Annotated in this window: 52 protein-coding genes and 1 pseudogene (1 of these 53 cut by a window edge); 28 read left to right on the plus strand and 25 right to left on the minus strand. The window is 72.5% G+C overall.

Annotated elements, in window-relative coordinates:
- Nucleotides 1–204, minus strand: a pseudogene (locus ETD85_RS08480) (SGNH/GDSL hydrolase family protein); the annotation flags it as partial.
- 197 nt (nt 205–401) lie between these two features.
- On the opposite strand from ETD85_RS08480, the gene ETD85_RS08485 reads away from it, so the two are divergent.
- Nucleotides 402–953 carry a hypothetical protein gene (locus ETD85_RS08485; protein WP_138689062.1) on the plus strand — a complete coding sequence of 184 codons (552 nt, stop codon included), beginning with the start codon at nt 402–404 and terminating at the stop codon, nt 951–953.
- Between the two features lie 168 nt (nt 954–1,121).
- Here ETD85_RS08485 and ETD85_RS08495 read toward each other — a convergent pair whose 3' ends face one another.
- Entirely contained in the window at nt 1,122–1,391 is a 270-nt protein-coding gene (locus ETD85_RS08495; RefSeq protein WP_138689121.1) for a GlsB/YeaQ/YmgE family stress response membrane protein, read from the minus strand.
- 156 nt (nt 1,392–1,547) lie between these two features.
- On the opposite strand from ETD85_RS08495, the gene ETD85_RS08500 reads away from it, so the two are divergent.
- Nucleotides 1,548–2,750 carry an acyltransferase family protein gene (locus tag ETD85_RS08500; protein ID WP_138689063.1) on the plus strand — a complete coding sequence of 401 codons (1,203 nt, stop codon included), beginning with the start codon at nt 1,548–1,550 and terminating at the stop codon, nt 2,748–2,750.
- A gap of 7 nt (nt 2,751–2,757) precedes the next feature.
- On the opposite strand, the gene ETD85_RS08505 is transcribed toward ETD85_RS08500, so the two are convergent.
- From ETD85_RS08505 to ETD85_RS08515, 3 genes are all read right to left on the minus strand, one after another.
- A complete protein-coding gene (locus tag ETD85_RS08505) occupies nt 2,758–3,135 on the minus strand; it encodes a GntR family transcriptional regulator (RefSeq protein ID WP_138689064.1) in 378 nt (125 codons plus the stop codon).
- A complete protein-coding gene (locus ETD85_RS08510; RefSeq protein ID WP_138689065.1) occupies nt 3,132–3,944 on the minus strand; it encodes a hypothetical protein in 813 nt (270 codons plus the stop codon). The genes ETD85_RS08505 and ETD85_RS08510 overlap by 4 nt, the downstream gene beginning before the upstream one ends.
- 305 nt (nt 3,945–4,249) lie before the next feature.
- Nucleotides 4,250–5,635 carry an AlkA N-terminal domain-containing protein gene (locus tag ETD85_RS08515; RefSeq protein ID WP_206058187.1) on the minus strand — a complete coding sequence of 462 codons (1,386 nt, stop codon included), beginning with the start codon at nt 5,633–5,635 and terminating at the stop codon, nt 4,250–4,252.
- A 149-nt stretch (nt 5,636–5,784) separates the two neighbouring features.
- Here ETD85_RS08515 and ETD85_RS08520 point away from each other — a divergent pair, with 149 nt between their 5' ends.
- The 3 genes from ETD85_RS08520 (at nt 5,785) to ETD85_RS08530 (ending at nt 8,674) form a co-directional block, all read left to right on the plus strand.
- Nucleotides 5,785–6,081, plus strand: a complete 297-nt coding sequence (locus ETD85_RS08520; RefSeq protein WP_138689066.1) for a putative quinol monooxygenase — start codon at nt 5,785–5,787, stop codon at nt 6,079–6,081.
- Nucleotides 6,082–6,194: 113 nt separating this feature from the next.
- Nucleotides 6,195–7,571, plus strand: a complete 1,377-nt coding sequence (locus ETD85_RS08525) for an alpha/beta hydrolase family protein (protein WP_138689067.1) — start codon at nt 6,195–6,197, stop codon at nt 7,569–7,571.
- 116 nt (nt 7,572–7,687) lie between these two features.
- Nucleotides 7,688–8,674, plus strand: coding sequence for a zinc-dependent alcohol dehydrogenase family protein (locus tag ETD85_RS08530; RefSeq protein WP_240779033.1), 987 nt, complete (start codon nt 7,688–7,690; stop codon nt 8,672–8,674).
- 55 nt (nt 8,675–8,729) lie between these two features.
- Here ETD85_RS08530 and ETD85_RS08535 read toward each other — a convergent pair whose 3' ends face one another.
- The 3 genes from ETD85_RS08535 to ETD85_RS08545 all read right to left on the minus strand — a co-directional run bounded on the left by ETD85_RS08535 (nt 8,730) and on the right by ETD85_RS08545 (nt 11,131).
- Entirely contained in the window at nt 8,730–8,978 is a 249-nt protein-coding gene (locus tag ETD85_RS08535) for a hypothetical protein (RefSeq protein ID WP_138689069.1), read from the minus strand.
- 74 nt (nt 8,979–9,052) lie between these two features.
- Nucleotides 9,053–10,255 carry a kynureninase gene (kynU, locus tag ETD85_RS08540; RefSeq protein ID WP_138689070.1) on the minus strand — a complete coding sequence of 401 codons (1,203 nt, stop codon included), beginning with the start codon at nt 10,253–10,255 and terminating at the stop codon, nt 9,053–9,055.
- A 9-nt stretch (nt 10,256–10,264) separates the two neighbouring features.
- Complete coding sequence (locus ETD85_RS08545) at nt 10,265–11,131, minus strand: tryptophan 2,3-dioxygenase (RefSeq protein ID WP_240779034.1); 867 nt, start codon at nt 11,129–11,131, stop codon at nt 10,265–10,267.
- Nucleotides 11,132–11,278: 147 nt separating this feature from the next.
- Here ETD85_RS08545 and ETD85_RS08550 point away from each other — a divergent pair, with 147 nt between their 5' ends.
- A complete protein-coding gene (locus ETD85_RS08550) occupies nt 11,279–11,725 on the plus strand; it encodes an Lrp/AsnC family transcriptional regulator (protein ID WP_138689072.1) in 447 nt (148 codons plus the stop codon).
- Nucleotides 11,726–11,732: 7 nt separating this feature from the next.
- Here the strand turns inward: ETD85_RS08550 and ETD85_RS08555 are convergent, their stop codons facing one another.
- Nucleotides 11,733–12,689: an ornithine cyclodeaminase family protein gene (locus tag ETD85_RS08555; RefSeq protein ID WP_206058188.1), complete on the minus strand. Its 957-nt coding sequence runs from the start codon at nt 12,687–12,689 to the stop codon at nt 11,733–11,735.
- Nucleotides 12,682–13,446, minus strand: coding sequence for an IclR family transcriptional regulator (locus ETD85_RS08560; RefSeq protein ID WP_206058189.1), 765 nt, complete (start codon nt 13,444–13,446; stop codon nt 12,682–12,684). The genes ETD85_RS08555 and ETD85_RS08560 overlap by 8 nt, the downstream gene beginning before the upstream one ends.
- 145 nt (nt 13,447–13,591) lie before the next feature.
- On the opposite strand from ETD85_RS08560, the gene ETD85_RS08565 reads away from it, so the two are divergent.
- The 6 genes from ETD85_RS08565 (at nt 13,592) to ETD85_RS08590 (ending at nt 21,965) form a co-directional block, all read left to right on the plus strand.
- Nucleotides 13,592–14,932 (plus strand): amidohydrolase family protein, encoded by a 1,341-nt coding sequence (locus tag ETD85_RS08565; RefSeq protein ID WP_206058190.1) that lies wholly within the window; start codon nt 13,592–13,594, stop codon nt 14,930–14,932.
- On the plus strand, nt 14,929–15,999 hold the full coding sequence (locus ETD85_RS08570; RefSeq protein ID WP_138689073.1) for a dipeptidase: 1,071 nt from the start codon (nt 14,929–14,931) through the stop codon (nt 15,997–15,999). The genes ETD85_RS08565 and ETD85_RS08570 overlap by 4 nt, the downstream gene beginning before the upstream one ends.
- A gap of 134 nt (nt 16,000–16,133) precedes the next feature.
- Complete coding sequence (locus tag ETD85_RS08575) at nt 16,134–18,029, plus strand: ABC transporter substrate-binding protein (protein ID WP_138689074.1); 1,896 nt, start codon at nt 16,134–16,136, stop codon at nt 18,027–18,029.
- 12 nt (nt 18,030–18,041) lie between these two features.
- Complete coding sequence (locus ETD85_RS08580) at nt 18,042–18,989, plus strand: ABC transporter permease (RefSeq protein WP_138689075.1); 948 nt, start codon at nt 18,042–18,044, stop codon at nt 18,987–18,989.
- Entirely contained in the window at nt 18,986–19,885 is a 900-nt protein-coding gene (locus ETD85_RS08585; RefSeq protein WP_138689076.1) for an ABC transporter permease, read from the plus strand. Before ETD85_RS08580 ends, ETD85_RS08585 begins: the two co-directional genes overlap by 4 nt.
- Nucleotides 19,886–19,913: 28 nt before the next feature.
- The gene (locus ETD85_RS08590; protein WP_138689077.1) at nt 19,914–21,965 is read left to right on the plus strand and encodes an ABC transporter ATP-binding protein; all 2,052 of its coding nucleotides are present in this window, start codon (nt 19,914–19,916) and stop codon (nt 21,963–21,965) included.
- Here ETD85_RS08590 and ETD85_RS08595 read toward each other — a convergent pair.
- The 3 genes from ETD85_RS08595 to ETD85_RS08605 form a co-directional block, all read right to left on the minus strand.
- Complete coding sequence (locus ETD85_RS08595) at nt 21,937–22,818, minus strand: AAC(3) family N-acetyltransferase (RefSeq protein WP_138689078.1); 882 nt, start codon at nt 22,816–22,818, stop codon at nt 21,937–21,939. The two genes, ETD85_RS08590 and ETD85_RS08595, sit on opposite strands and share 29 nt — an antisense overlap.
- Nucleotides 22,819–22,824: 6 nt before the next feature.
- Nucleotides 22,825–23,250: an STAS domain-containing protein gene (locus tag ETD85_RS08600; protein WP_170246569.1), complete on the minus strand. Its 426-nt coding sequence runs from the start codon at nt 23,248–23,250 to the stop codon at nt 22,825–22,827.
- 208 nt (nt 23,251–23,458) lie between these two features.
- Nucleotides 23,459–24,139 carry a cation efflux transmembrane domain-containing protein gene (locus ETD85_RS08605; protein WP_138689080.1) on the minus strand — a complete coding sequence of 227 codons (681 nt, stop codon included), beginning with the start codon at nt 24,137–24,139 and terminating at the stop codon, nt 23,459–23,461.
- A 259-nt stretch (nt 24,140–24,398) separates the two neighbouring features.
- Here ETD85_RS08605 and ETD85_RS08610 point away from each other — a divergent pair, with 259 nt between their 5' ends.
- From ETD85_RS08610 to ETD85_RS08635, 9 genes are all read left to right on the plus strand, one after another.
- Nucleotides 24,399–26,297, plus strand: a complete 1,899-nt coding sequence (locus tag ETD85_RS08610) for an ABC transporter ATP-binding protein (RefSeq protein WP_240779035.1) — start codon at nt 24,399–24,401, stop codon at nt 26,295–26,297.
- A 310-nt stretch (nt 26,298–26,607) separates the two neighbouring features.
- Nucleotides 26,608–29,553, plus strand: a complete 2,946-nt coding sequence (lanL, locus tag ETD85_RS08615; RefSeq protein WP_138689082.1) for a class IV lanthionine synthetase LanL — start codon at nt 26,608–26,610, stop codon at nt 29,551–29,553.
- Nucleotides 29,550–31,355 (plus strand): alpha/beta hydrolase family protein, encoded by a 1,806-nt coding sequence (locus ETD85_RS08620; RefSeq protein WP_138689083.1) that lies wholly within the window; start codon nt 29,550–29,552, stop codon nt 31,353–31,355. Before lanL ends, ETD85_RS08620 begins: the two co-directional genes overlap by 4 nt.
- A gap of 104 nt (nt 31,356–31,459) precedes the next feature.
- On the plus strand, nt 31,460–31,579 hold the full coding sequence (locus ETD85_RS64550; RefSeq protein WP_206058191.1) for an ALQxL family class IV lanthipeptide: 120 nt from the start codon (nt 31,460–31,462) through the stop codon (nt 31,577–31,579).
- Between the two features lie 59 nt (nt 31,580–31,638).
- Nucleotides 31,639–31,755, plus strand: a complete 117-nt coding sequence (locus tag ETD85_RS64555) for an ALQxL family class IV lanthipeptide (RefSeq protein WP_206058192.1) — start codon at nt 31,639–31,641, stop codon at nt 31,753–31,755.
- A gap of 55 nt (nt 31,756–31,810) precedes the next feature.
- Nucleotides 31,811–31,945: an ALQxL family class IV lanthipeptide gene (locus ETD85_RS64560; protein WP_206058193.1), complete on the plus strand. Its 135-nt coding sequence runs from the start codon at nt 31,811–31,813 to the stop codon at nt 31,943–31,945.
- A 127-nt stretch (nt 31,946–32,072) separates the two neighbouring features.
- Entirely contained in the window at nt 32,073–33,827 is a 1,755-nt protein-coding gene (locus tag ETD85_RS08625) for an ABC transporter ATP-binding protein (protein ID WP_138689084.1), read from the plus strand.
- A complete protein-coding gene (locus tag ETD85_RS08630; RefSeq protein WP_240779036.1) occupies nt 33,809–35,632 on the plus strand; it encodes an ATP-binding cassette domain-containing protein in 1,824 nt (607 codons plus the stop codon). Before ETD85_RS08625 ends, ETD85_RS08630 begins: the two co-directional genes overlap by 19 nt.
- An 11-nt stretch (nt 35,633–35,643) precedes the next feature.
- The gene (locus ETD85_RS08635; RefSeq protein WP_138689085.1) at nt 35,644–36,783 is read left to right on the plus strand and encodes a radical SAM protein; all 1,140 of its coding nucleotides are present in this window, start codon (nt 35,644–35,646) and stop codon (nt 36,781–36,783) included.
- On the opposite strand, the gene ETD85_RS08640 is transcribed toward ETD85_RS08635, so the two are convergent.
- The 5 genes from ETD85_RS08640 to ETD85_RS08660 all read right to left on the minus strand — a co-directional run bounded on the left by ETD85_RS08640 (nt 36,744) and on the right by ETD85_RS08660 (nt 40,580).
- A complete protein-coding gene (locus ETD85_RS08640; RefSeq protein ID WP_138689086.1) occupies nt 36,744–37,091 on the minus strand; it encodes a hypothetical protein in 348 nt (115 codons plus the stop codon). The two genes, ETD85_RS08635 and ETD85_RS08640, sit on opposite strands and share 40 nt — an antisense overlap.
- A 70-nt stretch (nt 37,092–37,161) precedes the next feature.
- Complete coding sequence (locus ETD85_RS08645; protein ID WP_138689127.1) at nt 37,162–37,770, minus strand: response regulator transcription factor; 609 nt, start codon at nt 37,768–37,770, stop codon at nt 37,162–37,164.
- 2 nt (nt 37,771–37,772) lie between these two features.
- Entirely contained in the window at nt 37,773–39,002 is a 1,230-nt protein-coding gene (locus ETD85_RS66720; RefSeq protein WP_138689087.1) for a sensor histidine kinase, read from the minus strand.
- Nucleotides 38,983–39,672, minus strand: coding sequence for an ABC transporter permease (locus ETD85_RS08655; protein WP_170246570.1), 690 nt, complete (start codon nt 39,670–39,672; stop codon nt 38,983–38,985). Before ETD85_RS08655 ends, ETD85_RS66720 begins: the two co-directional genes overlap by 20 nt.
- Nucleotides 39,673–39,683: 11 nt before the next feature.
- Nucleotides 39,684–40,580, minus strand: a complete 897-nt coding sequence (locus tag ETD85_RS08660; RefSeq protein ID WP_138689089.1) for an ABC transporter ATP-binding protein — start codon at nt 40,578–40,580, stop codon at nt 39,684–39,686.
- Nucleotides 40,581–40,761: 181 nt separating this feature from the next.
- Here ETD85_RS08660 and ETD85_RS08665 point away from each other — a divergent pair, with 181 nt between their 5' ends.
- Both ETD85_RS08665 and ETD85_RS08670 read left to right on the plus strand, forming a co-directional pair.
- Nucleotides 40,762–41,328, plus strand: coding sequence for an RICIN domain-containing protein (locus ETD85_RS08665; RefSeq protein ID WP_138689090.1), 567 nt, complete (start codon nt 40,762–40,764; stop codon nt 41,326–41,328).
- 208 nt (nt 41,329–41,536) lie between these two features.
- Complete coding sequence (locus tag ETD85_RS08670) at nt 41,537–43,342, plus strand: AfsR/SARP family transcriptional regulator (protein ID WP_170246571.1); 1,806 nt, start codon at nt 41,537–41,539, stop codon at nt 43,340–43,342.
- On the opposite strand, the gene ETD85_RS08675 is transcribed toward ETD85_RS08670, so the two are convergent.
- The gene (locus ETD85_RS08675) at nt 43,327–45,192 is read right to left on the minus strand and encodes an adenylyl cyclase (RefSeq protein WP_138689092.1); all 1,866 of its coding nucleotides are present in this window, start codon (nt 45,190–45,192) and stop codon (nt 43,327–43,329) included. The genes ETD85_RS08670 and ETD85_RS08675 overlap by 16 nt on opposite strands.
- Before the next feature lie 187 nt (nt 45,193–45,379).
- Here ETD85_RS08675 and ETD85_RS08680 point away from each other — a divergent pair, with 187 nt between their 5' ends.
- Nucleotides 45,380–46,801, plus strand: a complete 1,422-nt coding sequence (locus ETD85_RS08680; protein WP_138689093.1) for a PI-PLC domain-containing protein — start codon at nt 45,380–45,382, stop codon at nt 46,799–46,801.
- Nucleotides 46,802–46,904: 103 nt separating this feature from the next.
- Here the strand turns inward: ETD85_RS08680 and ETD85_RS08685 are convergent, their stop codons facing one another.
- Both ETD85_RS08685 and ETD85_RS08690 read right to left on the minus strand, forming a co-directional pair.
- Complete coding sequence (locus tag ETD85_RS08685; protein ID WP_138689094.1) at nt 46,905–47,201, minus strand: DUF3817 domain-containing protein; 297 nt, start codon at nt 47,199–47,201, stop codon at nt 46,905–46,907.
- 67 nt (nt 47,202–47,268) lie between these two features.
- Nucleotides 47,269–48,195 (minus strand): LLM class flavin-dependent oxidoreductase, encoded by a 927-nt coding sequence (locus ETD85_RS08690; RefSeq protein ID WP_138689095.1) that lies wholly within the window; start codon nt 48,193–48,195, stop codon nt 47,269–47,271.
- Nucleotides 48,196–48,452: 257 nt separating this feature from the next.
- Here ETD85_RS08690 and ETD85_RS08695 point away from each other — a divergent pair, with 257 nt between their 5' ends.
- The gene (locus ETD85_RS08695) at nt 48,453–49,601 is read left to right on the plus strand and encodes a hypothetical protein (protein WP_240779037.1); all 1,149 of its coding nucleotides are present in this window, start codon (nt 48,453–48,455) and stop codon (nt 49,599–49,601) included.
- A 59-nt stretch (nt 49,602–49,660) separates the two neighbouring features.
- Here ETD85_RS08695 and ETD85_RS08700 read toward each other — a convergent pair whose 3' ends face one another.
- Entirely contained in the window at nt 49,661–50,314 is a 654-nt protein-coding gene (locus tag ETD85_RS08700) for a TetR-like C-terminal domain-containing protein (protein WP_138689096.1), read from the minus strand.
- A gap of 104 nt (nt 50,315–50,418) precedes the next feature.
- On the opposite strand from ETD85_RS08700, the gene ETD85_RS08705 reads away from it, so the two are divergent.
- On the plus strand, nt 50,419–51,159 hold the full coding sequence (locus ETD85_RS08705; RefSeq protein ID WP_206058194.1) for an SDR family oxidoreductase: 741 nt from the start codon (nt 50,419–50,421) through the stop codon (nt 51,157–51,159).
- Between the two features lie 9 nt (nt 51,160–51,168).
- Here the strand turns inward: ETD85_RS08705 and ETD85_RS08710 are convergent, their stop codons facing one another.
- A complete protein-coding gene (locus tag ETD85_RS08710; protein WP_138689097.1) occupies nt 51,169–51,597 on the minus strand; it encodes a MarR family winged helix-turn-helix transcriptional regulator in 429 nt (142 codons plus the stop codon).
- Between the two features lie 196 nt (nt 51,598–51,793).
- On the opposite strand from ETD85_RS08710, the gene ETD85_RS08715 reads away from it, so the two are divergent.
- Together ETD85_RS08715 and ETD85_RS08720 are read left to right on the plus strand one after the other, a co-directional pair.
- The gene (locus ETD85_RS08715) at nt 51,794–52,966 is read left to right on the plus strand and encodes a glycerophosphodiester phosphodiesterase (protein ID WP_240779038.1); all 1,173 of its coding nucleotides are present in this window, start codon (nt 51,794–51,796) and stop codon (nt 52,964–52,966) included.
- 139 nt (nt 52,967–53,105) lie between these two features.
- A complete protein-coding gene (locus ETD85_RS08720; protein WP_138689098.1) occupies nt 53,106–53,852 on the plus strand; it encodes a class I SAM-dependent methyltransferase in 747 nt (248 codons plus the stop codon).
- Here the strand turns inward: ETD85_RS08720 and ETD85_RS08725 are convergent.
- Entirely contained in the window at nt 53,825–55,141 is a 1,317-nt protein-coding gene (locus ETD85_RS08725; protein ID WP_138689099.1) for an acyltransferase family protein, read from the minus strand. The two genes, ETD85_RS08720 and ETD85_RS08725, sit on opposite strands and share 28 nt — an antisense overlap.
- 126 nt (nt 55,142–55,267) lie before the next feature.
- Nucleotides 55,268–56,248 carry the final stretch of a PQQ-binding-like beta-propeller repeat protein gene (locus ETD85_RS08730; protein ID WP_138689100.1) on the minus strand. Its footprint extends 996 nt past the window's final position, so the window shows 981 of its 1,977 coding nt (coding positions 997–1,977); its start codon lies beyond the right edge, outside the window; it ends in the stop codon at nt 55,268–55,270.

Below are 56,248 nucleotides of genomic sequence, written 5' to 3' on the forward strand. Positions count from 1 at the left end.
AGAGGTGTATAAGAGACAGGTGACGGGCAGCGGCGCGCCCCCGAACGCGTTGGAGAAGCGCAGCCGCATCCGCCCGCCGCCGGCCGAGACGCGGACGGTCTGCCGCAGCGTGCTGACGGCCAGCATCAGGCCGTCCTGCGCGTACGGTGCGGGCGGCAGGTTGCCCGGCTCGGTGAGCTGCGGCATCGCCGTCCAGGAGCTCACCCAGCCGGTGCGCGCGCGGGTGATGTCCAGCGCTCCACGTCCTCTCGTCCCAGCCGAAACTTTCGGCGAAAGAGTAAAAGGTATCAGCAGGGAAGTTTCGGAGCGGCGGCGGAGTGTCGGTCCATCCTGCTATATACCAGGTACGCGTTCAGGCCGGATTCTTCTAGGTTCGTCCTGACCATGCGACCCCCAAGGAGATGTTCACTGTGCAGAAACTCCTCGACAGACGTCCTCTGCGTGCCGGTGTCGTCGCGGCCGTCGCCCTGGCCGGCGGACTGCTGACCTCCTCCCCGGCCGGCGCCACCGCGGTGACCGGCGAGCGGGCAGTCGCCGCTGTCACGCTGACGGCCGACTCGGCCGCCGCCCGTCCGAGCAACGGCCGGATCCTGTACGACCGCCTCAGCGGCGGCGAGGGCACCCTCAAGATCAAGAACGGCACGTCCAAGGACGGGGTCGTCACCCTGGTCAAGGGCCGGACCAAGGCGATCAGCATCTACGTCCGCGCGAAGTCCACGGCGAGCATCAAGGACGTCAGGGACGGCACGTACCGGATCTACTTCACCACCGGCTACCGGTTCAGCGTGTCGAAGGGCCGCTTCGCGCGCGCCGCCACCTACCAGCGCTTCAACGACCGGCTGAAGTTCACCACGACCTCCACCCGGCGCACCATCTGGACGCTGACCCTCAACCCGGTCAGGGGCGGCAACGCGCGTACCAGCTCGGTCAACCCGAAGGACTTCCCCTCCTGATCTGAGGGGTTCACGTGCGAACGGCCACGGGCGGATCCGCCCGTGGCCGTTCGCACTTGGTCGTCGAGTAAAGTGTCGTCGCCTGCGGTGCCGTCACTTACCGGGCCGTCACTTACCGGGCCGTCACTTACCGGGCCGTCACTTACCGGGCCGTCACTTACCGGGCCGTCACTTACGTGGTCTGCCGTAGAGGCCGACCGCCAGGGAGACGCCGAGTGCGGCGAGCGCGACCTGGATGCCCAGCTCGATCCAGTCGATGCCCCCGGTGTCGGCCACGCCGAGCGCGGCCGCGATCGCGGTGCCGATCAGGGCCGCGACCACGCCGATCACGATCGTCAGCCAGATGGGAATGCGCTGCCGGCCCGGGATGACCAGCCGCCCCAGGGCGCCGATCACGATGCCGATGATGAGGCCGGAGATGATGCCGGTGATCTCCACTCTGAACTCCCCCAAGTCGGTGGTCCGCCTACCCAGTACAACGAAGCTCTTCCTGACCCGGTTCCTGGGCGGTTCCTGACCCGCTTTCTGGGCCGGTTCTGGGCGGGTTCCTGTGTCGGCACGGTCGGGGGCCGTTGCTTCGATACGTTGGGGCATATGGCGACCGCCCATCCCGAAGCCCCCCAAGCCGTGCAGACGACGCCTTCCCGGCTGGCCTGGCTGGACGCGCTGCGCGGCATCGCCGCGCTCGCGGTTGTCGGCGAGCACCTGACGACCTGGGCCATGCCGTGGTTGCGGCCCGTCACGTTCAACCTGGGTGTCTACGGCGTCCTGGTGTTCTTCCTGGTCAGCGGCTACATCATCCCGACCTCTCTGGAGCGCCACGGTGACCTGCGGGCCTTCTGGATCGGCCGCTTCTTCCGCCTCTACCCGCTCTATCTCGCGGTCATCGCGTTCGTGCTGGCCCTGTCATGGTGGATCCCGGTGCGCGAGGAGGTGCCCAGGGACGCCTCGTCGGTCGCCGCGCACGCGACGATGCTGATGGACGCCGTGGGCAGCGGGGCCGTGCTGAACACCATGTGGACGCTCTCGTACGAGATGATCTTCTACTTGCTGGTGGCGGCGCTGTTCGCCGCCGGGGTCCGGGACGGGCGCGGCGTCCTGCCCGTCGTCTTCGGGCTGCTCTGCGCCGCCGCCGCGCTCGCGTTCTCCGGATCGCCGCTGTCGGGCGGGTGGCTGGCCTGGGTGTCGCTCGCCGTGTTCGTCGCCGGGCTGGCCTGCGTGATCTCCGGCCGCGGGCGTACGGCCGGAGCCTTCGTGCTCGGCGTCATGGCGCTGGCCCTGGTGCTGCTGAGCAGCCGGGTCCCGTGGTTCGGGGCGGCGATCCTGGCCGTCATGTTCGCCGGCACCGCCGTCCACCGGTGGGAGCGGGGCAACGGGCCGCTGTGGCCGCTGTGGCTCGCGGCGGCGCTGGTGACGCTGACCCCGCTCTGGGCGCTCAACGCCGGCTGGTGGTGGGTGCAGCCCGAGGTGTGGGCTCTGACCGTGGTGCTGGCGGGCGTCACCTTCGCCGTCGCCATGCTCTGGCGCTCCCGCCGCGTTCCCGCCTTCCTCGCCTGGCTCGGCGCGATCAGCTACTCCCTCTATCTGGTGCACCTGCCGATCCTCCTCGTGGTCATGGAGCTGGCCGGGGAGATGCGCTGGGCGCGGCTGCACCTGCAGATCGGCATCAGCGTGGGCTTCCTCGTCGTGCTGCTGCCGGGGAGCTGGCTGGCGCACCGGTTCCTGGAGCAGCCGATGCAGCGGCTCGGACGCCGCCTGATCGGCCGCTACACCGCCGCCGTGCGCCCGGCGACCTGACTCGGGGTCACGGCGCGGCTGGTGCCGTCGTACCGGAGGTCAGGGCCGCCTGGACGATGCGGAGCGCCTCGCCCGCGTCGATGCCGACGCTGGCGATCACGGCCGCGTAGTCGGCGGCGGCCCGGCGGGCCCGCTCCCGGCCCTCCTCACCGGCGGCCGACACGAACGAGCCCGCCCGCCCGCGGGTCTCGATCAGCCCCGCCTCCTCCAGCTCCCGGTAGGCCCGGCCGACCGTGTTGACGGCCAGGCCGAGGTCGGCCGCGAGGTGGCGGATGGTCGGCAGCCGGGCGCCCACGGCCAGCGCACGGTCCTGGATCTGCCGGGCGAGCTGGGCCCGCAGCTGCTCGAACGGCGGCACGGGCGAGGCCGCATCGATGATGATCATCGGACGCTCACGGTCCGCCGGGCCACCGTCACGCACGACGGTGTCCTGGCATGGAGCGCGATGCACGCGGCCAGGCTCAGGACCAGGTAGGCGACCGCGGCGACATTCCACCAGCCGGGCGCGGTGCCGAACAGCACCACCGGCAGCGACCACTGTACGTTCGGCGTGGTGAGCTCGCGGGCGTCTTCGACGCGCATGAGGACGTCGGCGGTCAGCGACTCCTCGTCCTCCGCCACGACCGGGAAGCTGAGCAGGTGGCGCAGCTGCATGGCGGTGATGGCCGTCGCGCCGAGCAGACCGATCAGCACGACGACGGCCAGTTGCCGCACGGTGGGCTCGGGAACGGTCAGCGCGCCCGCGGCCAGCACCATCGCGCCGGCGAACGTGGTGACGGCGAAAATGGCGTACGGCCGGCCGAGCAAGGTCCGCCAGCCGGGCTGGATCGGATGGGTGGCCCTGCGCGACAGTGTCGCGGCCGCCCGCTGGTCGACGCGTCGCACCCAGCGGTCGAGCAGCGACTGTGCCAGCAGCAGCCCGGCCACCGACGCGGCCAGGGCCAGCAGCGGCAGCGGGCGATGCGGCTGGAGGCCGCCGAAAGCGGACGTGGCCGCGAGGGCGCTCACGATGATCAGCGCGGCCAGGATGACGTAAGTGGCCAGGCGGGCGCGTCTGCGGACCGCCAGCCGGCTGGCGAGCAGCGGGGTCGGGTGGGTGTCGGCCAGGTCGTGGTGGGCCAGCCACTCGCCCGCCATGCGCAGATCGGTCGTGCGCGCCGGCGGGTCGGTGTCCGGTAACGGTTCGTGGGCCATGACGTCTCCTTTGTCGCAAGCTTTGTAGCAACATGGTGCGTCATACCTTGCGACAAAGTCAACGCCCGACTTCACGACGTCACCGCGCCGGATCGGAGCTCGTGCCGGGCGAGCCCGCGTCGCCGCAGCGGGCTGAGACCCGCGCCGACCGGCCTGCGCCGTCGTGGCCCACGGGGAGCGCCCGAGTGCCGAAGGGGGAGCAGTGGGAGTGCGGGAAGGGGCAGCGCGCGCTTCGGAGGGGAAGCGGCGTGCGTGGATGCGCAGGAGGCGGGGGTGCGTGCCTTGGCCGGGCGGAGGGTCTCGGCTCAGTGGTGGTGGGCATTGCCGTGGGACATCAGGTGGGCGGCGGCGAGTGCCGGCCACGGACCCTTGCCGGGGTGCGCGTCCGGCCGGTCGAGGCCGAGGGCGACGAGCGCCGCCCGGAGAGGGGCCTCGGCCGAGGGGAACGCCTCCCGGGCCCCGAGCCGGAACGCCAGGGCGTGACGCAGGTCCGGAACCGCCCACGGCAGGTCCGCCAGCGCGGCCACGCTCGTACCGGGACGCAGCTCCGGACGCCCCGCCGCGACGGAGGAGGCCAGGGCCGTGATCAGGTCCGCGTCCTGATCGGGTAAGCCGATCGCGGCGAGCGCGTCCGCCGTCACGGCCCCGGCGTTGGGGAACGCGTGCGTCAGCCCGCCAGGCAGCCCCGGCACCGGTGTCCCCAGCCCGGCCACGACGGCCGCCAGCCACTCGCGCACGCTCTCGGGAGAGCGCCCGCCCCGGCCCAAAATCGCCTGGACGCCCGCATCGAACGGGCTCCACGCCCCCGGCACGGCCAGCCCCGGACGGGCCAGGACCAGCGGCCCGAGCGCCGGATCCGCCGCCAGCGCCCGCACGCCGGCCGACGGGTCGGCGTCGGCGCCGACCAGCCGCCCGGCCTGGTCCACCACGTGGATCAACCCCTCCCAGTACGGCAGGTGCGCCCGCAGCAGCAGCCACCCCGCGCCGCCCGGCGAGATCTCCAGCACCCCCGGCGCACCCTCCACCCGGACCGTGCGGCGATAGGTTTCACCGTCGACGACCTCCACGCCCGGCACCGCCCGCACCGCCAGGAGCCCCCGCACCGCGTCCCAGTCGTAACCCGGCACGACCGGCAGCCGCAGCGCCAGCCCGCCATCGGTCACGAGCCGGTCCGCGCGATGCCGCCGCCGGCGCAGGTCCGACGGCGAGCTGCGGAAGACCTCCCGCATGCTCCGGTTGAACTGCCGCAGGCTCCCGAACCCCGACACGAAGGCCACATCGAGGATCGTCAGGTCCGTGTCGTCCAGGAGGCGGCGGGCGAAATGCGCCCGCCGCGACCGGGCGAGCTGATCCGGGCTCGCCCCCACGTGCTTCACGAACAGCCGGCGCAGATGCCGCGCCGACACGCCCACCCGCGCGGCCAGCGCGGCCTCGGTGCCCTCGTCCAGGACGCCATCGATGATCATCTGCCAGGCCCGGCACACCAGCTCGGGCGAGTCCGCCCCGACCGGCGCGGCCACCCGGTAGGGCCGGCAGCGCAGGCACGCCCGGAACCCGTCGGCCTCGGCCGCCGCCGGCAGCTCGTACGTCCGGCAGTTCTCTGCCCGCGGCCGCGCGCCGCATCCGGGCCGGCAGTAGATCCCCGTCGTGACGACAGCAGAGAACGTGGTCATGACCCACATGTACGCCATCTCCGGAACGCTTCGCTCGCCACATCCGGACATCCGCCACCCCCCGCAGCGTGTCCAGATATGGCGAGACCGGCCGCGCCCGGCACCCGGAGGATGGCGGTCAGCCAACCCGGCGCCGCCCCCGGCGCCCGAAACCATAGGAGCGAATCATGCTCGCCAAGGTGTTCCCCATCCCGCTCAAGGACGGCATGCAGGCGAAGGCCGAAGAGATCGTCAGGGAGTTCGCGCCCAAGGGTCCGGGCGCGGAGGAGGGCACGCTGTCCTTCCGCGTCTACCGGGATCCGGCCAAGCCCGACTACCTGCTGTTCGTCGAGCACTTCGCCGACCAGGCCGCCTACGACGCCCACACCGGATCACCGGCCTACCGGGACCTGATCGCCGGGCGGTTCGCCGACCTGATCGCCGAGTTCGTCGAGATCGACCACGAGCTGATCGTCGCGCTCTGACCCCCGTACCGGAAGGGCCCGCAGGCCGGAGGGCGGGCCCTTCCGCCGGCGGGCCGCTCGGAGTATGAACGAAGCACCGCCGCCTGAGCGGGTCCCCTCGGAGGTGATGGCAGGTGCGCCGTCGGAGCCAGACCCTGTCCGCGGCGGCGCTGGCCGCCATGCTGCTCGTCCCGGCGGGAGCCTCGACCGCAGCGTCCACCGCGGCGTCCACCGCGACCACCCCCGGGGTGCCGGACGACCAGCCGCTGCCCGGCTACACGATCGACAACCCGCCGCTGGCCCCCGCGACCGTCGGCGGGCGGCCGAGCCGGGTGCTGCAGGGCGTGCACGGCCACGCGGCCTTCGACATCGAGGTGCCGCCCCGCTGGAACGGCTCCCTGCTGATGTGGGCCCACGGCTACCGCGGCGACACCCGGGTGCTCACCGTGGACCCGCCCGGCTACGGGTTACGCCAGCGGCTGCTCGACCAGGGTTACGCGTGGGCGGCGTCCTCCTACTACGCCAACGACTACGACGTGCGGGCCGGTGTGCGCGGCACCCGCGACCTGGCCGAACACTTCAGGCGCGTGGTGGGCAAACCGCGGCGGACGTACCTGGCCGGAGTGTCCATGGGCGGGCACGTCACGGCCCGCTCGATCGAGGAGTACCCGGGCTACTACGACGCCGCCCTGCCGATGTGCGGCGTGGTCGGCGACCACGAGCTGTTCGACTTCTTCCTCGACTTCCACCTCGTCGCGCAGGATCTCGCGGACGTGCCCGCCTACCCGATCCCGGCGGACTACGCGACCTCCGCCGTGCCCAAGATCCAGGAGCGGCTGGGGCTGACCGGCCAGGGTCCCGCGACCCCGCTCGGCGAGCAGTTCCGCGCCATCGTCGTCAACCTCGGGGGCGGCGAGCGGCCCGGGGCGCAGGCGGCCTTCGCGTACTGGAAGGACTTCCTGTTCGGCCTGGCCGGGCCGGACGGGGGCGGCACGCTGGCGCAGGAGCCGGGCAGGGTGGCGACGAACCTCGGCACCCGCTACCGACCGGACTCGCCCGTGAACGTCGACGCGAGCGTGCAGCGGGTGACCCCGGTGGACCCGGTGGCGCGCAGGACGCAGCGGCTGACCGCGGTGCCCGCCGTCTCCGGCCGGATCGACGTGCCCGTGCTCTCGCTGCACGACCTGGGCGACAACTTCGTGCCGTTCTCCATGGAGCAGTACTACCGGGCGGACGTGTCCCGCAACGGGCGTGGCGCGCTGCTGGTGCAGCGGGCGATCCGGGCCGTGGGGCACTGCGAGTTCAGCGACGCCGAGGTCGGGGCCGCCTGGGACGATCTGGTCCGGTGGGAGCGCGGCGGCCCGCGCCCGGCGGGGGACGACGTGACCGACCCGGCCGTGGTGGCGCGGCCGGACTACGGGTGCCGGTTCACCGACCCGGACGCCTGGTCCACCGGCACGCGCCCGATGTTCGCCCCCTGCCCGGCCAGGGACCAGGCGAAGAGCGGCTGACCGCCCAGCGCCATCAAATGACGACGGTCATCAAAGTTTGACATTCATCGAACTTTGTACTTCAGTGGGTCCCCACCGGCAAGGATCGGAAGGGACGAGGCGAGATGGTCAAGGCAGTGCGGTTTCACGAGCTCGGCGGTCCGGAGGTGCTCCGGCTGGAGGACGTCGAGGTCGGGGAGCCGGGTCCGGGCGAGCTGCGCCTCCGGGTGGACGCGATCGGCCTCAACCGGGCCGAGGTGCTGTTCCGCAGCGGGGTCTACATCGAGCAGCCCAGGGAGTTCCCGGCCGGGCTCGGCGCGGAGGCCGCGGGCGTGGTCGAGGCGGTCGGCCCGGACGTGACCGGCTTCGAGCCGGGCCAGCAGGTCAGCGTCGTGCCGGCCTTCTCGATGAACGACTACAACGTCTACGCCGAGCGGGCGATCGTCCCCGCGGCGGCGGTGGTGCACCGGCCCGAGGGCGTGGACGCGGTGACGGGCGCGGCGGTGTGGATGCCGTACGTGACCGCGTACGGAGCCTTGATCGAGGCCGGCGGGATGCGGGCGGGCGACACGGTGGTGGTGACCGCCGCCTCCAGCAGCGTGGGCCTGGCCGCCATCCAGGTCGCCAACCGCGTCGGCGCGGTGCCCGTCGCCACCACCCGCACGGCCGCCAAGAAGGAGCAACTGCTCAAGGCGGGGGCGGCGGAGGTGATCGTCACCGACGAGGAGAGCGTCTCCGAACGGGTGCGGGCCATCACCGGCGGCCGGGGCGCCAGGTTCGTGTTCGACGCCGTCGCGGGACCGGGCGTCGTGGAGCTGTTCGACGTGGTGGCCCCCGAGGGCACCCTGTTCATCTACGGCGCGCTGAGCGGGGAGCCGACGCCGTACCCGGGGCTGGCCGCGGGGATGCCGGCCGTGTCCATGCGCACCTACCTGCTGTTCGAGACGACCAGGAACGAGCAGCGGCTGCGCAGGGCCGAGGCGTTCATCGGCGCGGGGCTGCGCAGCGGCGACTTCCGGCCCGTCGTGGACCGCGTCTTCGACCTGGCCGACATCGCCGAGGCACACCGCTACCTGGAGTCCAACGCCCAGGTCGGCAAGATCGTCGTCACCGTCGGTCACTAGCGCCCGCGCGGAGAGCGGCGGTCCCGGCCGGGACCGCCGCTCTCCTCGTGCCGGGTCAGGCGCCGAGGTCCCGCACGATGTTGTCCAGCCGGGTCGCCAGGGCGTCCAGCGCCTCGTCGGTCATCGGGCCGGGCGGGAGCTGCTGCTTGACGTCGTCGCGGCGGGCGATGACCAGCCCTTTGTGCGCGTCGTCCACGTCGGCGGCGGGCAGGACGACGCAGTCACCCCGTACGAAGACCAACGTGGCGTCGGCGTGGTCCGACGTGAGCAGTTCGCGAACGCAGTCTCGGTCGATGAGCGGCATGGCGTCTCCTGGTCCCCGTGATCCCCCTGGTATTCGACGCCTGCCCCGCAGCACGTGATCTAGTCGGGATTCGCTCACAGCTCCGCTCTGAGCGCCTCCGCGGCCCGCCAGCAGTCGTGGTACGTCGAGTAGAGCGGCGTCGGCGCGAGTCGCAGGATGTCGGGATTGCGGGAGTCGGCGATCACGCCGTGCTTCCTGCTCAGCCTCCTGGACAGGCCGTCGGCGTCGGGCACCCGCAGGGACAGCTGGCAGCCGCGGCGCTCGGGCTCGCGCGGCGTGACCACGGTGTGCTCGCCGAGCAGCCCTTCCAGGTACGCGGTCAGCCGGAGGCTGCGGGCGCGCAGCGCGGGCATGCCGATCGAGTCGAAGAGCTCCAGTGAGACGCGGATCGGGCTCATCGCGAAGATGGGCGGGTTGGAGATCTGCCAGGCGTCGGCGCTCTTGGGCGGCGTGGCGATCGGCTCCATCAGGAAGCGCGTCTCGGGCTCGGTGCTCCACCAGCCCTCGAAGCGCTGGATCGACGGGTCGTCCAGATGGCGCTGGTGGACGAAGACGCCGCCGAGGGCTCCAGGCCCGGAGTTGAGATACTTGTACGAGCACCAGGCCGCGAAGTCCGGCCCCCATTCGTGCAGCTCAAGCGGGATGTTCCCGGCGGCGTGGGCCAGGTCCCAGCCGACCTTCGCCCCCGCGGCGTGCCCGGCCCGGGTGATGCCCGGGATGTCCAGCACCTCGCCGGTCAGGTAGTTGACCCCGCCGAGCAGGACCAGCGCCACCTTGTCGCCTTCCGCGGCCAGGTGGCCGAGCGGGTCGGCGGTCCTGATCACCTCGACGTCCGGATCGAGGCCGTGGTAGCGCGCCTGGCTGCGGACCGCGTAGCTGTCGGAGGGGAACGCGGACTCCTCGACGAGGATGCGGGTGCGCTCGCCGCGCGGCCGGTAGAAGGAGACCATCAGCAGGTGCAGGTTGACGGTCAGCGTGTTCATCACGACCGTCTCCTCGGGCAGCGCGCCGACCAGCCGGGCGGCGGGCCCGGTGAGCAGCGAGTGGTAGGCCGTCCACGGCCGCCTCGCCTCCACGTGCCCCTCGACGGCGAGCGTGGCCCAGTCGTCCAGATCGCCGAGGAGTGCCTCCTTGGCGGCCCTGGGCTGGAGGCCCAGCGAGTTACCGGCGAAGTAGGCGCATTCTTGGTATCTCCCGCCCTGGGCGGGCGGGACCAGGAACAGGGCCCGATGTCCCGGATCCTCGGCGTCCCGCCGCCGTGCGTCGTCTTCAGACATGGACCCTCCTCACATATGTGTACGTGCCGACCAGAGCTCGGGGAAGACCACCCGAGCCATGCTGCGCTCCAGCCAGGCGAGCCCGTTGGAGCCGCCACTGCCCGGCTTCGCGCCCATCGACCGGCGCACCGCCGCCACGTGCTGGTAGCGCCAGTCGCCGAACCGCTCGGAGACCTCGGCCAGCGCGTCACCGAGCGCGCGCAGGTCGTCGCCGGCCGGGCCGGCCGCGTAGACCTCCACCCAGGCCCGCTCGACGGACTCCTGTGGCTCGTACTCGGCGCGGAAGTCCCGGCCGAGCACCTCGCCGGGCACGTCGTGGCCGCGCCGGGCGAGCAGCGCGACCGCGTCGTCCCAGACGCTCGGCTCGGCGAACGCGCGATGCAGCGCCTCCCACTTCGGCCCACGCCTGAACGGCCTGAGCAGCGCCTCGTTCTTCAACCCCAGGCGGAACTCCACCAGCCGGTACATGCCCGACTGCAGCCCCGAAGCCTCGCCGAGCTGGTCACGGAACTTGTTGAAATCCGCCGGCGTCATCCAGCGCAGGCCGCGCCAGCTGCCGTTCAGCCCCTCCAGATGCAGGGCAGTCCGCCGCAGCGCCCCGGCCGCGTCCCGTACCTGGCCGGCGCGCAGCGACTCCTGGGCCGCGCTCAGCTCGAAGGCGATGAGCTTGAAGTACAGCTCCATCACCTGCGTGATCACCAGGAAGGACATCTCGCCGGGCGCGTCGCTCAGCGGCCGCTGCAGGCTGTGCAGAACGTCAGTACGGACATAGGCGTCGTAGGGGATCTCCCGCTCGAACTCGAGGGTCGGCATCCCGCCACTCATCCTGGCCCGCTCGGCTCGTTCACCCGCCGAGGTCGGACGCACCGTTTCCATCAGGGACACTCCTTTCGCATGTAGCCACCTCATGATGGTGCGGCGGTCCGGTGGAACGGAATGCCAGTTCAACGGCCCTTTCGCGATAAAGCCTTATGTTTGGTATCAATATCGGTCATACCGGTTTTGGAAGGAAAGGAGGCGCTGATGGACGCCATGGACTGGGATCTGCTGCGCGAGCTGCAGGCCAACGCGCGGCTCTCCTTCAACGAGCTGTCCCGCCGGGTCCACCTGTCGCCGCCCGCGGTGGCCGAGCGGGTCAGGCGGCTGGAGGAGACCGGCGTGATCACCGGCTACCACGCGGCGGTGGATCCCACGCGGACCGGCTGGGAGGTCTCCGCGTTCGTCCAGCTCACCTGTTACGGGCCGACCTGCGTGCTGCGCGATCCCGAGGTGGCGGCCTGGCCGGAGATCAGGGAGATCCACCGGGTCACCGGTGACGTGTGCAGCATCCTCAAGATCGCCGTGCCGTCGATGGCCGCGTTCGAGTCGCTGATCGACCGGCTGGCCGTCTACGGCAAGCCGTCCAGCACGATGATCTTCTCCAGCCCGCTGGCGAACCGGCCGGTCACCGCAGTCCAGAACGCCGTCTAGGGCAGGGTCACAGGTCGACGCCGAACCCCAGCCCGCGCTCGCGGGCCACCTGGTAGGCCACGGAAGCGGCCGCGACGTCGAGCGCGGCATGCCCGGTGGACTTGAAGACGGTCAGCTCGCCGGCCGAGCGGCGGCCCGGATGGCTCCCGTCGAGCACGGAGCCGATCAGGCAGGCGTCCGCCGGGTCACTGCCCTGGAGCTCCCACGCGCCGGCCGGCGGCGGCTCGGACACGGCGCCCGGCCACTCCACGAACAGCGACGACGCCCGCAACGTGGCGGCGTCGAACTCCGGCCCGTCGGACCCGCCGACCGAGCTGAGGTGTACGCCGTCGGCCAGCCAGGACCGCTCCACCACGGGCTCCTTGCTGGAGGTGCAGCAGAAGACGATGTCCGCGTTCCTGACCGCCTCCTCGATGCCGCTCGCCGAGCCGAAGCCCAGCCCGGCGACGAGGCGCTCGGCCTTGCCCGGGTCGCGCGCGCCGACCAGCAGCTCCGCCGGCTCCATCGCCCTGATGAGGTCGATCTGGGCGCGGGCCTGCGTGCCGGTGCCGATCACGGCGATCCGGGTGGCCCCGGGCCGCGCGAGAGCCCGCATGGCGACGGTCGCGGTGGCCGCGGTGCGCACCGCGGTGATCGTCTCGGCGTCCATGACCGCCAGCGGGCGGCCGTTCGCCTCGTCGAAGTAGGCCACGATGCCGCGGTGCGCGCCGTGCCCCTCCGCCGTGACGGCGGAGAAGACCGTCACGAGCTTGGCGGCCAGCCCGAGCGTGGGCACGTAGCCCGGCATCGCGCCCAGCAGCCCGTGCTCCGAGCGGGCCGCGACGCGCGGCGGGACGGAGGCCTCGCCGCGGCTGATCGAGACGAGCGCGGTGCGCACCGCGGCGAGGAGCGCGTCAGGCGGTAATGCCGCCCTGGTCTGATCCCGGTCGAGGACGAGAGCTCCGCTCGCTGCGGTGTCAATCAAGGTCGGCTCCGGGGGTCGTGCCGCTCAGAGTGCGTTGCAACTCGTCTGTGGCGGCGGTGAGGTGTTCTTTCAGCTTCGCCAGCGTGGGATCGTCGAACTCGCTGTCCAGGCCGACGATCGTGAGCGCGCAGATGGGCCGTCCGTTGCCGGAGAGCACCGCGCGGCTCAGCGAGGCGATCACCTCCTCGTTGCGCCCGCGCTCCAGCGCGAAGCCGGTGCGACCGGCCACCTCGATGTCGCGGAGCAGCTCGTCCCTGGCCGCCGGCGGATGGCCCTGCTGCTCGGCGGCGCGCAGGTAAGGGACCCTGGCGGCCTCGTCGAGAGCGGACACCAGCGCCATGGGGCCGGCGAACTTGTGGATCGGCAGCAGCTCGCCCAGCAGGTCGGTGATCATCGCCAGCCGCGGCGGGCGCACGACGTCGATCACCCGCCCGCCGTCCGGCTCCAGCACCTGCAGGTTCACCATCATCGCCGTCTGGTCGGACAGCGCCTGGAGCACGGGCCGGCTCAGGACCACGAGCGAGTTGGCCGCCGCGGCCTGGGAGAACTGCAGCACGACGGTGCCCGGCAGGTAGTGGTCCTGGCTGCGCATGATCCAGCCGCGGCGGACCAGGTCCACCAGGATCCGGTAGGCGGTGGCGCGATGCATCCCCGCCTGGTGCGCCAGCTCGCTGAGGCGAAGCGGGCGGTTGGCCTGAACGACGATCTCGATGAGATCCAGGGCCTTGTCCACGGCAGAGCTGGCCGGTCTGGGCAACGTCCCCTCCACGGTCGCTGAGGTCATCATTCCACGCTTGACGCATCATATCAGACGTTGCTACAGTTACAACAGTTGTTACGGTGTATGTAACACATCGAGTCCGTGAGACCCCCACCTGACGAGACTCTGGAACGGAGACCGAGTGATCGCCAAGACCGACAGAGACCAGCGACCGGTCGCGGGCAACGAGCCGACCCCCACGCCCTTCGCGCCCGCCGCACCCGGCGAGGTGACGATCTACCGGGACGTCTCGCTGATCGACGGCACGGGCGCCCCCGTGCGCCACGGCATGGCGGTGGTGACCGACGGGCCGACGATCAAGGCGGTCGTCCCCGATCGGGAGCTGGGCGCGTCTGATCTGTCCGGCGCGGAGACGGTCGATCTGTCGGGGGCGTTCCTGCTGCCCGGCCTGATCGACACCCACCAGCACCTCTCCACCCCGCCCAACCGGGCGCAGGCGGAGGAGGCCATGCGCAGGCAGGTCTACGGCGGCATCACCGCGATCCGCGAGATGGCCGGCGACCTGCGGCAGATGGCCGACCTCGAGCGCGCCGCGCTGCTCGGCGAAATCCCGGGGCCCGACATCTGCTCCGCCGCGCTGATGGCCGGCCCGAGCTTCTTCGACGATCCGCGTACGTGGCAGGTGTCGCAGGGCGCGACGCCCGGCGCCGTGCCGTGGATGCAGGCGATCGAGGAGAAGACGGACCTCAGGCTGGCGGTCGCGCTGGCCCGCGGCACCGGAGCCGTCGCGATCAAGGTCTACGCCGACCTCGACCCCTCACTGGTGGCCCGGATCACCGCCGAGGCGCACCGGCAGGGGATGTACGTGTGGGCGCACGCGGCGGTGTTCCCCGCGATGCCGGGCGAGGTCGTGGCGGCCGGCGTGGACGTGGTCTCCCACGCCCACATGCTCGCCTACCACCTGTCCGGCCTGCGCCCGGCCTCGTACCGAGGGCAGCGCGCCCACCTGGCGGAGGTCTACCAGCGCTTCCTGGACGCGCCGGCGGACGCCTCCGACGACCTGTTCGCCGCCATGCGCGAGCGCGGCACGATCCTCGACGCCACCGCGAGCGTCGTCGGCCGGATCCCGCTGAGCCCGCCGGAGGCGGCCGGGCTGGCCGAGGACGTGCTGCGGCGGCTCATCGACCGCGCGCGCCGGGCGGGGGTCACGATCAGCGCCGGCACCGACTACGAGCCGCCGGCCGGCGAGCCCTACCCCTCGCTCCACGACGAGCTCCACCACCTGGTCCACGCGATGGGCATGCCGCCGGAGGAGGTCGTGCGAGCGGCCACCCTCTCCGGGGCGGCCGCCATGGGACGGGAGGAGACGACCGGCAGCGTCCACCCGGGCAAGCTGGCCAACCTCCTCGTCGTGGAGGGCGACCCGCACGAGGACATCGACCAGCTGCGCCGCATCGTCACCACCGTCAAGCGCGGGCGGCGCCACGACCGGGCGGACTACCCAGAAAAGGCGCAAGGATGAGCATCGAGGACTACATCGTCGTCAACGCCCTCGGCGTGCTGGACAACCCCAACGCCGTCGCCTCGACCTCCGCGTCCGGCCGGCTCGTCCAGACCAGCGACCAGCTCACCATCGACGCGCGCACGCTGGCCGAGGCGCACGCCTCGGGCGTGACCGCGATCAACGTCACCCTGGGCTACACGATGGGCGACTTCCCGCCCTACCAGCACACCCTCGGCGAGATCGAGACGTGGGACGCGATCCTCCGCACCCACCACGAGCACCTGATGCGGGTCGACACGGCCGAGGACCTCATCGAGGCCAAGCGGCAGGGCAAGATCGGCATCATCTACGGCTTCCAGAACGCCGCCATGATGGAGGACCGGCCCGAGCGCGTCGCGACCTTCGCCGGCCTGGGCGTCCGGATCATCCAGCTCACCTACAACCAGGCCAACCAGATCGGCGACGGCTCGATGGCGCCGGGCAACCGGGGCCTGACGCCGCTCGGGCGAGAGGTGGTGGCGGCGCTCAACGAGCACCGCGTCATGGTCGACCTCTCCCACAGCGGGGAGCAGACCTGCCTGGAGGCCGCGCGGATCTCCAGCCAGCCCGTCTCGATCAACCACACCGGCTGCCGCGCGCTCGTGGACCTGCCGCGCAACAAGACCGACGAGGAGTTGCGGCTGGTCGCCTCGCAGGGCGGCTTCGTCGGCATCTACTTCATGCCCTTCCTCAACTCCTCGGGGCACGCGCGGGCCGCGGACGTGGTGGAGCACATCGTGCACGCGGTCAACGTGTGCGGCGAGGACCACGTCGGCATCGGCACCGACGGGACGATCACCGCCATCGACGATCTGGACGCCTACCGCGACCGGCTCGCCGAGCACGTGGCGGAGCGCCGCCGGGCCGGGGCGGCCGCGGCCGGGGAGCGGGCCGACACCTTCCCGTTCGTCCCCGACCTGCGCGGAGTCGACCAGTTCAGGGAGCTGGCGCGCCTGCTGAAGGAGCGCGGCTACACGCCGACCAGGATCGAGAAGATCCTCGGCCGGAATTTCTACACCTACGCAAAGGCGGTTTGGGGAAATTGACGGCCGCCGACGAGCGGACTCGTGCAGTTCTCCCCGCATTACGGCAAGAGGAGCGGGCGCACGTGGACCCCAATGGACACAGTGGACACAGGCCGACTTGGCCTCGACGGATATCCGGCCGCGACGGCGCGAGCATGAGCGGCGGCCGCACCCGGCGCGCGCTCGTCGCGGCGACGCTGGCCACCCTCCTGCCGGTCGCGGCCTGTAGCGGCGGCGGCGCCGGCGCCACCCGTGGCGGCGGTGGCGACGCGGCCGCGAGCAAGTCGGGGTCCCAGACCTTCGGCGAGCTGCCGGCCGAGTCGGGCACCCCCAAGGACGGCGGCACGATCGACATCGCGCAGCAGCCGGGCGCCGGGCCCTACTACATGCTGCCGATCGTGCCCGGCGCGTTCAACTCGACGTACGTCACCTACCAGTTCCAGCGGCTGATGTACCGGCCGCTCTACTGGTTCCCCGAAGGCGCCAGCCCGAAGGTCAACCCGGCGCTCAGCCTCGCCGAGCTGCCGGAGTTCTCCGACGGCGACAAGACGGTGACCATCAAGCTGCGGCCCGGCTACACCTGGTCCGACGGCTCCCCGGTCGAGGCCGACGACGTGGTCTTCTTCATCGACCTGGTGAAGGCCGCGCTCAAGAAGAACCCGGCGAACTGGGCCGGCTACACCCCCGGCCAGTTCCCCGACAACGTCGCCGGCGCGAAGGCGACCTCGGCGGACACCGTGACGCTGAAGCTGAAGGAGGCCTACAACCCGGAGTGGTTCACCGCCGACGAGCTGACCTCGGTCGTCCCGCTGCCGGCCAAGCAGTGGGCCAGGGCGTCGGAGGGCGGGCCGATCCTCGACCACAGCGTCCCCAAGAACGCCGAGGCGATCTACACCTATCTCGACAAGGCGTCGCGGGACCCGGCCGGCTTCGCCTCCAACCCGCTCTGGCAGACGGTGAACGGGCCGTACCGGCTGAGCGGCTTCGACGTGACGACGAACTTCTACACGATGACCGCCAACGAGGCGTACACCGGCCCGCAGAAGCCGCGCATCAAGACGCTGAACTTCCGGCCCTTCACCTCTGAGACCGCCAAGTTCAACCAGCTCGTGAGCGGCAACCTGACGATGGCCACCGTGGACCAGAGCCAGGTGGGGCAGGTGGAGAAGCTCAAGGCCGCCGGGTACAACGTCTACGGCGGGCCCCGGCTGGGCTTCAACTTCATCATGCTCAACTTCAAGGACACGACGGACAACGTCGACAAGCTCTTCGGCCAGCTCTACCTCCGGCAGGCGTTGCAGCGGCTGATCGACCAGCGCGGATACATCGCCAGCAAGGGCATGTACAACGGCGCCGCCGCGGAGAGCTACGGCACGGCGCCCGCGTCCTCGCCGTACTCGGCGGGGAACGTCGCCACCGCGCCCTATCCGTACGATCCGGCCGCCGCCCGCAAGCTGCTGGAGGACCACGGCTGGAAGGTCGTGCCGAACGGCGTCACCACGTGCGAGCGCCCCGGCACCGGCGAGACGGAGTGCGGCGCCGGGATCCCCCAGGGCCAGGCGATCAAGTTCAACCTCTTCTACCGGAGCGAGCCGCAGCTGCACAACGCGGTGAGCACGGCGTTCGCCTCGGAGGCCCGCAAGCTCGGCATCGCGATCACGGTTGCGCCGAAGACGTTCAGCTTCCTGATCCAGAACTACAACGTCCCCGCGGCCCCGTCGAAGGCCGGCGAGTGGGCCATGTCCACCTGGGGCGGCTTCAGCACCACCCCGTACCCGACCATGACCGGCACGTTCGACTCCAAGGGGTCGGGCAACGTGGGCGCCTACAACAGCCCGAAGGCCGACGAGCTGATCCGCGCCTCGGTGCACGGTGACGACCGCGCGGCCGTGCAGGCCGAGATCGAGCACCTGCGGACCGACCTGCCCGTGCTCTGGCTGCCGACCGCGCACACGATCTGGGCCTGGAAGAACACGCTGTCCGGCCCGCAGGACTCCTTCGCCAGCCTGCCGGCCTCGGTGCTGACGCCCGAGTACTGGTACCTGAAGTAAGGAGGGCACAGCGTGCTCCAGTATGTGCTGCGGCGGCTGGCGACGTCCGCCATCGTGGTCCTGGGCGTCTCGGTGATCACTTTCATCATGCTGCACGGGATGTCCGGATCGCCCGGCCGCGCGATCCTCGGCGTCCAGGCCAGCGCGGAGGCGGTGGCCGCCTTCGACAAGGCGAACGGCTACGACCGCTCGCTGGTCGTGCAGTACCTCGCCTACCTGGGCAAGCTGCTCCAGGGTGACCTCGGCTACTCGTACAAACTGAACCAGAGCGTCAACGCCCTGCTGGCCGAGAACGCCGGGCGGACCGCGATGCTGGCCGCCGTGGCGCTCGTCCTGGCGATCTGCGTCGCGGTGCCGCTGGGCGTGTTCCAGGCGGTGAAGCGCAACAGCATCGGCGACAACGTGCTGACCACGCTGACCTTCGTCGCGTACTCGATGCCCGTCTTCCTGCTCGCGATGCTGCTGATCCAGGTCTTCGCGCTGGGGATGGGCATCCTGCCCGCGCAGGCGTCACAGTCGAGCTCGACATTCGTGATCTTCACCGAGCCGCGGGCCATGCTGCTGCCGGTGCTGACGCTGACCGGCGTCACGGTCGCGATGTACTCCAGGTACCAGCGCTCCGCGGCGCTGGACCAGCTCGCGCAGGACTACATCAGGGTGGCGCGGGCGAAGGGGCTGTCGATGCGCATGGTCCTGACCCGCCACCTGCTGCGCAACGCCTGCCTGCCACTGGTGACCCTGATCGGCATGTCGATCCCGCTGCTGCTCGCGGGCAACCTCGTGGTCGAGTCGGTCTTCAACTACCCGGGCCTGGGGCTGCTGTTCTTCAACAGCCTCAACAACCAGGACTATCCGGTCCTGCTGGGCTACACCCTGGTCGCCGCGACCTTGACCGTGCTGGGGAACCTCCTGGCCGACCTGGTCGTGGCGATCAGCGATCCGAGGACGCAGCGCGCATGAGCGAGACGGCAACTCCGCAGGTCACGAACGAGCCGGCGGCCCCGCGGGTCACGAGCGGCTGGCGGCTCGCCGCGCGGTCGTTCGTCCAGAACCGGCTGGCCGTCATCGGCGTCGGCATCATCGTCCTGCTCACCCTGTTCTGCTTCGCCGGGCCGCACCTCTACGTGACCGACCAGGTCTCGGTCGATCCGGTCAGCAGCCTGCTGCCGCCGGGCGGCGGAAACCCGCTCGGCACCGACGCGCAGGGCTTCGACGTGCTCGGCCGGATCATGCGCGGCGGCCAGGCGTCGCTGCAGATCGGGCTGTTCGCGGCGCTGATCGCCACCGCGATCGGCACCCTGTACGGCACGATCGCCGGTCTCGCCGGCGGCCTCGTGGACGGGGTGATGATGCGCGTGGTCGACACGCTGCTGTCGATCCCCTTCCTGTTCATCGTGCTGATCGCGGCCACCCGGTTCAGCTCCTCGGTCCTGTCGCTGAGCCTGATCCTGGGCGCGTTCTCCTGGCTCGCGCCGGCCCGGCTGGTCCGGGCCGAGGTGCTGTCCCTGCGGTCGCGCGGCTTCGTCGCGGCGGCGACCGTGATGGGCGCGACGAAGACGCGGATCATCGCCAGGCACCTGATCCCGAACGCCCTGGGCGTCGTGATCGTGAACATCACCTTCCAGGTCGCCGACGCGATCATCGCGGTGTCGCTGCTGGGCTTCCTCGGGTTCGGGCTCAACTACCCCGCCGTCGAGTGGGGCACGCAGCTCTCCGACGGGGTGTCACACCTGTTCGAAGGCGCCTGGTGGCTGATCTACCCGGTCGGTGGCTGCCTGGTCCTGATCGTCATGGCGTTCAACTTCGTCGGAGACGCGCTGCGCGACTCGATCGACGTACGGCTGAGGCGGCGCTGATGCCCGCACGCACGGAAAGGGGCCAGTGATGCCCGACGACGGTGAGATCCTGGCGGTCGAGGGCCTGTCCACCAGCATCCGGCTGCGGAAGTCGGCCGTCGGCGCCGTCGAGCAGGTGGACCTGAGCCTGCGCAGGGGCGAGACCCTCGGGCTGGTGGGCGAGTCCGGCAGCGGCAAGTCGATGACCGGCCTGTCGATCATGGGCCTGCTCCCGCCGGGCGGGCACGTCGCCGCGGGCTCGATCAAGCTCGAAGGCCGGGAACTGGTCGGCCTGCCCGAGCGGGAGTACCAGCGGATCCGCGGCAACGAGATCGCCATGGTCTTCCAGGACCCGATGACGTCGCTCAACCCCACCAAGACCATCGGCGAGCAGGTCGCCGAGCCGATCAGGCTGCACCGCGGCGCGAGCCAGAAGGAGGCCCGCGACCGGGCGCTCGACATGCTCGCGCTGGTGGGCATCGCGCGTCCGGCCGAGCGGCTCGGCGACTACCCGCACCAGCTCTCCGGTGGGCTGCGGCAGCGGGTCATGATCGCCATGGCCCTGTCCTGCGAGCCGAAGGTGCTGATCGCCGACGAGCCCACGACGGCGCTCGACGTGACCGTGCAGGCGCAGGTCCTGCGGCTGCTGCACGACCTCAAGGACCGGCTCGGCATGGCCATGCTGCTGATCACCCACGATATGGGCGTGATCGCGCGATGGGCCGACCGGGTCAGCGTCATGTACGCCGGCGGCATCGTCGAGAGCGCGCGCACCGAGCGGCTCTTCACGGGCATGCGGCACCCGTACACGCAGGCGCTGCTGGCCTGCACGCCCCGGCTGACCCAGCAGCGTGAGCACACCCTGTTCTCGATCCCCGGAGCCCCGCCGGACCTGGCCGACCCGCCCGCCGGCTGCCGCTTCGCCGCCCGCTGCGCGAACGCCTCCGCCCGCTGCGAGAGCGAGGCGCCGCCGCTCACCGAGTCGCCGCAGGGGCACGCGCTGGCCTGCTGGCATCCGGTCGAAGGCCCGCTCGACCCGGTCACCCGGCCGGCGGAGACCGCCCAGGAGGCCGGGCCCGATGCGGCTGTGGAAAGGCCCGAGCCGGCCGGTCCGGTGGTGGCCGTCGACGACCTCGTCAAGGAGTACGGTGCCGGGCGCTTCTCGCTGCGCAGCCGGGCCCGCGGCGTGCAGGCCGTGTCGGGGGTGTCGTTCGAGGTCCAGCCCGGTCACACCTTCGGGCTGGTCGGGGAGAGCGGCTGCGGCAAGAGCACGCTGGCCAGGATGATCGTCGCGCTGGAGTCACCCTCCTCCGGCAGCGTCACGGCGCTCGGCGGCAAGCTCGGCGAGCTGCGCGGCCGGGCGCTGCGCCGGCACCGGCGCAACCTGCAGATGATGTTCCAGGACCCGCTCGACGCGCTCGATCCGCGCATGCGCATCGGGGCCATCCTGCGCGAGCCGTTCGAGGCCCAGGGCATCGGCACGGCCGCCGAGCAGCTGGCGGCCATCCGCGAGCTGCTCGATGAGGTCGGCCTGCCGCACAGCGTGCTGGAGCGCTACCCGCACGAGTTCTCCGGCGGCCAGCGGCAGCGCATCGCGCTCGCCAGGGCGCTGGCGCTGAACCCGAGCGTGATCGTGGCCGACGAGCCGGTGAGTGCGCTGGACGTCTCGGTCCGGTCCCAGGTGCTGAACCTGATGAAGCGGCTCCAGGCCAAGCACCAGCTCACCTATGTCGTGATTTCTCACGATTTGACGGTCGTGCGGTACATGGCGGACACGGTGGGCGTGATGTACCTGGGCAAGCTCGTCGAGGTCGGCTCCGCGGACGACATCTATCTGCGGGCGGCGCACCCGTACACCGCCGGTCTGATCGCCGCGATCCCCGAGCCGGACCCCGGCGCGGGCGACGGTGCGGACCGGGCCGAGATCGGCGGGGAGCTGCCCAGCCCGAAGGACCCGCCGTCGGGGTGCCGCTTCCGCACCCGGTGCCCGCGCGCGCAGGCCCGGTGCGCGGAGGAGGAGCCGGCGCCGGCCGGGTTCGGCCCGGGGCACTCGGCCGCCTGCCACTTCCCGCTCAGGGAGCCGGTCGCGGCCGGCGGGTGATGCCGCCGTCAGGCGCGCCGCCGGCGAGCGGTGGCCCGACGGGGCCGCCGGCGATGGAGTCGCGGCAGGCCAGGCAGCCGCGATCAGGGCAGTGCGTGATGTCCTGATCGGCGGCGATGGCGCGGGCGGCGGCGTCGAGGGCCTGCCGCGCCGGGTAGGCGCGCCAGGAGGAGGCTCCGACGGTGGTCGTCCGCGCGTACGGGGCGAGGACGGGCTCCAGCCGCGCGAAGCCTCTGGAGCAGGAGCCGACCTCGACCATGCCCACCCGGCCGCCGGCACCGCGCGCCCACCGCAGGAAGAGCCGCCGTCCCGATCGCTGCTCGGCCAGGTGCAGCGCCGTCATCCGGTCGAGCCCCACGCCGATGAGCAGGATCGCGCCGTCCCGGCCGGCCAGCTCGCGGATCGGGCCGTACACGTCGGCCGGGCTCTGGGCCGCGATGAGCTCGGCCGCCCGCGGCCCGATCGCGGCGAACGAATTGAGCGGATGCCGGCCGCGTACGGCGCCGGGGCGGCCGATCAGGGTCGCGGGGAGCACGCCCATGCTCGGGTTGATGAGCCCGCAGCCGGCGTCGTACACGGGACCGTCCTGGGCGGCCGGCCCGGCGGGCAGGGCGGTGTAGTCGACGCCGTTGCGCGCGGGCCGCATCGTGGCCGGTGGGAGCACCCCGAACTGGGGCTGGGTGAAGGCGGGCACCACCACCGTGCGGCCGCGGGCCAGCAACGCGTCCAGCAGCGCGTCCGCGCCGCCGTGAAGGGGCAGGCCGAAGGAGCGCAGGGAGGCGTGCACGATGACCGGGCGGCCCGTCAACGCCAGGTCGCCGCAGGCTCTGCGGAGGTGCCCTGCCTGGATCACCAGTCGTCAGGGAAGCTGTTGCAGCCCCAGCCCGCTGGCCACGCGCACCTTCTCCTCCGGCGCGCTGGGCCGGGAGATCTGGGCTTCGCGGAGTGCGGCGACCACCGCCTGCTCCACGGTCGCGTGCACCCGCAGGACGCTCTGCGCCTGGGTGGTCTCCAGGAAGCGGGCGAGGACCGGATGCGGTGCGCCGAGCTGCAGGCTGCCGCCGTGCTGGCGGGCGAAGGCATGGGTGTTGAGCAGGACGCGGAGCCCGGCGCTGCCCAGGAAGCGCACCTCGCTGAGGTCGATCACCATGTGCTCGCCGGGTAGCTGGCGGCATTGGCGCAGATAGCCGTCGAGCTGGCCTGCGTTCGTCTCGTCGACTTCACCGGCTACGGAGATCACGGTAACGCCCGGCAGCCTTTGCGAGGCGAATGTCAAACCTGGCATAAACGCTCCACCAATCCGACTCGAAAGACGGTGGCACGGGCAACGGCTTGCCTTGAGTCGCATGGTAGCGCGGGAGTCGCGCGCGGCATAAGGCGAGCGAGCCACTCTTTACAAGCGGTTCTACTCAAAACGCGGCGTGCTGTCGATTCCCGTGTCCCCATCTGACGCCGGCGGCCAAACACGTTAATTCTGGGAAAGAAGGTGGAATCTATCTCACTTCTCCATCGAGTGCCGATGGGCAGCAGCCGTCACACGCGTCGGCGGCGGCCGGCACGGGGCAGCAGGAGTCCCCCCGCCACGCCTCGCGGCCCTCCTTGACCGCGACGGCGGCGATGACCAGGGCGGCGATCGGGTCCGCCCAGGACCAGCCGAACAGGCTGTTGAGCGCCAGCCCCGCCAGCAGCACCCCGGACAGGTAGGTGCACAGGAGGGTCTGCTTGGAGTCGGCCACCGCGGAGGCCGAGCCCAGCTCACGACCCGCGCGGCGCTGCGCGTACGACAGGAACGGCATGATCGCCAGGGAGAGGGCGGCCAGCACCAGGCCGGGCGTGGACGGCTCGGCCTCCCCGGCGCCGAGCAGGGAGCGTACGGAGTCGAAGGTGACGTAGGCGGCCAGCGCGAAGAAGGAGATCGCGATGACGCGCAGCGCCGCCCGCTCCCGGCGCTCGTGGTCGGCCGAGGCGAACTGCCAGGCCACCGCCAGGGCCGAGGCGACCTCGACCACCGAGTCCAGGCCGAAGCCGATCAGCGCGGCGGAGGAGGCGACGGTGCCGGCGGTGATGGCGACGACGGCCTCGATCACGTTGTAGGCGATGGTCGCCGCGACCAGCAGGCGGATCCGGCGTCGCAGGACGTCGCGCCGGGCCGGCGCCGGGATGGTCGCCGTCATGACGCGGCCGTCGCCGGTGAGCTCCGCACGGCGCGGCAGCGGCTCACTCGCCGGCCACTGTCTGAATACATCGCCATATAGCGATAATAGCTCGGATGCGGGATGTGTCCATATCGGGGACCGGCTGCCGGGGCCGCGCCTCGATCGCGGCGGGCGGCCGCTCTGAGTCCGTCCTCGACTCGTCGTCAGGAAAATCGTTGGCTCGGCCCCGCACCGCTACGGCACCATGGCCACGGCGGTGTCGGCATCGGGAGGGGCGGTGGCCGTGCTGGGATCACGCGAGGGCTCCGCAGACGGCTCATCTGCGCGGAAATCGGCAGTCGGGCTGGCGCTGCGCTACTACTGGGGCGAGCTGAGACGCCAGTGGGTGATCGCCGTGCCCGCGCTGACGGCGCCGGCGCTGGGCAACATCTGCCTGTTCTACCTGGCGCCGCTGGCGGTGGCCGGGCTCGTCGGGCACCTGGCCGCCGGTGGTGACGGCTCCGTCGCCGCGCTGCTGCCCTACGTGCTCGGGTTCGGCGGGTTGCTGCTGGCGGGCGAGGTGCTGTGGCGGATCGGCCTGCACTTCCTGAACCGTACGGACGCCCGCGGCATCGAGCGGCTCGGCGTGCTGGGCATGGACGAGCTCCTGACCAAGGACGCCGCGTTCTTCCACGACAACTTCGCCGGGTCGCTGACCAAGCGGGTGCTGAGCTTCTCCTCCAGGTTCGAGGAGTTCGCCGACACGCTCACCTTCTCGATCATGGCCAAGGTCGTGCCGCTGACCTTCGCCTCCGTGGTGCTGTGGCAGTACCACCCGCTGCTGGTCCTGGTCCTCGTGGGCCTGATCCTCGTCACCGGCTTCCTCGTCGCCCCGCTCATCCGCCGCCGCCAGCGGCTGGTCGAGGAGCGCGAGGCGGCCAAGGTGCTGGTGTCGGGCCACGTCGCAGACGTGCTGACCAACATGGAGACCGTGCGCGCGTTCGCCGCCGAGGACCGCGAGGCCACCGAACACCGCGCCAGGGTCGCCGAGCAGCAGCGGCTGTCGCTGCGCTCGTGGGACTACGGCAACCTCCGGGTGGACACCGTCGTCGCCCCGATCTCGGTCCTCACCAGCGCCGTGGGCCTGCTCCTCGCCGTCGCGCTCAGGGGCGGTCTGGGCGTGGAGGCCATCGTGGTCACGTTCACCTACTACTCGAACACGATCAGCATCATGTTCGAGTTCAACCAGATCTACCGGCGCATGGAGAGCGTGCTCACCGAGGCCGCCCAGTTCACCGAGCTGCTGCTGGTGCCGCCCACCGTGGTGGACCCGCCCGACCCGCAGCCGCTGCGCCCGGCCGACGCGGGCGTCCGCTTCGAGCGGGTGCGCTTCGCCTACGCCGACGGCCCGCCCCTGTTCGACGGCCTGGACCTGGACATCCCCAGCGGCACCAAGATCGGTCTGGTCGGCCAGTCAGGCGGCGGCAAGAGCACGCTCACCCGGCTGCTGCTGCGGCTCATGGACATCGACGACGGCCGGATCCTGGTCGGCGGCCAGGACATCAGCCGCCTGCGACAGGCCGACCTGCGCGGGCTGATCGCGTACGTGCCGCAGGATCCGGCCATGTTCCACCGGACGGTGCGCGACAACATCGCCTTCGCCCGGCCGGGCGCCACCGAGGCCGAGATCCTGCGGGCCGCGCGGGCGGCGCACGTCACGGAGTTCGTCGAGTCGCTGCCGGACGGGTTCGACACGCTGGTCGGCGAGCGGGGCATCAAGCTCTCCGGCGGCCAGCGGCAGCGCCTCGCGCTGGCGCGCGCGATCCTGCGCGACGCCCCGATCCTGCTGCTGGACGAGGCGACCAGCGCCCTCGACTCCGAGAGCGAGCTGCTCGTGCAGGAGGCCCTGTGGCACCTGATGCAGGACCGCACCGCGCTCGTGGTGGCCCACCGGCTGAGCACCGTCGTACGGATGGACCGCCTCGTCGTGCTCAACCGGGGGCGCGTCGTGGAGCAGGGCACCCACGGCGACCTGCTCCAGGCCGACGGCACCTACGCCCGGCTCTGGCGCCACCAGTCCGGCGGCTTCCTGATCGAGGACGACGCAGAGGACGACGCCGACGCGGAGGACGACGCCGGCGTAGAGGACGACGCCAACGTGGAGGACGACGAAACCTCCAGCGCGTTGCACCGCTGAGCTGCCGGTAAATTCGCGGGCCTGTGTGAGCTTCGCGGGGAATGCCATTCTTCGGCCGCCGGCGAAAATCAGGTCCGAATAACGCGGTGTCCAGCAGTTATGGAAATGAGGTCCGCCCGGCCTGGCTCCGAGCAAGACATCTCCAACTTGGCTCCCATTCCGGTCCAAGACGACTGCAAGTCGCGCTGCCTATACCTGAGAGCGTTCAGCCAACGGGGTGCGGGCTCGACGGTGAGGCAGCGGGTTCGCGCTGATTCCCCGGCCCGCGCTGATCGTCCGGCGAGATGAAGAAGCTTCAGGGGGTTTCGGCGTGGACGCGCGCAAGGAGCGTGAAGACCAGACCGGCATGGACCGGCACGTGCTGGAGGACATCGCCAAGGCGGCCGTGGCACGGGTGGGCCGGGCGGCGGCCGATGAGGCGGCCGGCGAGGGTGCCGCGGCCGAGGACGGCTCCTGGGAGCTGCGCACCCGCAGGCCGTGGACGTACGTGACACCGGCCGGCGTGGCCCGCAGGGACCAGGGCTGGAAGCTGCACGTCTCGGCGACGCCGCTGTCGGCCCCGGTGGTGCTGGCCCGCGTGGTGGAGGTGCTGGTGCGGCGGCGCTGCTCGTTCAAGTTCGCCGCGACGCTGGCCGAGCTGTCCGGCCTGGTGTCCAGGGAGCAGGACCGGGGGTCTGTGGGCAAGTTCATCACCGTCTACCCGGCCGACGACCAGGCGGCCACCGCGATCGCCGCGGAGCTGCACGCGGCCACCCTGGGCCTGCCCGGGCCGCCCATCCTGTCCGATCGCGTCTACCGGCCGGGCAGCCTGGTCCACTACCGCTACGGGGTGTTCTCCGCGCCGTCCGTCCTGGACAACGACGGCTCCTACGCCTCGCGGCTGACCGCCCCCGACGGCACGCAGGTGACCGACAAGCGCAACGCCTGGTACTCCCCGCCCTCGTGGGCGCCCTGCCCCTTCGAGTCGGGTCAGGCCCCGGTACGGGTGTCCGCGCCGGCGGCGGTGCTGCTGGCCGACAGGTTCGTGGTGCGCCAGGCCGTCCGGCACAACGCCAAGGGCGGCGTCTACCTGGCCGAGGACCGCCACACCGGCGGGCAGGTGATCATCAAGCAGGCCCGGCCCCACGTGGGCGCCAGGCTGAGCGGCCGGGACGAGCGCGACGCGCTGCGGCACGAGTGGCGGATGCTCGACCTGTTCGGCCCGCTCGGCGTCACCGCGCGCAGGGTGCTGCTCTTCGACAAGGACGACAACCTGTTCCTGGCCCAGGAGCGGCTGGAGGGGACCGTGCTGTCCGCCTGGGCGGGCGAGCGCAAGGCGGAGGGCACGGACCCGCACTGGCGGGAAACGGTGCTGGCCCTGGCCCGCCGCCTGGCCGAGCTGGTCGCGACCGTGCACGAGCAGGGCTACATCGTGCGCGACCTGACCCCGAACAACGTCATCGTCACCGGGGACGGCGACTGCCGGCTGATCGACCTGGAGACCGCGGCCAAGCCCGGCACCCTGATCGGGCGGACCCACACTCCCGGGTACGCGCCCCCGGAGCAGGAGCAGGCGCCCGCCCATGGCCCCTGCCCCGGCGTCGAGGCGGACCTGTACGCCCTGGGCGCGACGGTGTTCTACCTGGTGACCGCGTGCCAGCCGATGCTGGTGGCCGATCAGGCCGGCCAGGGCAGGTCGTGGGACTCCCGGGTGCGTAGGCTGGTCGGCGTGGCCGCCGCGGGCGATCCCGTGGCGACCGAGCTGGCGCCCCTGATCCTGGGGCTGATGGCCGAGGACCCCGCCCGGCGGTGGGACCTGGCCAGAGCCCGCGAGTTCCTGTCCGGCCTGGCGACGCCCGATCAGGCGGGGGCAACCGCGCTCGGCCTGGCGGCATCCGACGAGGCCGTGGCCGCTCACCGGCTCGGCCCGGCGGTGCCTGATGGGGCCGGGGCCGCTCGCTGGCTCGGCCCGGCGGTGCCCGATGAGGCCGGGCCCGCTCACCGGCCTGACGCGGCGGTGCCCGGTGGGGCCGCGCTCGGCCCGGTCGAGCAGGACCGGTTGCTGCGCGACGGCCTGACGTACACGCTGCGCACCATGTCCGCGGGCAGCGGCGGCGCGCGGCTGTGGCCCGCCATCGGGTACGGCGCCAACGCCGACCCCTGCGGCGTGCAGTACGGCGCGGCCGGCGTGCTCGACATGATGGCCTCCCTGCTGGGGCCCGAGGCCACGCACCTGCCGCAGGACCTGCGCGCCCACCTCACGACCGGTCTGCGCGACGGCGCGAGCTGGATGATCCGCCGCCTCGCGAGCGAGCACCGCCCCTCACCGGGCCTGTACTTCGGCCGGGCCGGCATGGCCTGGGCCCTGCACGCGGCGGGCGCGGCGCTGGACGACCACGACGTGCGCTCGGCGGGCCTCGACCTCGCTCTCGGCCTGCCCGTCAGCTGGCCGAACCCGGACATCTGCCATGGCCTGGCCGGTACGGGGACGGCGCTGCTGCACCTGTGGCACGCCACCGGCGACCCGGCGTTCCGCGACCGGGCGAGCGCGTGCGCCGACGAGCTGCTCGCCGTCGCGCGGCGCACCCCGGACACGGTGCTGTGGACCATTCCCAAGGATTTCGACTCCGGGCTGGCGGGCGTGACGCACTACGGTTTCGCGCACGGCGTCGCCGGGATCGGGGCGTACCTGCTGGCGGCCGGCGTCGCGCTCGGCCGGGAGGACTGCCTGGAGACGGCCGTCACCGCCGGCCGCACCCTGATGGACGCGGCCGACTACCACGGCGAGGCGGCCTGGTGGGGTGAGGGCCCGCACGGCGGGGCGAAGATGCCCCACTGGTGCAACGGATCCTCCGGGATCGGCACGTTCCTGGTGCGGCTGCACGCGACCACCGGCGACCGGCAGGCGCTGGAGGTGGCCAGGGCCGCCGCCGCGGCCGTGCACGGCCACCGGCTGCGCTCCGGCACCGCCGCCTGCCACGGCCTGGCCGGAGACGGGCAGTTCCTGCTGGACCTGGCCGAGCTGGCCGGCGAGCCGGTCTACCGGGAGCAGGCCGAGGAGCTGGCCGCCGTGCTGTGGGCGCGTGCCACCCTGCGCGACGGGCTGCTCGTGGTGCCCGACGAGAACGCGCTCGACGTGACGTTCGGCTGGAACACCGGCCTGGCCGGCGTGCTCGCCTTCCTGCTGCGGCTGCGCCACGGCGGCGCCCGTCCCTGGATGGCCGACGCCCCGATCCTCGCGCCCAGGGCGCTCGCGACCGCAGGCGGCCGGGCATGACGAGCATCCCGACCACCATGGAGATCAGGCGGATCAGCTTCCGGTTCTCCGGCAACGGGCACTACGCCACCTGCCTGGCCGCGTACGGACAGGACCGGCTCATGCCCGAGCTGTGGGACCTCACCGGACCCGCGCCGCGGCCACGCCTGCTGCCCACCAGGGACGGCGAGAGCGCCTGGACGCTCCCGCTGCCGACCGGGGCCGGCGACGTGCTGCTGTGCCGCCACGGCAGGGGTTCCGCGCGGCTGCTGCTCGCCGTGCCGGGAGCGGACGGCGCGGCGGAGGAGTACGAGCTGCTCGCGCTGCGCGGCAAGGGGCTCAGGCTCATCGCCGGCGGCGCGCCGGGCACCACCGCCCTGCTGTTCGAGAGCGGCGAGAACGGGCGCACCACGGTGTGGCGGGTGTCCGGGCGCGCCGAACGCCCCGAGCCGGTCGCCGAGCTGGCCGGTGCGGCCGGCGGCGGGGTCTGGCTCGACGACGCCGGCCGGCGGCTCGCGCTGGCCCGCCCGGAGCCCGGCTCCGGCGGCCCGCTCGTCCTCGATCTCGCCACCGGTCTCTCCGCGCCGCTCGACGGGCTCGCGGACGACGAGCACCTGCTCATGGCGGCGCCCCACACCGGCGTGCTGCTCACCGCGGCCCGGCGGAATGGCACGTTCCAACTCGGCGTACGGCACCGCGACGACCCGGCGCCGACGGCGTTCCCCGAGCGGCTGAACCGTATCGAGGGCACCGTCGCGCCGCTGGCCCTCGATCCTGAGGGACGGCGCCTGGCACTCTCTGCCGTCCGCCGCAGCCGCTCCCACCTGCTGCTGCACGACCTCGCGGCGGACACCACCGTCGAGGCCGCGCTGCCGGCCGGGACGCTGCAGCAGCTGGCGCGCTGGACCCCCGGCAGGCTGCACCTGCTGCACAGCACACCGGACCGCCCGCTCGGCGTGGTCACCCTGTCCGGCGAGACCGCGCCGGAGACGCCGGAGACGCCGGAGAGCCGGTGGGCTTCGGCCAGGACGGTGGACTTCGCGGGTCCGGCCGGGCCGATCGAGGCCATCGTGTACGGCGATCCGGTGGCGAGCGAGCAGCTGGTCGTGGCGCTGCACGGCGGCCCGGAGGCCGCCTGGCACTTCGGGTTCGAGCCGCTGTTCCAGCGGATGGCCGCGGCGGGCATGGCGGTGGTCGCGCCCAACCAGCGGGGAAGCACCGGCTACGGCGCCGCGCACCGCGACGCCATCCGCGACGCGTGGGGCGGCCCCGACCTCGCGGACGTCCTCCACCTGGGACGTACGCTGGCCGGCGCGCGCGGCCCCGGCCGCCGACGGCCCATGCTGTACGGCATCAGCTACGGCGCCTACCTGGCCCTGCTGGCCGCCGCCGCGGAGCCGGACCGGTGGGACCGCGCCGCCGTCGTGGCCCCGTTCCTGTCGGGCAGGGAGCTCTACCAGGACGGACCGTCCGGCGTGCGCACGCTGCTCGACCGGCTCGGCGGACGCACCGAGCTCCACGACGGGCTCGGCCCGCGCGACCTGGCCAGGCTGGCGGACCGGATGCGCCTGCCGATCATGATCGTGCACGGCCTGCAGGACTCGACCATCCCGGTCGCCCACTCCAGGCGGCTGCACGAGCGGCTGCTGGCGGCCGGTCACCCGGTGGAGCCCGTCTACCTGGAGATCGCATCGGCCGACCACGACCCCATGGCCTCCAGCGAGGGACACCTGGTCACGAGCCGGCTCATCGCCTTCCTGAGCGAAGGCGTCACGCGGACCGCGCGGACCGCAGGACACCTCGCGTCGTCACTGCCCGCCTAGCGCGGGCTCACAGACTCCGGCCCGATCGCCGTCGGCGCGGGCCGGCGCACGAAGCCGCCTGGAACCGGGCGGCCCGACCTGGAAATCACGAAAGGAGAACCGTCATGGAGCTCGACATCAACGCCCTGGACATGCTCCCGGCCGCCGACGAGTCGTCCCTGTGGCCTTGCCTCATCACCTGTGAGGTCAAGACCTGCAAGGACAGCTGCTGGATCACCATCTGACCGAGTCACCGACACCGCCACGGTAGCCACCGGGCGGAGGAACAAAAAGGAGAAACACCATGGAAATCGACGTCAAGGCTCTCGACATGCTCCCCGCCGACGAGGAGTCCTCGCTGCGGTCCTGCTGGGTCACGTGCTTCGTCTCGTGCAACTACAGCTGCCTCGTCACCATCTGACGCAGTCCCCGTTATCGCCCCGGCAGTGACCGGGGCGGTGGAGAAGGAGAACTCAATGGAACTCGACGTCAAGGCGCTGGACATGCTCCCGGCCGCCGAAGAGTCCTGGCTGTGGCCCTGCACGCTCACTTGCTTCGGCATGACGTGCGAGGGCGATGAGACCTGTTTCATCACCCTCAGCCTGTCCTAGTCCCCGGTCGGCCGATCGGCTCGCTCCACAGAGGCCGATCGGCCCCACCTGACAGAGATCCGGCCGATCGGCCCAACCGTAGAGACCCGGCTGATCGGCCTCACCCCCGTAGAGATGGAGAGAAAGGATGTCAGATCCCGTGTCGGGCACCGCCGGAGAGCAGGTGACGCACAGGCACGGCGACCGCCTTCTCGCCTCCCTCGCCCGGCGGGCCTGGCGGCCGCTGGCCGTGGTCGCCGCAGGGACCGCCGCCGGCTCGGCCGCGACCCTGGCCATGCCCGCGCTGCTGGCCGCCGCGGTGGACGGCGTGCTCTCGGGCCAGGACGTCCTCCCCGCGGCGGCGCTGCTGGCCCTGGTCCTGGCCGTGCTCACCCTCGCCGACCTGGCGCGCGCCATCGCGGGCGCCGCCTCCAACGCCTCCGGCACCGCGGCGCTGCGCCTGCGGTTCACCGACCACCTGCTGCGCCTGGGGGCCGGCGAGGCCCGCAGGTTCCCGGCCGGGGAGCTGGCCAACCGGCTGGTGAGCAACACCGCCACCGCCGGGCACGTCCCGCTGACCCTGCTGGACACCGTCGCCGCGCTCGTCACCGCGGTGGGCGGGATCACCGCGCTCTTCCTCATCGACTGGCGGACCGGGGTCGCCTTCGTGGCCGGCGTGCCCGTGGCGCTGGCCGTCATCCTCTTCTTCGTCACCCGGATGTCCGGGCTGTACGACCGCTACCAGGAGGCGCAGGGCCGGCTCGCCGCGCGTCTCACCGACACCCTGGCGGGCATCCGTACGGTGCGCGCCTCGGGCACCGCCGGCCGCGAGATCGACCGCGTGCTCGCCCCGCTGCCCGCGCTCTCCGAGGCCGGGCACGCCCTGTGGCGGACCCAGGCCCGCGGCGTGTGGCGGATCGGCCTGGTGCTGCCGCTCATCGAGGTGGCGGTGCTCGCCGTGGCGGGCCTCGGCGTCGTGGACGGCCGCCTGGCCCCCGGGCAACTGCTGGCCGTGGCCGCCTACGCCGCGCTGGGCCTGTCGTTCATCGAGCAGGTCGACACCGCGATGAGCGTGGCCCAGGCCCGCTCGGCGGCCCGCCGCCTCTGCCAGGTGCTGGCGCTGCCCGCGCAGGTCCCCGGCACGCGCCCGGCGCCCGACGGCCCGGGGGCGCTGTCGTTCCGCGGCGTCACCGTGACGCGGGACGGCGCCCGGCTGCTCGACGACCTCGACCTGGACATCCCCGCAGGACTGCTGACCGCCGTCGTCGGGCCGTCCGGCGCGGGCAAGACGACGCTGGCCATGGTGGCGGGCCGGCTGCTCGACCCCGACCGCGGGCAGGTGTCGCTCGACGGCCGGGCGCTGGCCGAGATCGCCTCCTTGACCGACGTCGTCGCCTACGCCTTCGAACGTCCCGCGCTCCTCGGCGGTGACCTCGCCGCCGCCATCGCCTACGGCCGGCCGGGGACCGGCCGCGCGGCCGTGCGGGAGGCCGCCGCCGCGGCCCGCGTGGACGACGTCATCCGCCGGCTGCCGAAGGGGTACGACACCCCGGCGGACGGCGTGCCCCTGTCCGGCGGCGAGCTCCAGCGGCTCGGCCTGGCCCGCGCACTCGTCCGGCACGCCCGGGTGACCGTGCTCGACGACGCCACCTCCAGCCTCGACACCGCGACGGAAGCCCAGGTGACCCGCGCGCTCGTGGACGGGATGCGCGGACGGACCCGCCTGGTCATCGCACATCGGGTGACCACCGCCGCCCGCGCCGACCTGGTCGTCTGGCTGGAGAACGGCCGGGTCCGCGCGCGGGGCACGCACCAGGAGCTCTGGACCGACCCGGCCTACCGCGCGCTGTTCGCCACCCTGCCGACCGTTGGGGAGGAAGAGCCGTGTCCGGTGCTGCTCTGACCCGCTCGCCCGCTGCCTCTCAGCCCGCTGGCCCTCCGCCTGCTGCCCCGCTGCTCGCCGGGCCCCGCGTGCTCAGCGCGCCGCGCCTGCTGCTGGCGTTGCTCCGGCCGCGCAGGCGCCCGCTGGCCGTGGTCCTGGCGCTGTCCGCCGTCGAATCGGCGCCGGTGCTGCTGTCCGGGCTGCTCATCGCCGCCGCCGTGGACCACGGCTTCCTGGCCGGCCGGCCGGGCACCGGCCTCGCCCTGCTCGGCCTGCTGGCCGTGGTGATGGCGGTCAAGGCGGTGGCCACCCGGCTGATGCTGCCCGTCCTGGCCGAGGTCGTCGAGCCGTTGCGGGACGACCTCGTACGGGCCGTGGTCACCGCGACCGTGACCCGCGCCGCAGGCGGCGCGGAAGCACCCGACACCGCCGCGGTCAACCGGCTCACCGCGCAGGTCGAATCGGTGCGGAACCTGGTGTCCGTCCTGCTGCGCAGCAGCCGCCAGCTCGGCATGTCGCTGATCGCCGCGCTGGCCGGCCTGCTGGCCCTGTCGCCGCTGGTCGCCGCGATTGCCGTGGGGCCCGTGCTGCTGGCGCTGGCGGTGTTCGCCTGGCTGCTGCCCACGCTGACGAACCGGCAGCGCGGCCAGATCCTGGCCGACGAGCGGCTCACGGCCGAGGTCACCCCGATCCTGGCCGGGCTGCGCGACGTCGCCGCCTGCGGGGCCCGCGACCAGGCCCGCGCGACGGTGGACGCCGCCGTCTCCGCGCAGGTGGTGGCCACCATGTCCATGGCCTGGGCGGGAACGGGACGGCGGCTGATCGTCACGCTCGGCGTCCACGTCCCGCTGCTCGTCCTGCTGCTCGCCGCCCGGCCGCTGGCCGAGGGCGGGCACCTGAGCGCGGGCGAGGTCATCGGCGCGGTGACCTACCTGGCCACCGGGCTCGACCCGGCCCTGCGCATGCTCGTCAGCACGGTCGGCGGCTGGGGCGTGGCCCTGCTCGTCGTACTGCGCAGGATCGCCGAATCCATCACCGTGCCGGCCGCCCCGCAGGACGGGACCAGGCAAAACCCCGTCGGGTACGGCCTGCGCGCCGAACGGCTGACCTTCGGCTACGCGCCCGAGGCGACGCCGGTCGTCCGTGACCTCGAACTCGCGATCCCCGAAGGGGCGCACCTGGCCGTGGTCGGCCCGAGCGGCGCCGGCAAGTCCACCCTGTCGATGCTGCTCACCGGGCTCCTGCCGGCCACCGGCGGCCGGATACTGCTCGACGGGCGCCCGCTCGGCGAGTGCGCCGCCAGGACGGTGATCGCGCTCGTGCCGCAGGAGGCGTACGTCTTCACCGGCACGGTCCGCGAGAACCTGGGCTATCTCAGCGCGGAGCACCCGCAGGGCGGCGACACGCGGCTGCGCGCGTCGGCCGCCGCCGTGGGCGCCCTGCCGCTGGTCGACCGGCTCGGCGGGCTCGACGCGGTCATCGAGGAGCCCGCCTCGCTCTCGGCTGGGGAGAAGCAGCTCGTCGCGCTGGCCCGCGTCCACGCCTCGCCGGCCAGGATCGTCGTGCTGGACGAGGCCACGTGTCACCTCGACCCGGCCGCCGAGCAGCGCGCCGAAGAGGCGTTCGCCAGGCGCGACGGCACGCTCGTCGTCATCGCGCATCGCATCAGCTCCGCCATGAGAGCGGAGCGCGTCCTGCTGATGGACGGCAGCACCACGATCGCCGGAACGCATCAGGACCTGCTCACCCGATCACCCCTGTACACCGACCTGGTCGGCCACTGGCGAGGCGGCGCCCGTCATCCGAGCTCGGAAAGGACCCAGTAATGAGCACCGTCATGAGTGCGAGCACCGCGAAGGGCCCCAGCGACGTCGTCTGGGACGTCACCTACGCCTGCCCGCTGCGCTGCGTGCACTGCTACTCCGAGTCGGGCCGGCGCCCGGCCCGGCAGCTCGGCCACGAGGAGCTGCTCGCGGTCGCCGACGCGATCGTCTCCCTGCGCCCGCGGGCGGTGGAGTTCGCCGGTGGCGAGCCGCTGCTGGTCAGAAGCCTCATCGAGGTCGCCGGGCGGATCAGGGCGGCGGGGGTCGCGGTCAACCTCTACACCGGCGGATGGACGCTCGACCGCCGCGCGGCCGAGGCGGCGGCCGGCGTCTTCTCCCGGATCACGGTGAGCGTCGACGGCGCGAGCGCCGAGGTGCACGACCGGATCCGCGGGCGGGCCGGCTCGTTCCAGCGGGCGATGAACGCGCTGTCCCTCCTGGACGGCCTCTCCGAGGAGCGGGTGGCGAGCGGCCTCGACCCGGTCGAGTTCGGGGTCGACTACGCGGTCCTGCGCTCCAACCGCCACCAGCTGGAGGAGTTCTGCCGCACGGTCGCACCCCGCTTCCGGCACCTGCGCTTCCTCACCTTCGCCGCGGCGGTGCCGTCGGGGCTGGCGAGCCGGCAGGGGTTCGCCGAGCACGAGCTGCTGAGCTTCGACCAGCTCCGTGCGCTGGCGAGCGACGAGGAACGGCTGCGGGCCCTCGCGCCCGGCTCCGTACGGGTCGGGACGTCGGACAACATGGTGCTGATGATGCATCCGAACTTCCTGCGGCGCCACGGCTTCCCGTTGCTGCAGGTGGAGCCGGACGGGGAGGTCCGGGCGATGCCGATCTACGAGGGCACCGTCGGCAGCCTCCTCACGGAAGACGCCGGCACGCTGTGGCAGCGTGCCGGCGAGAGGTGGAATGATCCCGTGGTGGTGGAGGCCCTGTCGGCGGTCCGTTCGATGGAGGACTGGGCGGAGGCGACCCGGCGCATCGACTATCACTTCGGCACCGACGAGGTCCGCCGCCGCATCGACCGCCGCCCGCCCTACGCGGCGCCCGCCGCTGGGCCTGCTGTCGCGTCCGCCGCTGGGCCCGCTGGTGTGCCCGTGCACCGGCCTGAGCGGAGTCAGGATCTGGTGACGGTGACGCCGCCGATGAGGCCGTAGGCGCGGACGCGGATGACCGGGCCGGTGGCGGACGGCGAGCCGGCCTCGACCCGGCGGCCGCCGAAGAGGTGGAAGCCCTCGACCCGGACGTCGGCCTCGGCGGGGACGCGTAGCATCACGCCGCCGATGAGCGAGACCTTCGTCAGCGTCGACTCGGGAGCGAGCTCCGCGTCGGCGAGGTCGAGGTGGGCGCCGCCGACGGGGGTGAGGACGACGGTGCTTCCCGACAGACGGCCGGCCCGCTGCTTGAGGCCGCCGATGAGGGAGAGGTGCCAGTCGGTCTGCTGCGGAGAAGTGGTGTTCGTCATGACATTTACGCTACGGGGCCCCAGGTCAGGCGGTAAGTGTCGTCCATCGCGACCTGATCCATGACGATCGTCATACCAGCCAGCCCTTGGCGCGCGCGATCTCGATGGCCTCGGCACGGGTGCGCGCACCGAGCTTCTGGATGGCCGCAGACAGGTGGTTGCGCACGGTGCCCGCGGACAGGTGCAGGCCCTTGGCGATCTCGGCGATGGTCCCGTGGCCGCCGGCCGCGGCCAGCACCTCGGTCTCGCGCGGGGTGAGCGGGGAGGAGCCCTCGCTGAGCGCGGCGATGGCCAGCGCGGGATCGACCACCCGCTGCCCGGCGACGACCTTGCGGATGGCCTGGGCCAGCTCGGTGGCGGGCGCGTCCTTGAGCAGGAAGCCGGTGGCGCCGGCGGCCAGGGCGGCGTGCAGGTAGCCGGTGCGCCCGAACGTGGTCAGGATCATCACCCGGGTGCCGGGCGCCTCGGCCTGGAGCCGGCGGGCCGCCTCCAGGCCGTCGATGCCCGGCATCTCGATGTCGAGCAGCGCCACGTCGGGCCGGAACGCCTGGCAGGCCCCCACGACCTCGTCACCGCGGCCCACGTCGCCCACGACCTCGATGTCGGGCTCCAGCGACAGCAGCGCGGCCATCGCGCCGCGGAACATCGTCTGGTCCTCGGCCAGCAGCACACGGATCATCCTCACGCCTCCAGGGGTATTCGCACGGCCAGCCGGAAGCCGCCCTCGGCGGGCCTGCCGACCTCGATGCGGCCACCGAGAGCGGCGGCCCGTTCGCTCAGCCCGGTCAGCCCGTTGCCCCCAGCACCGCCCCCAGCACCGCCTCCGGGACCGCTGCCAAGGCTGCCGGAGTCGCTGCCGGGGCCGCTGTCTGGGACATTGCCCGGGTCGGCGGGTCCCTGGCCGTCGTCGCGGATCTCCACGCTCACCGTCCGCTCGTCCTGCCGCAGCGTGATCCAGCAGTGCGTGGCCGCGCTGTGCCGGAGCACGTTGGTCACACCCTCGCGTACGGTCCACGCCAGGAGGGACTCCACGGGGACGGGCAGGTCCCAGTCGTCGGGCATGAGCACCGTGCACTCGATCTCGGCCGAGCGGGCGGCGGACTCCGCCCCGGCGATCTCGGCCGCGAGCGTCGGCCGCCGGTAGTCGGTGACGGCCTGCCGGATCTCGGCCAGGGCCCGGCGTACGACGCCCTCGACGTCGTCGAGCTCGGCCACGGCCCGCTCGGGCGCGGCGGGGACCAGCCTGCGGGCCAGCTCGGTCTTGACCACGACCACCGAGAGGCTGTGCCCGACCAGGTCGTGCAGGTCACGGGCGATGCGGTTGCGCTCTTCGACCACCGCCAGCCGGGCCAGCTCCCGCCGGGTCTCCCGCAGCTCCTCCACCAGGTCGGAGGTGCGCCGCGTCTGCACCGCGAAGACGCCGGGCAGCACCACGAACGCCGTCAGCGCCGCGGCCGGGCCCACCTCCAGGCCGTGCCCGACGGCGATCGCCCCCGCCACCACCGACACCCCCGCGATGTGGGCGCCGGCCCTGGGCAGGCGGCTCCATCCGCAGGCGGTGGTCACCCAGGTCACCGCGGCGGCCCACGGCCAGCCGCCCCAGACCTCCAGCGCCAGCGCCGCCACCACCAGCACCGCGTAGACCTTGGGGAACCGCGGGGAGCCGCGTTGCGCCAGGACCCGGCCGCTCACCCCGAGAGCCGAGACCGCCACCGCGCCCGCCACGGCCAGCGCCGTCTGCCAGGGCGGCGGGTGCTGGGCCGCGAAGTACAGCACCGCCCATCCCGTCGCCGCCAGCATGATCAAGGAGCGGGTCAGGTTGCGTAAGTCCCAGACCCGCTCCACGGCAGAAGACCCGGCGGGCTCCTCCCGCCGGGTCTCCGAGCCGTCGTCAGCGTGCGCCGGACTCACGCCGCCACCGCATCAGCACCGCGCCCGCGCCCAGCACGGTCCACCCGGCCAGGACGGCCAGTCCCGTGGCGCCGGGCGCGCGCCCGTCCAGGACGGAGAATCCCGCCTGGGCGAGAGAGTAGGTGGGCACGTAGTGCCGCACGCTCTCCAGCACCCCGGGCAGCGCGCCGGACCCGACCAGCCCGCCCACCGCGGCCAGGGCGAAGAACACCACCACGATGCCCACCTGCGCGCTCTTGCCCCGCATCGTCAGCCCGAGCAGCAGGCCGAGCAGCGCGAAGGGCAGCGAGCCGGCCAGCATCAGCAGGAGCAGGGCGGCCCACCGCCCGGCGTCGAGCCGGACGTCTCCCGCGAAGACGGCCGCGAGCGACACTCCGGCCACCCCCGGCACGATCATCAGCACGCCTTGCACGATCTTCCCGGCCAGCCACTGGGCGTCGGCCAGCGGAGTGAGCTTGAGCTGACGCAGCCAGCCGCGTGCGCGATCCTCGGCCACGCCGCCGCCCGACCCGATCAGACCGCCGCCCGCCGCGGCGTACACGGCCATCGCCACCATCGCGGGGGCCGCGCCCGCGCCCCTTCCGTAGGCCAGGTAGAGGCCGACAGGGGTGACCACGAGGAACACGAGGTATTTGACGTTGCGCAGAGCCCGCACGACTTCGAAGCGCACGAAACTGAACATTACGCGACCTGCTTCCCAGAGGTAAGAGTGATCAGTGCTTCTTCGAGGTCGGCCCCGGAGACCCGCAGGTCCCGCACGCCGCCGACGGATCCGTAGAGCGCGGCGACGGTGCCGTCCGCGTCGTCGGTGCGGATCGTGACGTCGCGGCCGTGCACGCCGACGTCCCGGACACCGGGCAGGGCCAGCAGCCGGCTGGGCTCGGGGGCGTCCAGCACGCACCGCACGGTCCGGCCGCCCACCATCGCCTTGATCGTCGAGGGGGTGCCCTCTGCCACGACCGTGCCGTGGGCCAGCACGATCACCCGGTCGGCGAAGGCGTCCGCCTCGTCCAGGTAGTGGGTGGCGAACACCGTGGTGGTGCCGGCCTGCCGTACCGACGTCCAGAAGGCCCGCCGCGACGCGGCGTCCATGGCCACCGTGGGCTCGTCCAGGAACAGCAGCTCCGGCCGTCCCGCCAGGGCCATCGCGAAGCGCACCCGCTGGGCCTGCCCCCCGGACAGCGCGTCGCCCCTGCGCCGGGCCACCTCGTCCAGCCCGGCCATCTCCAGCACCTCGCCGACCGTGCGCCGGGCGCCGTACAGGCGGACCGCGAGAGCGACGACGTCGCGGACGGTGGCGTCGGATGGCAGCCCGCCGGACTGCGGCATCGCGCCCACCCGCCCGGCGGCGACCGCGCCGGCGGGGCTGTCGTCGAGCACGCGGATCCGGCCCTGGTCGGGCCGCCGCAGCCCCAGCATCAGGTCCACCGCGGTGGACTTGCCCGCCCCGTTCGGCCCGAGCAGCGCGACGCACTCCCCGCGGCCGACCTCGAACGTGACGTCATCGAGCGCCTGTACGCGGCCGTAGCGCTTGCTCACGCCCTGGAAGGCGATGGCCGCTGACGTGGTGTTCTTCATGCCAATGACGCTACGGACGAGATTGCTGCCGGATAAGTGGAGCTCGTCCCGACTTCACCCATGACGACCGTCACCCCTGGCGGCGGCGGGCGTGTCACCGCGGCGTCATAGCCGGGTCAACGGGCCTCCGTACCGTCCTGGTGAACTCCCGACGATCAAACGATCAGAGAGGAAACACCAGATGAGACGCATCATCGCGGCACTGGCGCTCGTCATCGGAACCCTGGCCGTCTGGCCGTCCGCGCCCGCGCAGGCCGTGGACTACTTCCAGTTCCGCAACGTGGCGATGGGGAACTGCCTGACCCTCGTCGGATCCGCCGCCCACGACAGGGCCTGGATCGGGCACTATCCCTGCGACGGCTCCGACGGCCAGAAGTGGCGGCTGGAGAACCTGGGGCTTGTCGAGGTCTGCGTTCAGGACGACCCGCTGTTCAGGTTCTGCGCCGAGTTCAAGAAGGTGGAGGGCTATCGCATCCACAGCAAGGTGACCGACAAGTGCGTCGACCTGTCGGACCGCAGCATCAGCAGCGGCACCCGCGTCCACCAGTACTCGTGCTACGACACCAACTCCCAGCAGTGGTACTTCAAGCCGAACGACGACGGCAGCCAGTCGATCATGAGCGTCCGGGCGCAGAACCAGCGGGCCAAGCAGGTGGCGATGGAGCCGCGCTACGACGATCCGAACAAGGCGCAGATCTGGACCTTCAACGGCACCGCGCTCCAGACGTGGGAGCGGATCGCCGGCTGACCGGTCCCCGCAGCCGGCGGCCCGGTGCGCGCCGGGGGAGGCCACGAGCCTGCCCCGGCGCGTCGCCGTCTTGGATGAATCCGGGGCGGGCAGCCGCCGGATGGGGCATTCCCCCTTATCTAGGCGAGCCGGGTCGGGGTCGGCCACCCTCGACCTGACCGCGCGTCGAGCGGCGGCGACAGGGGGATGCGACGAGATGCGATTTCGGATGCTGGGTCCTTTACTGGTGCGAAGCGGCGCCGGCTGGACGCGGATCGCCGCGGGACGCCAGCGGCTGGTGCTGGCCGTGCTCCTGATCCACGCGGGCCGCACGGTCAGCACGGAGCAGCTGGCCGACGTCCTGTGGGGCGCGCGTCCGCCGCGGACGGCGGCCAACACCGTCGCCGCGTACGTCATGCGGCTGCGGCGGGTCCTGGGCGGCGACGCGCTGCTCACCCGGGGGAGCGGCTACGAGCTGGCCGCCGGTGAGGGGGAGATCGACGCCGACGTGTTCGAGCGGTCGCTCGCCTGCGGCCGCCGCGAGCTGCGCAGGGGACGGCTGGAGGCGGGCGCGGCCCGGCTGGCGCAGGCCCTTCGGCTGTGGCAGGGGAGCGGACCCGCGCTGGCGGACCTCCCCGAGACGCCGGTGCTGGCGGCCAGGGTGGCGCATCTGGAGCAGCTGCGCCTCGGCGCGGTGGAGGACGAGATGGGCGCGCTGCTCGACCTCGGGCAGCACGGCGAGGTGGTGGAGGAGCTGCGGCGGCTGGCCGAGGAGAGCCCGCTGCGGGAGCGGCGGTGGGAGCTGCTGATGGCGGCCCTGGCCCGGTGCGGGCGGCGGGCCGAGGCGCTGGAGACCTACCAGCGGGCGCGCCGGGTGCTGCGGGCCGAGCTGGGCGTCGAGCCGGGGGCGCGGCTGTGCGCGGCGCAGCGCAGGGTCCTGGCCGGTGACCGCATGGAGGTCGGCTGGAGACCGGCCGGCCGGCCGGAGACCGAACGGCGGCCGCCGGCGCAGCTGCCCGCCGGCGTGGCCGGGTTCACGGGCCGGGCCGGGCAGCTCGCGCGACTGGACGCCCTGCTGCCCGCCGCGAACGCCCCGGCGGTGGTCGCCACGCTCACCGGGCCGGCCGGGGTGGGCAAGACGGCGCTGGCGGCGTGCTGGGGGCATCGGGTGCGCGACCGCTTTCCCGGCGGGCAGCTGTACGTGCACCTGCACGGACACGGCGAGCGCCCGCCCATGCCTCCGGCCGAGGCCCTGGCCGGGTTCCTCCGGGCGCTGGGCGCGTCCCGCGTCCCCGCTGACGTGGGCGAGGCGAGCGCCCTGTACCGCAGCCTCCTCGACGGCCGGCGGGTGCTGGTGCTGCTGGACGACGCCCGTGACGCCGCGCAGGTCCGGCCGCTGCTGCCGGGCAGCCACGGCTGCGTCGCCCTGGTCACCAGCCGGGACCGGCTGACGGGGCTGGTCGCCCGCGACGGCGCGCGCCCGATGGCCCTCGGCGTCATGTCCGACCGCGAGGCCCGCGACCTCCTGACCGGCCTGCTCGCCGATCGGGCCGCGGCCGACCCGGAGGCGGCCATGGAGCTGGCCCGGTTGTGCGGCAACCTGCCGATGGCCCTGCGTGCCGCCGCCGCCAACCTCACGTCCCGCCCGCACGAAGGCATCGCCGCGTACGCCGCCGCCCTGGCCGCCGACCGGCTCGGCGGCCTGGAGGTGGACGGAGATCCGCACAGCGGCGTGCGGGGCGCGTTCGACGCCTCGTACGCGACGCTCGGGCAGGGCGCCCGGCTGCTGTTCCGGCAGCTGGGCGCGCCGGGGCCCGCGGACGTGACCGCGGCGGAGGCGGCCACGCTGATCGGCGGCGACGTCGCGGCGGCGGCCCGCCTGCTGCGCGAGCTGGCCGCCGCTCACCTCGTCGAGGAGCACGCCACCGGCCGGTACGGCATGCCCGACCTCCTCCGCGTGTACGCCGCGGAGAAGGCGTCGGGCACGGGCCCGGCACGGAGCCGCCGGGCCACCTCGCTCTACGGGGCCGGGTAGTCGGTGACGTAGACCGGCGCGCCGACCTTGGTCGTGTCGGCCGCGTCGCCCACGCCGTTGACGACGTGGTCGATCGTCCCGGCGCTGAGGTTGACGGTCATGATGTGGTGCAACCTGACGCCGGGGGTCCGCGGCGCCTCGAAGCCGTTTTCGGTGTGGATCTGCGGGTTGTTCTGGTTGAAGACGTAGACGCCGCCGCCGTACAGGTTGTGCGTCCGCACCCGGTCGCCGACCTTGTAGCCGGCCCAGCCCTCGACGTCGCCGTTCATCCAGTCGGCCTGGGTGGGCGGGTCGTACGGCAGCTCGTTCTGGTAGAGGATCGTCGTCCCGTGCTCGCCGTTCCAGACCGTGTTGTACTGCTGGAAGTGCTCGACGAACAGGCCGGTCGCGGTCACGTGGTCGCCGTTGATGACGGCGCCGTTGCGGCCCAGGTTGGTGTTCCAGCGCTGGGTGTCGGTGAAGCCCTCGACGCCGTGGTCGGCGCGCCACACCCAGGCGTGGTCGATGAGCACGTTGTCGCTGTTGACCTCCAGCGCGACGCCGGTCTTGCCGACGTGCGGCCCGCCGACCCGGAAGTACACGTCGGACAGCGTGGTCGGGTTGCCCGGGGAGCTGCGGCGTTCGCCATGCTTCTTGCCCACCCGCAGCAGCACCGGCGACTTGTCGAGCCCCGCGTCCACGGTCACGCCGGCGATGACGACGCCCGGCACGCCGGCGACGTCGAGCGGGATCGAGCCGCGGACCGCGGTGAGCGTGGCGTGCCCGAGGCCGAGCACGACCGTGTCCGGGCGCTTGATCTCGATGCTGCGCGCGATGTCGTACACGCCGGGGGTGAGCAGCAGGTGCTTGCCCCGCGCGAGCTGGCTGTTGATGACCTGCACCGAGTCCGACGGCTTCGCGACGAAGAAGTCGGAGATCGGCAGCGAACGGCCCGGCGTCAGGCCGTCTGCCCAGGAGATGCCGCGCGTGTTCGTCCTGGCGGCGGGCACGCGGACGCTGTACCTGCCCCGCGCGTCGGCGTACAGGTAGGGCTTCTCCCTGCTGACGGGGGTGGTGTCGAGGGTGGTGTACGGCGGCGACGGGAACCCGGTCTCCTCCGGCGCGCCGGCGACGCCCGCGAAGACCTGGTTCCACACGCCGTTCGACCAGCCGGCGATCTCGCTGTTGCGGGTCAGCCACTGCTGCTGCGAGCCGTTCGTGACGGACGGGAGCCGGGAGTCGGCGATGAAGCCGCCGCTGGCGTACTGCGGGCCCGCGGTGCAGTAGTCCATCAGCGACAGGTTGCCGCCGCGGATGTCGAGCCGGCGCAGGGAGACCGCCTGGGAGACGGCCCAGAAGTTCGCCGAGGACCGGCAGCCGTCCTGGCCGGCCGCGTTGATGTTGATCGACAGGTTCGACAGGGTGCGCCAGAAGTTGACGAGCGCGAGGCAGTTGCCGGTCCCGCCGTCGGCCAGGCAGCGGTTGTAGACCTCGACCTTGCCGTTGATGACGACGTCCGTGGGCGAGGCGCCCAGGCCGGCGATCTCGGTGTAGTAGCCGACCTTGATCTGGAGCGGCTGCTCCGCGGTGCCGTACGTGCCCGGCTTGAACAGGTAGGCGTGGCGCGTGGCGCCCATCTCGTCGTCGACCTGGGCGGCGTGCGCCGCGTCGAGGGTCGCCTGGATGTCGCCGACCGGCATGCCCGGATCGAAGACGGTGACATTCGGTCCTAAGTCGGGGGCGCCCGAGGGCGGCGACGCGGCGCCGGCCGCCGGGCCCGCCGTCATGACGGCGGTCGCCAGCACGAGACCGAGCGCCAGCGCCCGGCCGATCTGCCCGCGGCCCCGCCGCCTCGTCAAACCGGTCGTCATAACGGTTCGTCCTTTCCGCTGCGGGTGTGCGGCAGCGCCTGAGAGAGCGCTCTCTCGCACCGCGACGTTTCTATCGCGTGAACGGTCGGATCACAAGAGCGCAAGCTCTTTCGTGAGGGCTTGACGGGGTTCGCCAGAGGCGGATGATCACCTTGTCAGAGAAGATCCCTAACGTGAGGATCGGGCGATGCCCCGTACGAGAACCGTCCTGTCCGTGCTCGCCGTCGCCGCGTCCGCGCTGCTGACCGGCGGAACCGCCGAGGCGTCGGCGGACCTGCCGTTACCCGCGGCCGTCTTCCGCGCCACGCACAACAGCTACTCGGGCAACGTCGACGGCGCCAAGAGCTCGATCGTCTACCAGCTCGACCACGGCATCCGCTTCATCGAGCTCGACATCCACGACAACGGCTACGCCACCTCGCGCGACTACGCCATCGGCCACGACTCTCCCGGCAACCTGGTCGACCACAGCGGCAACCCGGCCTCGAACCTGCTGCGCGACTGGCTCGACGTGATCAACACCTGGTCGGCGCAGCACCCCGCCGCCGCGCCGATCGTGGTCGCGCTCGACATCAAGGACGACCTGACCGACAACGCCTCGTACGCGGCGGGCAACCTGGCCGCGCTCAACCAGGAGCTCACCTCCGTCTTCGGCCCGCGGCTGTTCCAGGCCAGGGACTACCCGGCGAGCCCGCCGACGGTGGACGCGCTGCGCGGCCGGGTGCTCCCGCTGCTGTCCGGCAACGGCGAGACCCGGACCCAGTACAAGCGCGACATCGGCGACAACCCGGCCATCGCGATCAACGGCCGCGGCCAGGTGGTGGAGGTGCACGACTCGGGCTCGGGCGCGCTCTGGTACTGGACCGGCACGTACGGCTCCGACGGCCGCGTGACCTGGCTGCGCCACGGCCGCTACGACAGCGGCGTGACGCCGGCCATCGCGCTCAACGACAACGGCGACCTGGTCGAGGTCCACCAGTCCCAGAACGCGACCACGCTCTGGTACCGCGTGGGCCGCCTCGCCGCCGACGGCGAGATCACCTGGTCCGCCAGCCGCCAGTACGACAACGGCGTCCTGCCGACGGTCCGGTTCACCGACGCGGCGGGCACCCAGCTGCGCGAGATCCACCGCAGCCAGAGCAGCAGCCAGAACTGGAACTGGGACGGCGCGCTGAACGCCGGCGCGGCGACCGTCACGTGGAGCGGCAACGCCAAGACCTCCGACGCCCGCTACGACAAGGCCACCTCGGTCAGCGGCACGGCACGCGTGCACGTGTGGAACGGCGCGGACGGCCCGACCCCGGCCAGGACGCTGCGGGTCGACACCGACAGGGTCGCCGGCGCCCGCATCAGCTACCCGCAGATCGCCTTCGACGAGTTCCAGCAGGGTGACAGCGCCGAGTTGCAGCAGGGCGCGCTGTTCTACGCGGCGCCCGCCGGCGAGTCGTCGTTCATCACCGCGGCCCGGCAGGCGGGACGGCTGGCACGAGGCTGGGACTTCGACTCGGCGGGCAACGCGACCAGCCCGCTGGCCAGCTATCCGGCGACCAACCATCCGTACGACGCCTGGTACCAGAACCTGCTCACCCAGGCCGGCGCCGTCGAGTGAGCGCCGCTGGAGCCGGCGGCCCGGTGAGACGGCCCGGGTCTGACGGCCCGGGTCTGGCGCCCGGTCGGGCAGCCCGGTCGGGCAGCCCGGTCTGGCGGGTCTGTCAGGCGGCCTGGGCGGTCGTCGCGCGTGCGGCCATCCGCCGTTCGAACCACAGCGAGGTGAACGGCGGCACCGCGCACGCCAGGCCCAGCACCACCGCGCCCCGGCTCCAGCCCGCCTCTCGCGCCGAGAGCAGCACCCCGGCCGCGTACAGCACGAACATCGCCCCGTGGATCGGCCCGAACACCTTGACGCCCAGCTCGCCGGTCTCGGTCACGTGCTTGAAGAACATCCCGATCAGCAGGCCCGCCCACGAGCACGCCTCGGCCACCGCCACGACCCGGAACCAGCGCAGCATGCTTCACCCCTTCACCCGATGTCCGCGGTTACTCTACAGGCTGTAGAGGACGGTGCGGGCGCGGGCCTCACGGGCGCGCGATCGCCGCCAGCAGCTCCAGCTGCCGGAGCTGGTCGGCCAGCGTGGGGGCCGCGATGCGGCAGACCAGGTGCTCGGCGCCCGCCGCCGCGTAGCCGGCCAGCGTGGCGGCCACCCGCTCGGCCGGCCCGGCGACCATGACCTGGATCGTCCGCACGGTCTCGTAGGGCAGGCCGTAGGTGGCCCTGCAGTAGGCGTCGAGATCCCGTTCGGCCTGCTCGGCGTCGTCGCTGATCAGCACGGTGACGAACAGCGCGGGGGCGATCGCGTCCGCGGGACGACCCGCCTCGGCCGCGGCCCGGCGTACCCCGTCGAGGCCCGCCCGGTAGTCGGCGGGATCGGGCGGGTAGGGCAGCCACCCGTCGTAGAGCCGTCCCGTCCGCGCCAGCGCGGACGGGCTCGCGCCGCCCAGCCAGATCGGCGGCCCGCCCGGCCGGAACGACGGCGTCGACCCGGGCAGGTCGTCGAACCGCAGCACCTTGCCGTGGAAGGCCCGCTCGCCCGCCCACAGCGCCCGCCACAGGGCGACGGTCTCGTCCAGCCGCAGGAAGCGGCGCTCCCACGGCACCTCCGAGAGCGCGTACTCGACCTCCGACCGGCCGGGGAAGCCCGCGCCCACGGCGATGACCAGCCGCCCGGCCGACAGCTGGTCGATGGAGGCCAGCTCCTGAGCGGCGGTCACGGGACGCCGGAAGGCGGGCAGCAGCGCCGCGGTGCCGAGCGTGACGCGCTCGGTCACCGGGGCGAGGGCGGCGAGCATGGCCAGCGGCTCGACGCGCGGGCCGAGCAGGGTGTCGTTGGCCCAGAGCGAGTCGAGACCGAGCCGTTCCGCCTGGACGCCGAAGTCGACCAGCTGCCGGGCGTCGGTCCACTGGCTCTGGTTGGTGGGAAGCAGAACTCCCAGTCGCGTGTTCATGCCGGCGATCGTGCTCCCGGCCGGGAATGCCGGCAATTCCCGGCAGGGAATGGACGAAGATCCACCGGTGGGCCCGGCGCCGCGGCGTTAATATGGCTGGTGGCGGCTGTCCGCGCCCAACCTCCGGCGACTCGCCCCAGCCGGGTCACCCCAGGAGGCAAAGGGAGGCTCACCTCTCGGACAGAAGACCTTCCGTCGGTCGTGCGCCCGCCGCACCCGTCGCTGGGGGACGCGCGGACGGCGCGCGGGAGACGTCCATGACCAAGCAGGCAGACTTCAAACGGCGGGTACGCGCCCGCATGGCGAAGACCGGAGAGTCGTACGCGATCGCGCGCCGGCGGCTCCTGGGCGACCAGCCCGCCCCGATCGAGGATCGGCTGGCGGTGGCGCTGCACATCAGCAACGGCGACGGCACCGACCTGCCGGGGACCGGGCTGGCCCGGCACATCGTCTACTGGCGGGACGTGCTGCACGAAGGCCCGGTCCCCGCGGTGGGGCGCGAGGAGCTGCGCCGGGTCAGGGCCGCGTTCCTGACCGGGGCGCATGCGGACGACCGCTCGGAGGGCATGCGCATGTTCCTGGGGCGCGACGCCGCCGTGGAGGCCAACCGCGAGGGCGAGTACGTGCTGTGGTTCGAGGCCGACCTCTACGACCAGCTGCAGATCGTGGAGATCCTCGCCCGCCTGGCCGAGCTGGAGGTGCCGGCCGAGCGCATCACGCTGATCTGCATCGGGGAGCACGCCGGCATCGCCCGCTTCGGCGGGCTGGGCCAGCTGAGCCCCGAGCAGCTGCGCGAGCTGCCCGCGACCAACGCGTGCGCGACGCTCACCCCGGCCGCGCTGGAGCTGGCCACCCGGGCCTGGGCGGCCTTCCGCGCCCCGACGCCCGACGGCCTGCCCGCCATCGCCGCCACCCGCTCCGGTGAGCTGCGCTTCCTCGGCGAGGCCTTCGAACGTCTCGGCCGCGAGTACCCCTCCACCCGTGACGGGCTCTCACTCACCGAGCGCCGCATCCTCGCCGCCACCGCCGACGCCACTCAGGCCGGTGCCGGGGCCGATGTCGGAGACGCTGCCGGCGCCGGGCAGGGGGTCACCGCCGGTGAGGTCTTCGTCCGCGCCGCCGCTCGCGAGGCCCGCCCCTACCTCGGGGACTCCTGGTGCTTCGCCGCGATGGACCGCCTGGCCCGGGCCCCGCACCCGCTCCTGGACGTCCACCCAGCGGGCACCCCGGTCGAACGCGACAGCCTGCTGCGGCTGACCGCCACCGGTGCACGGGTGCTGGCGGGCGAGGCGGACCACGTGGAGCTCAACGGCGTCGATCGCTGGATCGGCGGGGTGCACCTGACCGGCCGCGACGTGCGCTGGCGGTGGGACGAGGGCAGGGAGACCCTGACGACCGGCGGCTGACCGACGGCGGCTGACCGACGGCGGCGGGCGAGCCGCCACGCCGGAGCGGGGGCGGTGCCTCAGCGTGCCGGGGGCGATGCGCCGGGCCCCGGCGGCCCCGGCGGTCCCGGCGGGGCGATGCCGGCGAAGAGGTTGGCGATCAGCCGGTCCGTGAAGCCGGTGTCGATGGGCTCGGCCGGGAGCAGCAGCCGGTGGTAGCAGGCGCCCCAGAGCTGGTCGACGATCGTCTCCAGATCGACGTCCGGGCGGATCTGCCCGGCCTGCCGGGCGGTCGCGAGACGCTCCACGGCGATCTGCCGGCGCTTGCGTACGTACTGCTCCGACAGCGCCGCCGCCAGGTCCGGGTCGCTCTGCGCGGCCCCGACGATCCCGGCGATGACGGCGCCGTTGTGGCGCAGCAGACCGGCGAAGGCGTGCAACTGCGTGGTCAGGTCGCGCCGGATGTCGCCGGTGTCGGGAAAGGCGAGCGTCTCCGCGAAAAGGTGGAAGTAGGCCTCGAACGCGAGGCTGCCCGGCGACGACCACCACTTGTAGAGGGTCATCTTGCTCACGCCGGCCAGGGCGGCGACCTTGGCGAAGGTCACGCCCGGGATGCCGTCCGAGAGCAGCAGCTCGGCCGCCGCGGCCAGCACGGCCCGGCGGACGTCTTCGGCGCGGCGGCGTCCCCGGCCCGGCTTGAGGGCAGGTGAGGGCGGAAGGTCAGCTTGGTCCATATATGTACTCCGCGTCCACTATAGCCCTCCGCTTATATGGACAAATAGTCCAGATAAGAGTTAGTGTACAAGTAGTCCACATAACTGGGAAAGCGGGGATCGGCATGGTCGAGCAGGCAGCGGAGCGCGTCGCGATCGTGATCGGCGGCTCGGGCGGGATCGGGAGCGCGGCCGCGCGCAGGCTGGCCGCCGACGGGATGGCGGTCGTCGTCCACTACTCGGGAAGCCGGGAGCGGGCCGAGGAGGTCGTGGCGTCGATCACCGAGGCCGGCGGCCTGGCCGTCGCCGTGCCCGGCGACGTCGCCGACGAGACGGAGATGGCCAGGCTGTTCGACGCCGCCGAAGAGCGGTTCGGCGGGATCGACGTGGTGGTCAACACGGCGGGGATCATGCTCCTGGCGCCCCTGGCGGACATGGCCCTGGGCGCGTTCGACCGGATGCAGCGGGTCAACGTGCGGGGCACCTTCGTCGTCTCCCAGCTCGCCGCCCGCAGGCTGCGGCCGGGCGGCGCGCTCGTCAACTTCTCCACGTCCGTGACGCGGCTGCAGCAGCCGTCGTACGGCGCCTACGCGGCGACCAAGGGCGCGGTCGAGGCCATGACGCTGATCCTCGCCCGCGAGCTGCGCGGCCGGGACATCACGGTGAACGCGGTGGCGCCGGGACCGACGGCCACGCCGCTGTTCCTCGACGGCAAGAGCGAGCAGCTGATCGAGCAGATCGCCGCCGCGGCCCCGCTCCAGCGGCTCGGCACCCCCGACGACATCGCCGAGGCCGTCGCGTTCCTGGCCGGGCCCGGCCGCTGGATCAACGGCCAGGTCCTGTTCGCCAACGGAGGCATCGCCTGACGTGCGGGCTCACGGACGGGTGATGGCCTTTTCCAGCAGGTCCTGGAGGCTGCGCTGCTGCTGGGGATCGAGGCCGGCCAGAGGGGAGTCCTGAGCGAGGAGATCGAGGAGCCGCTCGCGGAGAGCCTCGCCCTCCGCGGTGAGCACGAGCTGCTTGGCGCGCCGGTCGGTGGGGTGGGGATGGCGCTCGATCAGAGCCTGCTTCTCCAGCTTGTCGACGACGAAGGTGGCGTTGGAAGGCTCGCAGCTCATGCGCTCCGCGAGGTCCCGCATGGTCATCGGCCCGGACAGCTCCCGCAGGGCGGTCGCCTGCGCCGCGGTGAGGCCCAAGGTCGTGGCGCGCTCGCGTACGTGCTCGGCGATCTGCTGGGCCAGCCCGTTCACCAGACCGCACAGCTGTCTCTCGGCGATGACCTGCGGTTCTGGGTTTGTCCTCATGCTCGCCATTCTATCAAATCCATCAAGCCAAAATATTTCTAGCTTGATGCTTAAGGGTGGTGGTGCCCGTGCCGCCGGATGCTTGTCGCCGGAAATTCCGCCAATATTGGCCCATTGGGGGATTTCGGTCCGTACCATAATCGCCGCGGTGATCGCCGGTGAGAGTCTCCGGTGCAGCTGCCGCAGGGAGTTTCACGTGCGAAAGATCGCAGCCGTCACCATGGCCATCGTCACCCCCCTCGCCGGAGCCGGTGCGGCGCAGGCCGCCGCTCCGTCCGCCGCGGGGGCGGAGTCCGCGCCCGACCGGTCCCAGGTCATCGTCATCGGCCACCGCGGCTCGGCGGGCCACCGTCCCGAGCACACGCAGGGCAGCTACGAGCTCGGCGTGGCCCTGGGCGCCGACTGGATCGAGCCGGACCTGGTGCCGACCAAGGACCACGTGCTGGTCGCCAGGCACGAGAACGAGATCTCCGGCACCACCGACGTGTCGCTGCGCCCGGAGTTCGCCGCGCGCAGGACCACCAAGGTCATCGACGGGCGCAACGTGACGGGCTGGTTCACCGAGGACTTCACGCTGGCCGAGCTGAAGACGCTGCGGGCGGTCGAGCGGCTGCCCTCGATCCGGCAGCGCAACACCGTCTACAACGGCTACTACCAGGTGCTCACCTTCCAGGAGGTGATCGACCTGGCCAAGCGGCTCTCGCGCCAGTACGGCAGGCAGGTCGGCGTCTTCCCCGAGACCAAGCACCCGACCTACTTCAGGTCGATCGGGCTGCCGCTGGAGGAGCCCATGATCGAGACCGTGAAGCGCAACGGGCTCGACCGGCAGAAGGGCGCGGTGGTGGTGCAGTCCTTCGAGCCGTCCAGCCTGAAGCGGGTGGCCAAGGAGCTGCGGGTGCCGCTGTGGCAGGCGCTGGGCACCACCGGCCAGCCGTACGACCTGACAGCGGCCGGCGACCCGACGACCTACGCGGACATGATGAAGCCCGAGGGGCTGGCGAAGATCGCGGAGTACGCCCAGTGGATCGGCCCCGACAAGTCCTCGGTGCTCCCGCTCAACGCGGACGGCAGCTGGGGCACCCCGACGACCCTGGTGTCCGACACGCACAAGGCCGGGCTGAAGATCGGCGTGTACACCTTCCGCAGCGAGAACCAGTACCTGCCGCTGCAACTGCGCCGGGGCCAGGTCCCGACCGACCACGGTGACGCGCTGGCGGAGTACCGCGCGCACCTGGACCAGGGCGTGGACGCCTTCGTCACCGACTACCCCGACGCCGCCGTCCTGGCCAGGGCCGAGCGCGGCAAGCCGGGCAAGCACGTCCAGCCGCAGCAGTTCGACAACGGGCTGCCGGAAGAGGGCCAGGCGTAGGCGAGCAGGCCGCCTCCGACCGGAGGCGGCCACTTCCCAGGGCGCCGCCTCCGACCTGAGGCCGCCGCCCGGAGGCGGCCACTTCCCGAGGCGGAAAACCGGTTGGACTCCGGGCACGCCCACGACCATTGTTGGCGGCATGCGACAGGATGATCTCTGGGGCGCCGCCACCGCCCAGCGCTACGACACCCCCGGCACCGGCATGTTCGCACCCGAGGTGCTGGAGCCGGCGGTCGACCGCCTCGCCGGGCTCGCGGAGGGCGGACGAGTGCTCGAGTTCGCCATCGGAACGGGCCGGGTGGCCGTCCCGCTCGCGGAACGCGGGGTGCCCGTCACCGGCATCGAGCTGTCGGAGCCGATGATCGGCCGGCTGCGGACGAAGGCGGACGAGGAGACGATCCCGGTGATCGTCGGTGACATGGCGACCGCCACCGCGCCGGGAAAGTACGCGCTCGTCTATCTCGTCTACAACACGATCTCGAACCTGCTCACCCAGGCCGAGCAGGTCGCCTGCTTCCGCAACGCCGCCCGGCACCTCACGCCCGGCGGCCGGTTCGTGATCGAGCTCTGGGTGCCCGAGCTGCGCGCGCTGCCGCCGGGCCGGCAGGCCACGGTCTGGCAGTACGAGCCGGGCTACGTCGGCCTGGACACCTACGACGTTCTGCACCAGCGCGTCGTGTCACACCATTTCAGGTTCGACGAGAGCGGGCAGGCCGAGCTGGCCCGCAGCCCGCACCGCTACATCTGGCCGGCCGAGCTCGACCTGATGGCGCAGCTGGGCGGGTTCGAGCTGGAGAGCCGGCACGCGGACTGGTCGGGGGCCGAGTTCACCGCCGAGTCGGGCTCGCACGTGTCCGTCTATCGCCTCGCGCCGGAAGCGGCATAGGGGCGGCGCGTCTCCCGGGCGGAGCGGGCCAGGCGGCGGCCGAGGTCCTGGGCCGGCCGCTCGACGTACCGGTACGTCAGGGCGGCGCAGGCGACCACCACGGCCAGCAGCGCCAGGGTCCAGGCGATCCGTTCGTCGAGCGGGACGTGGGTGGCGTCCGGGATCAGCCGGCGCAGGGCCTGCACCGCGAGGGGGTGCAGCAGGTAGACGGAGTAGCTGATCAGCCCGAGGCGTACGAGGAGGCGGGGCAGGGCGGCCGAGCGCAGCAGCCGGCCGGCCAGGAAAGTCAGCCAGGCCGCCGCGACGGCCGCCGACCAGCTCCACCTGAACGCCAGCGCCTGCTCGTCGGACATGCCCCAGCCGGGGCCGAACCAGACCGCGGCGGCGATGGACACGACGGGCACCAGCCCGATCGCCCACCGCGCCGGCCTGCCTCGGAGCTGTCCCTGGTCCAGCCGGTAGAGCGCCGTCCCGGCGAACATGGTGGCCACGATGGCCAGGCTCTGCCACGCGCCGATCCGGCTGTTGACCCCGAGCAGCACGACGGACAGGACGGCCAGGGCGCCCGCGCCGCACAGCCGGACGCGACGACCGCCGACGATGATCATGGCGAGTCCCGCCACCAGGACGCCCGCCACGAGCGGCACGACGGCTTCGCCGCCGAGACCGCGTGACAGGGCGCCGGCCGGAAGCACACCGCCCACGAGCACCCCTGCCATCGCGAACGCGAGCGTGCCGGTGGTGCTCGCGCGGCGCGGCCCGAAGACGAAGATCGCGGTCACCAGCAGGTAGAACACCATCTCGTAGGACAGCGTCCAGAAGACGTTGACGACGCTGACCACCTGAAGGAAATCCTGGAGCATCGTCAGGTGGGCCAGGCCGGACGCGACCGGGTGGTCGCTCAGCTGGCCGGGCAGGGCCGAGTACACCCGCACGAGGCCGAACAGGGTGCCGACGGCCGCCGCGAGGATCCACAGGGGGTAGAGGCGGAACAACCGGTTGATCCAGAAACCGGGGACATCGCCGCGCCGTTCGAGCGAGGCCGGCACCACGTAGCCGCTGACGAGGAAGAACACCATGACGCCGAACTGGCCGAAGTCGAACCACGGGCTGACGGCCGCGCGGACGTCCGGGAAAAGGGGATCCAGCAGGTGCTCGAAGAGCACGGCGAGCACGGCCACGCCGCGCAGGGCGTCCAGCCAGGCCTGCCGGCGGGCCTGCGGGGGCGCCTGCGTACGGACTTCCAGCTGCGGCCCACCGCCTTCACGGGCGGCCAGGTTGATGGACATCCGGTCAAGCTATGCGGTCAACCTGAGTGAATCCTTGGAGTCAACCGAGCCAAGGAGGCGGGCCTCGCCGGCCCGGTGGCGCCGGGCCGGGCGAGGCTCGCCGATCGGTTTCGGCGCAGGTCGAAACTAGCTCTGCGGCTCCGGGATCGTGACGGGCGGGCAGCCCGGGTCGAGCCGCACCTTGGCCAGATCTCGTCCCACGATCGTCCAGGCGTCGAACGAGCCGGGCTCGAACTGCAGCTGCGGATTGGTGTGCCACTCGTCGCCCAGCCCGGTCGCGAGCAGCTTGGCCTCCGATCCGAGCTCGTAGGCGTTGCCGCCGCCGAAGTAGGTGGAGGTGAACACCCGGCCCCTGTGGATCTGCAGCTCGCCGTGGCCCGACAGCAGGCCCTGGTGCTTGATGGTTCCGGTGGCGAGGTCCAGGGCGATCCAGGCGCCCAGCACGCGCTTGTAGACCGCGTACAGCAGCCCTCCGTGCATCTTGATGTCCTGGAAGGTGCGGTGGCCGGGAAGCGGATCGAGCTGCCACACCACCTTGCGCTGCTTCAGGTCGAAGGCGGCGATCGAGGCCGTCGTCCTGGTGGGCGGCGTGCCGCCGCCGCCGAGCACGTCGCCGCCGAGGTAGACGAGGCCGCGCCCGGCGTCGACGCTCAGGCTCATCAGGCTCTGGTCGGGGATGACGCCCGGGTAGACGTCCATCTTCCCCGTGTCGGGGTCGAGCACCGTCAGGGCGCCCTGCAGCTTCGCGCCGGTCGGCGCGGAGGCCACCAGGATGGTGTCGGTGACGGGGTCGTGCTCGATGTCCCACGGCCGCGACTGGTCGTGCCCGATGTAGCCGAGGCCGCGCACCTCGTCGGTGCGGATGTCGATGGAGATGATCTGGCCGCTCGGGTACAGCGCGGCGTAGATCTTGCCGCCGCGCCGCACCATTGCCTTGGGCTCGCCCACCACGCGGATCCTGCGTTCCTTGCCGGTCCGCAGGTCACGCACCTCCACGGCGAAGTGGCCGCCGATGTACAGGGCCCGGTGCGGCACCAGCAGCATGCTCTGGGTCCGCTCGGCGCCGGCCGGGAAGCCCGCGTCGATGAGGTCGACGAACTCGGAGGT

The organism is Nonomuraea zeae (assembly GCF_005889725.1).
Taxonomy (GTDB): domain Bacteria; phylum Actinomycetota; class Actinomycetes; order Streptosporangiales; family Streptosporangiaceae; genus Nonomuraea; species Nonomuraea zeae.

Coding starts and splice junctions, on each gene's coding strand:
- ETD85_RS08485 (WP_138689062.1), top strand. CDS start 402: ATGTTCACTGTGCAGAAACTCCTCGACAGACGTCCTCTGCGTGCCGGT.
- ETD85_RS08500 (WP_138689063.1), top strand. CDS start 1,548: ATGGCGACCGCCCATCCCGAAGCCCCCCAAGCCGTGCAGACGACGCCT.
- ETD85_RS08505 (WP_138689064.1), bottom strand. CDS start 3,135: ATGATCATCATCGATGCGGCCTCGCCCGTGCCGCCGTTCGAGCAGCTG.
- ETD85_RS08510 (WP_138689065.1), bottom strand. CDS start 3,944: ATGGCCCACGAACCGTTACCGGACACCGACCCGCCGGCGCGCACGACC.
- ETD85_RS08515 (WP_206058187.1), bottom strand. CDS start 5,635: ATGGCGTACATGTGGGTCATGACCACGTTCTCTGCTGTCGTCACGACG.
- ETD85_RS08520 (WP_138689066.1), top strand. CDS start 5,785: ATGCTCGCCAAGGTGTTCCCCATCCCGCTCAAGGACGGCATGCAGGCG.
- ETD85_RS08535 (WP_138689069.1), bottom strand. CDS start 8,978: ATGCCGCTCATCGACCGAGACTGCGTTCGCGAACTGCTCACGTCGGAC.
- kynU (WP_138689070.1), bottom strand. CDS start 10,255: ATGTCTGAAGACGACGCACGGCGGCGGGACGCCGAGGATCCGGGACAT.
- ETD85_RS08545 (WP_240779034.1), bottom strand. CDS start 11,131: ATGGAAACGGTGCGTCCGACCTCGGCGGGTGAACGAGCCGAGCGGGCC.
- ETD85_RS08550 (WP_138689072.1), top strand. CDS start 11,279: ATGGACGCCATGGACTGGGATCTGCTGCGCGAGCTGCAGGCCAACGCG.
- ETD85_RS08570 (WP_138689073.1), top strand. CDS start 14,929: ATGAGCATCGAGGACTACATCGTCGTCAACGCCCTCGGCGTGCTGGAC.
- ETD85_RS08575 (WP_138689074.1), top strand. CDS start 16,134: ATGAGCGGCGGCCGCACCCGGCGCGCGCTCGTCGCGGCGACGCTGGCC.
- ETD85_RS08585 (WP_138689076.1), top strand. CDS start 18,986: ATGAGCGAGACGGCAACTCCGCAGGTCACGAACGAGCCGGCGGCCCCG.
- ETD85_RS08590 (WP_138689077.1), top strand. CDS start 19,914: ATGCCCGACGACGGTGAGATCCTGGCGGTCGAGGGCCTGTCCACCAGC.
- ETD85_RS08600 (WP_170246569.1), bottom strand. CDS start 23,250: ATGCCAGGTTTGACATTCGCCTCGCAAAGGCTGCCGGGCGTTACCGTG.
- ETD85_RS08605 (WP_138689080.1), bottom strand. CDS start 24,139: ATGACGGCGACCATCCCGGCGCCGGCCCGGCGCGACGTCCTGCGACGC.
- ETD85_RS08620 (WP_138689083.1), top strand. CDS start 29,550: ATGACGAGCATCCCGACCACCATGGAGATCAGGCGGATCAGCTTCCGG.
- ETD85_RS64550 (WP_206058191.1), top strand. CDS start 31,460: ATGGAGCTCGACATCAACGCCCTGGACATGCTCCCGGCCGCCGACGAG.
- ETD85_RS64555 (WP_206058192.1), top strand. CDS start 31,639: ATGGAAATCGACGTCAAGGCTCTCGACATGCTCCCCGCCGACGAGGAG.
- ETD85_RS64560 (WP_206058193.1), top strand. CDS start 31,811: ATGGAACTCGACGTCAAGGCGCTGGACATGCTCCCGGCCGCCGAAGAG.
- ETD85_RS08625 (WP_138689084.1), top strand. CDS start 32,073: ATGTCAGATCCCGTGTCGGGCACCGCCGGAGAGCAGGTGACGCACAGG.
- ETD85_RS08635 (WP_138689085.1), top strand. CDS start 35,644: ATGAGTGCGAGCACCGCGAAGGGCCCCAGCGACGTCGTCTGGGACGTC.
- ETD85_RS08640 (WP_138689086.1), bottom strand. CDS start 37,091: ATGACGAACACCACTTCTCCGCAGCAGACCGACTGGCACCTCTCCCTC.
- ETD85_RS08645 (WP_138689127.1), bottom strand. CDS start 37,770: ATGATCCGTGTGCTGCTGGCCGAGGACCAGACGATGTTCCGCGGCGCG.
- ETD85_RS08660 (WP_138689089.1), bottom strand. CDS start 40,580: ATGAAGAACACCACGTCAGCGGCCATCGCCTTCCAGGGCGTGAGCAAG.
- ETD85_RS08665 (WP_138689090.1), top strand. CDS start 40,762: ATGAGACGCATCATCGCGGCACTGGCGCTCGTCATCGGAACCCTGGCC.
- ETD85_RS08670 (WP_170246571.1), top strand. CDS start 41,537: ATGCTGGGTCCTTTACTGGTGCGAAGCGGCGCCGGCTGGACGCGGATC.
- ETD85_RS08675 (WP_138689092.1), bottom strand. CDS start 45,192: ATGACGACCGGTTTGACGAGGCGGCGGGGCCGCGGGCAGATCGGCCGG.
- ETD85_RS08680 (WP_138689093.1), top strand. CDS start 45,380: ATGCCCCGTACGAGAACCGTCCTGTCCGTGCTCGCCGTCGCCGCGTCC.
- ETD85_RS08685 (WP_138689094.1), bottom strand. CDS start 47,201: ATGCTGCGCTGGTTCCGGGTCGTGGCGGTGGCCGAGGCGTGCTCGTGG.
- ETD85_RS08690 (WP_138689095.1), bottom strand. CDS start 48,195: ATGAACACGCGACTGGGAGTTCTGCTTCCCACCAACCAGAGCCAGTGG.
- ETD85_RS08695 (WP_240779037.1), top strand. CDS start 48,453: ATGACCAAGCAGGCAGACTTCAAACGGCGGGTACGCGCCCGCATGGCG.
- ETD85_RS08700 (WP_138689096.1), bottom strand. CDS start 50,314: ATGGACCAAGCTGACCTTCCGCCCTCACCTGCCCTCAAGCCGGGCCGG.
- ETD85_RS08705 (WP_206058194.1), top strand. CDS start 50,419: ATGGTCGAGCAGGCAGCGGAGCGCGTCGCGATCGTGATCGGCGGCTCG.
- ETD85_RS08710 (WP_138689097.1), bottom strand. CDS start 51,597: ATGAGGACAAACCCAGAACCGCAGGTCATCGCCGAGAGACAGCTGTGC.
- ETD85_RS08720 (WP_138689098.1), top strand. CDS start 53,106: ATGCGACAGGATGATCTCTGGGGCGCCGCCACCGCCCAGCGCTACGAC.
- ETD85_RS08725 (WP_138689099.1), bottom strand. CDS start 55,141: ATGTCCATCAACCTGGCCGCCCGTGAAGGCGGTGGGCCGCAGCTGGAA.